This window comes from Rhizobium leguminosarum bv. viciae USDA 2370, from assembly GCF_002008365.1.
GTDB lineage: Bacteria > Pseudomonadota > Alphaproteobacteria > Rhizobiales > Rhizobiaceae > Rhizobium > Rhizobium leguminosarum.
This window is the reverse complement of sequence record NZ_MRDL01000050.1, coordinates 1-55,341: the sequence shown is the minus strand read 5'-3', so window position 1 is coordinate 55,341 and position 55,341 is coordinate 1. Positions and strand designations below refer to the sequence as shown.

At 58.7% G+C, this 55,341-nt stretch carries 55 protein-coding genes, 5 tRNA genes and 4 pseudogenes (1 of these 64 only partly in view); 32 read left to right on the top strand and 32 right to left on the bottom strand.

The features are described from left to right. A protein-coding gene (locus BS629_RS26560; RefSeq protein ID WP_077988586.1) for a GFA family protein crosses the window boundary here: on the top strand, positions 1 to 360 show its 3' portion. The gene continues 18 nt to the left of window position 1, outside the view; 360 of the gene's 378 nt are visible here — the last part of the coding sequence; its start codon lies beyond the left edge, outside the window; it ends in the stop codon at positions 358 to 360. 288 nt (positions 361 to 648) lie between these two features. On the opposite strand, the gene BS629_RS26550 is transcribed toward BS629_RS26560, so the two are convergent. Next, positions 649 to 1,446: an SOS response-associated peptidase family protein gene (locus tag BS629_RS26550; protein ID WP_077988615.1), complete on the bottom strand. Its 798-nt coding sequence runs from the start codon at positions 1,444 to 1,446 to the stop codon at positions 649 to 651. 274 nt (positions 1,447 to 1,720) lie between these two features. Between BS629_RS26550 and BS629_RS26545 the strand changes: the two genes are divergently transcribed. From BS629_RS26545 to BS629_RS40025, 6 genes are all read left to right on the top strand, one after another. Next, entirely contained in the window at positions 1,721 to 2,158 is a 438-nt protein-coding gene (locus BS629_RS26545; protein ID WP_077988584.1) for a VOC family protein, read from the top strand. 88 nt (positions 2,159 to 2,246) lie between these two features. Next, entirely contained in the window at positions 2,247 to 2,879 is a 633-nt protein-coding gene (locus BS629_RS26540; RefSeq protein WP_077988614.1) for a hypothetical protein, read from the top strand. Between the two features lie 267 nt (positions 2,880 to 3,146). Further along, positions 3,147 to 3,992 (top strand): class I SAM-dependent methyltransferase, encoded by an 846-nt coding sequence (locus tag BS629_RS26535; RefSeq protein ID WP_077988583.1) that lies wholly within the window; start codon positions 3,147 to 3,149, stop codon positions 3,990 to 3,992. Positions 3,993 to 4,338: 346 nt separating this feature from the next. Then, a complete protein-coding gene (locus tag BS629_RS26530) occupies positions 4,339 to 5,781 on the top strand; it encodes a DUF1254 domain-containing protein (RefSeq protein ID WP_077988613.1) in 1,443 nt (480 codons plus the stop codon). 835 nt (positions 5,782 to 6,616) lie between these two features. Further along, positions 6,617 to 7,540 carry a histidine kinase dimerization/phosphoacceptor domain -containing protein gene (locus BS629_RS26520; protein ID WP_245315116.1) on the top strand — a complete coding sequence of 308 codons (924 nt, stop codon included), beginning with the start codon at positions 6,617 to 6,619 and terminating at the stop codon, positions 7,538 to 7,540. After that, positions 7,533 to 7,814: an ATP-binding protein gene (locus tag BS629_RS40025; protein WP_245315115.1), complete on the top strand. Its 282-nt coding sequence runs from the start codon at positions 7,533 to 7,535 to the stop codon at positions 7,812 to 7,814. Before BS629_RS26520 ends, BS629_RS40025 begins: the two co-directional genes overlap by 8 nt. A 728-nt stretch (positions 7,815 to 8,542) precedes the next feature. Here the strand turns inward: BS629_RS40025 and BS629_RS26515 are convergent. The 3 genes from BS629_RS26515 to BS629_RS26505 all read right to left on the bottom strand — a co-directional run bounded on the left by BS629_RS26515 (position 8,543) and on the right by BS629_RS26505 (position 10,318). Next, on the bottom strand, positions 8,543 to 9,418 hold the full coding sequence (locus BS629_RS26515; protein WP_077988582.1) for a DUF1236 domain-containing protein: 876 nt from the start codon (positions 9,416 to 9,418) through the stop codon (positions 8,543 to 8,545). Between the two features lie 102 nt (positions 9,419 to 9,520). Then, complete coding sequence (locus BS629_RS26510) at positions 9,521 to 9,916, bottom strand: DUF1236 domain-containing protein (protein ID WP_077988581.1); 396 nt, start codon at positions 9,914 to 9,916, stop codon at positions 9,521 to 9,523. Between the two features lie 129 nt (positions 9,917 to 10,045). Then, entirely contained in the window at positions 10,046 to 10,318 is a 273-nt protein-coding gene (locus tag BS629_RS26505) for a BON domain-containing protein (RefSeq protein ID WP_077988580.1), read from the bottom strand. Between the two features lie 189 nt (positions 10,319 to 10,507). Here BS629_RS26505 and BS629_RS26500 point away from each other — a divergent pair, with 189 nt between their 5' ends. Continuing rightward, positions 10,508 to 10,864, top strand: coding sequence for a hypothetical protein (locus BS629_RS26500; protein WP_077988579.1), 357 nt, complete (start codon positions 10,508 to 10,510; stop codon positions 10,862 to 10,864). Positions 10,865 to 10,867: 3 nt separating this feature from the next. Next, a complete protein-coding gene (locus BS629_RS26495) occupies positions 10,868 to 11,485 on the top strand; it encodes a PIN domain-containing protein (RefSeq protein WP_029875680.1) in 618 nt (205 codons plus the stop codon). A gap of 375 nt (positions 11,486 to 11,860) precedes the next feature. Here the strand turns inward: BS629_RS26495 and BS629_RS26490 are convergent. After that, positions 11,861 to 12,471 (bottom strand): annotated as a pseudogene (locus BS629_RS26490) (response regulator). A gap of 257 nt (positions 12,472 to 12,728) precedes the next feature. On the opposite strand from BS629_RS26490, the gene BS629_RS26485 reads away from it, so the two are divergent. Continuing rightward, on the top strand, positions 12,729 to 13,715 hold the full coding sequence (locus tag BS629_RS26485) for a dienelactone hydrolase family protein (RefSeq protein WP_077988578.1): 987 nt from the start codon (positions 12,729 to 12,731) through the stop codon (positions 13,713 to 13,715). Between the two features lie 205 nt (positions 13,716 to 13,920). Here the strand turns inward: BS629_RS26485 and BS629_RS39360 are convergent, their stop codons facing one another. Then, the gene (locus BS629_RS39360) at positions 13,921 to 14,091 is read right to left on the bottom strand and encodes a hypothetical protein (RefSeq protein WP_165505236.1); all 171 of its coding nucleotides are present in this window, start codon (positions 14,089 to 14,091) and stop codon (positions 13,921 to 13,923) included. Between the two features lie 383 nt (positions 14,092 to 14,474). Then, positions 14,475 to 14,852, bottom strand: coding sequence for a response regulator (locus BS629_RS26475; RefSeq protein ID WP_077988576.1), 378 nt, complete (start codon positions 14,850 to 14,852; stop codon positions 14,475 to 14,477). Positions 14,853 to 15,329: 477 nt separating this feature from the next. Here BS629_RS26475 and BS629_RS26470 point away from each other — a divergent pair, with 477 nt between their 5' ends. Beyond that, complete coding sequence (locus BS629_RS26470) at positions 15,330 to 16,469, top strand: glycosyltransferase family 2 protein (RefSeq protein ID WP_077988575.1); 1,140 nt, start codon at positions 15,330 to 15,332, stop codon at positions 16,467 to 16,469. A 54-nt stretch (positions 16,470 to 16,523) separates the two neighbouring features. Here the strand turns inward: BS629_RS26470 and BS629_RS26465 are convergent, their stop codons facing one another. After that, positions 16,524 to 16,811, bottom strand: a complete 288-nt coding sequence (locus tag BS629_RS26465) for a DUF1236 domain-containing protein (RefSeq protein ID WP_077988574.1) — start codon at positions 16,809 to 16,811, stop codon at positions 16,524 to 16,526. A gap of 157 nt (positions 16,812 to 16,968) precedes the next feature. Here BS629_RS26465 and BS629_RS40020 point away from each other — a divergent pair. Continuing rightward, positions 16,969 to 17,061: pseudogene (locus BS629_RS40020) on the top strand (Crp/Fnr family transcriptional regulator); the annotation flags it as partial. A gap of 83 nt (positions 17,062 to 17,144) precedes the next feature. Here the strand turns inward: BS629_RS40020 and BS629_RS26460 are convergent. Beyond that, positions 17,145 to 17,621: an Hsp20 family protein gene (locus BS629_RS26460; protein ID WP_077988573.1), complete on the bottom strand. Its 477-nt coding sequence runs from the start codon at positions 17,619 to 17,621 to the stop codon at positions 17,145 to 17,147. A gap of 246 nt (positions 17,622 to 17,867) precedes the next feature. Between BS629_RS26460 and BS629_RS26455 the strand changes: the two genes are divergently transcribed. Both BS629_RS26455 and BS629_RS26450 read left to right on the top strand, forming a co-directional pair. Then, on the top strand, positions 17,868 to 18,194 hold the full coding sequence (locus tag BS629_RS26455; protein ID WP_077988572.1) for a hypothetical protein: 327 nt from the start codon (positions 17,868 to 17,870) through the stop codon (positions 18,192 to 18,194). 14 nt (positions 18,195 to 18,208) lie between these two features. Next, positions 18,209 to 18,508: a hypothetical protein gene (locus BS629_RS26450; RefSeq protein ID WP_077988571.1), complete on the top strand. Its 300-nt coding sequence runs from the start codon at positions 18,209 to 18,211 to the stop codon at positions 18,506 to 18,508. 79 nt (positions 18,509 to 18,587) lie between these two features. Here BS629_RS26450 and BS629_RS26445 read toward each other — a convergent pair whose 3' ends face one another. The 5 genes from BS629_RS26445 to lov form a co-directional block, all read right to left on the bottom strand. Continuing rightward, a complete protein-coding gene (locus BS629_RS26445; protein ID WP_077988570.1) occupies positions 18,588 to 19,901 on the bottom strand; it encodes an Nramp family divalent metal transporter in 1,314 nt (437 codons plus the stop codon). Positions 19,902 to 19,913: 12 nt separating this feature from the next. Then, entirely contained in the window at positions 19,914 to 20,105 is a 192-nt protein-coding gene (locus BS629_RS26440; RefSeq protein WP_077988569.1) for a hypothetical protein, read from the bottom strand. Positions 20,106 to 20,134: 29 nt separating this feature from the next. After that, positions 20,135 to 20,794 carry a DUF6766 family protein gene (locus BS629_RS26435; protein WP_077988568.1) on the bottom strand — a complete coding sequence of 220 codons (660 nt, stop codon included), beginning with the start codon at positions 20,792 to 20,794 and terminating at the stop codon, positions 20,135 to 20,137. 322 nt (positions 20,795 to 21,116) lie between these two features. Further along, positions 21,117 to 21,428, bottom strand: a complete 312-nt coding sequence (locus BS629_RS26430) for a DUF982 domain-containing protein (RefSeq protein ID WP_077988567.1) — start codon at positions 21,426 to 21,428, stop codon at positions 21,117 to 21,119. 164 nt (positions 21,429 to 21,592) lie between these two features. Then, positions 21,593 to 22,630, bottom strand: a complete 1,038-nt coding sequence (lov, locus tag BS629_RS26425) for a blue-light-activated histidine kinase (protein ID WP_077988566.1) — start codon at positions 22,628 to 22,630, stop codon at positions 21,593 to 21,595. Positions 22,631 to 22,841: 211 nt separating this feature from the next. On the opposite strand from lov, the gene BS629_RS26420 reads away from it, so the two are divergent. Then, the gene (locus tag BS629_RS26420; RefSeq protein WP_077988565.1) at positions 22,842 to 23,867 is read left to right on the top strand and encodes a sensor histidine kinase; all 1,026 of its coding nucleotides are present in this window, start codon (positions 22,842 to 22,844) and stop codon (positions 23,865 to 23,867) included. An 862-nt stretch (positions 23,868 to 24,729) separates the two neighbouring features. On the opposite strand, the gene BS629_RS26410 is transcribed toward BS629_RS26420, so the two are convergent. Next, positions 24,730 to 25,257, bottom strand: coding sequence for a sigma-70 family RNA polymerase sigma factor (locus BS629_RS26410; protein ID WP_077988563.1), 528 nt, complete (start codon positions 25,255 to 25,257; stop codon positions 24,730 to 24,732). A gap of 469 nt (positions 25,258 to 25,726) precedes the next feature. Between BS629_RS26410 and BS629_RS26405 the strand changes: the two genes are divergently transcribed. Continuing rightward, positions 25,727 to 26,227: a YciE/YciF ferroxidase family protein gene (locus BS629_RS26405; protein ID WP_077988562.1), complete on the top strand. Its 501-nt coding sequence runs from the start codon at positions 25,727 to 25,729 to the stop codon at positions 26,225 to 26,227. Between the two features lie 576 nt (positions 26,228 to 26,803). Here BS629_RS26405 and BS629_RS26395 read toward each other — a convergent pair. Both BS629_RS26395 and BS629_RS26390 read right to left on the bottom strand, forming a co-directional pair. Continuing rightward, entirely contained in the window at positions 26,804 to 27,667 is an 864-nt protein-coding gene (locus BS629_RS26395) for an alpha/beta fold hydrolase (protein WP_077988560.1), read from the bottom strand. Between the two features lie 808 nt (positions 27,668 to 28,475). Further along, positions 28,476 to 28,724, bottom strand: coding sequence for a hypothetical protein (locus tag BS629_RS26390; protein ID WP_077988559.1), 249 nt, complete (start codon positions 28,722 to 28,724; stop codon positions 28,476 to 28,478). A 239-nt stretch (positions 28,725 to 28,963) separates the two neighbouring features. Between BS629_RS26390 and BS629_RS26385 the strand changes: the two genes are divergently transcribed. Further along, positions 28,964 to 29,182 (top strand): DUF6894 family protein, encoded by a 219-nt coding sequence (locus BS629_RS26385; protein WP_376775208.1) that lies wholly within the window; start codon positions 28,964 to 28,966, stop codon positions 29,180 to 29,182. 1 nt (position 29,183) lies between these two features. Here BS629_RS26385 and BS629_RS26380 read toward each other — a convergent pair whose 3' ends face one another. The 5 genes from BS629_RS26380 to BS629_RS26365 all read right to left on the bottom strand — a co-directional run bounded on the left by BS629_RS26380 (position 29,184) and on the right by BS629_RS26365 (position 35,909). Next, positions 29,184 to 29,909: a Crp/Fnr family transcriptional regulator gene (locus tag BS629_RS26380; protein ID WP_077988558.1), complete on the bottom strand. Its 726-nt coding sequence runs from the start codon at positions 29,907 to 29,909 to the stop codon at positions 29,184 to 29,186. A 294-nt stretch (positions 29,910 to 30,203) separates the two neighbouring features. Next, on the bottom strand, positions 30,204 to 30,368 hold the full coding sequence (locus BS629_RS39355) for a hypothetical protein (RefSeq protein WP_165504988.1): 165 nt from the start codon (positions 30,366 to 30,368) through the stop codon (positions 30,204 to 30,206). A 93-nt stretch (positions 30,369 to 30,461) separates the two neighbouring features. Continuing rightward, positions 30,462 to 33,725: an error-prone DNA polymerase gene (locus BS629_RS26375; RefSeq protein ID WP_077988557.1), complete on the bottom strand. Its 3,264-nt coding sequence runs from the start codon at positions 33,723 to 33,725 to the stop codon at positions 30,462 to 30,464. Beyond that, a complete protein-coding gene (locus BS629_RS26370; protein ID WP_077988556.1) occupies positions 33,722 to 35,230 on the bottom strand; it encodes a Y-family DNA polymerase in 1,509 nt (502 codons plus the stop codon). Before BS629_RS26370 ends, BS629_RS26375 begins: the two co-directional genes overlap by 4 nt. Then, complete coding sequence (locus BS629_RS26365) at positions 35,151 to 35,909, bottom strand: ImuA family protein (protein ID WP_077988555.1); 759 nt, start codon at positions 35,907 to 35,909, stop codon at positions 35,151 to 35,153. The genes BS629_RS26370 and BS629_RS26365 overlap by 80 nt, the downstream gene beginning before the upstream one ends. A gap of 174 nt (positions 35,910 to 36,083) precedes the next feature. On the opposite strand from BS629_RS26365, the gene BS629_RS40015 reads away from it, so the two are divergent. From BS629_RS40015 to BS629_RS40010, 4 genes and pseudogenes are all read left to right on the top strand, one after another. Next, positions 36,084 to 36,347, top strand: a complete 264-nt coding sequence (locus BS629_RS40015; protein WP_077988554.1) for a hypothetical protein — start codon at positions 36,084 to 36,086, stop codon at positions 36,345 to 36,347. Between the two features lie 3 nt (positions 36,348 to 36,350). Beyond that, entirely contained in the window at positions 36,351 to 37,439 is a 1,089-nt protein-coding gene (gene dinB, locus BS629_RS26355; RefSeq protein WP_077988612.1) for a DNA polymerase IV, read from the top strand. A gap of 282 nt (positions 37,440 to 37,721) precedes the next feature. Continuing rightward, entirely contained in the window at positions 37,722 to 38,426 is a 705-nt protein-coding gene (locus BS629_RS26350; protein ID WP_198943674.1) for a DUF899 family protein, read from the top strand. A gap of 358 nt (positions 38,427 to 38,784) precedes the next feature. Continuing rightward, positions 38,785 to 38,925 (top strand): annotated as a pseudogene (locus BS629_RS40010) (CopG family transcriptional regulator); the annotation flags it as partial. 303 nt (positions 38,926 to 39,228) lie between these two features. Here BS629_RS40010 and BS629_RS26335 read toward each other — a convergent pair. The 4 genes from BS629_RS26335 to BS629_RS26320 form a co-directional block, all read right to left on the bottom strand. Further along, positions 39,229 to 41,184, bottom strand: coding sequence for an AI-2E family transporter (locus tag BS629_RS26335; RefSeq protein WP_077988553.1), 1,956 nt, complete (start codon positions 41,182 to 41,184; stop codon positions 39,229 to 39,231). A gap of 227 nt (positions 41,185 to 41,411) precedes the next feature. Then, positions 41,412 to 42,401 carry a DUF3618 domain-containing protein gene (locus BS629_RS26330; RefSeq protein ID WP_077988552.1) on the bottom strand — a complete coding sequence of 330 codons (990 nt, stop codon included), beginning with the start codon at positions 42,399 to 42,401 and terminating at the stop codon, positions 41,412 to 41,414. Then, positions 42,401 to 42,817 carry a phage holin family protein gene (locus BS629_RS26325; protein WP_077988551.1) on the bottom strand — a complete coding sequence of 139 codons (417 nt, stop codon included), beginning with the start codon at positions 42,815 to 42,817 and terminating at the stop codon, positions 42,401 to 42,403. Before BS629_RS26325 ends, BS629_RS26330 begins: the two co-directional genes overlap by 1 nt. After that, complete coding sequence (locus BS629_RS26320; protein WP_077988610.1) at positions 42,810 to 43,379, bottom strand: nutrient deprivation-induced protein; 570 nt, start codon at positions 43,377 to 43,379, stop codon at positions 42,810 to 42,812. The genes BS629_RS26325 and BS629_RS26320 overlap by 8 nt, the downstream gene beginning before the upstream one ends. Positions 43,380 to 43,954: 575 nt before the next feature. On the opposite strand from BS629_RS26320, the gene BS629_RS26315 reads away from it, so the two are divergent. Beyond that, complete coding sequence (locus tag BS629_RS26315) at positions 43,955 to 44,242, top strand: hypothetical protein (RefSeq protein ID WP_077988550.1); 288 nt, start codon at positions 43,955 to 43,957, stop codon at positions 44,240 to 44,242. A 289-nt stretch (positions 44,243 to 44,531) separates the two neighbouring features. On the opposite strand, the gene ligD is transcribed toward BS629_RS26315, so the two are convergent. Further along, positions 44,532 to 45,575 (bottom strand): non-homologous end-joining DNA ligase, encoded by a 1,044-nt coding sequence (gene ligD, locus BS629_RS26310; RefSeq protein ID WP_077988549.1) that lies wholly within the window; start codon positions 45,573 to 45,575, stop codon positions 44,532 to 44,534. Between the two features lie 465 nt (positions 45,576 to 46,040). Here ligD and BS629_RS26305 point away from each other — a divergent pair, with 465 nt between their 5' ends. The 4 genes from BS629_RS26305 (at position 46,041) to BS629_RS40585 (ending at position 49,547) form a co-directional block, all read left to right on the top strand. Next, entirely contained in the window at positions 46,041 to 46,238 is a 198-nt protein-coding gene (locus tag BS629_RS26305) for a hypothetical protein (protein WP_077988548.1), read from the top strand. Between the two features lie 77 nt (positions 46,239 to 46,315). Next, positions 46,316 to 46,624 (top strand): hypothetical protein, encoded by a 309-nt coding sequence (locus tag BS629_RS26300; RefSeq protein ID WP_077988547.1) that lies wholly within the window; start codon positions 46,316 to 46,318, stop codon positions 46,622 to 46,624. An 82-nt stretch (positions 46,625 to 46,706) separates the two neighbouring features. Beyond that, positions 46,707 to 46,907 carry a hypothetical protein gene (locus BS629_RS39350; protein WP_184328258.1) on the top strand — a complete coding sequence of 67 codons (201 nt, stop codon included), beginning with the start codon at positions 46,707 to 46,709 and terminating at the stop codon, positions 46,905 to 46,907. Positions 46,908 to 49,319: 2,412 nt separating this feature from the next. Continuing rightward, positions 49,320 to 49,547 carry a helix-turn-helix transcriptional regulator gene (locus BS629_RS40585; RefSeq protein WP_077988546.1) on the top strand — a complete coding sequence of 76 codons (228 nt, stop codon included), beginning with the start codon at positions 49,320 to 49,322 and terminating at the stop codon, positions 49,545 to 49,547. A gap of 92 nt (positions 49,548 to 49,639) precedes the next feature. Here BS629_RS40585 and BS629_RS26285 read toward each other — a convergent pair. Together BS629_RS26285 and BS629_RS26280 are read right to left on the bottom strand one after the other, a co-directional pair. Next, a tRNA-Arg gene (locus BS629_RS26285) sits at positions 49,640 to 49,716 on the bottom strand. Between the two features lie 57 nt (positions 49,717 to 49,773). After that, positions 49,774 to 50,079 carry an ETC complex I subunit gene (locus tag BS629_RS26280; RefSeq protein ID WP_018241855.1) on the bottom strand — a complete coding sequence of 102 codons (306 nt, stop codon included), beginning with the start codon at positions 50,077 to 50,079 and terminating at the stop codon, positions 49,774 to 49,776. Positions 50,080 to 50,739: 660 nt separating this feature from the next. On the opposite strand from BS629_RS26280, the gene BS629_RS26275 reads away from it, so the two are divergent. Then, positions 50,740 to 50,816 (top strand) — tRNA-Pro (locus tag BS629_RS26275). A gap of 61 nt (positions 50,817 to 50,877) precedes the next feature. Here the strand turns inward: BS629_RS26275 and BS629_RS26270 are convergent. Both BS629_RS26270 and BS629_RS26265 read right to left on the bottom strand, forming a co-directional pair. Continuing rightward, positions 50,878 to 51,366: a DUF192 domain-containing protein gene (locus BS629_RS26270; RefSeq protein WP_018241852.1), complete on the bottom strand. Its 489-nt coding sequence runs from the start codon at positions 51,364 to 51,366 to the stop codon at positions 50,878 to 50,880. Position 51,367: 1 nt separating this feature from the next. After that, positions 51,368 to 51,946 (bottom strand): cold-shock protein, encoded by a 579-nt coding sequence (locus BS629_RS26265; protein WP_018241851.1) that lies wholly within the window; start codon positions 51,944 to 51,946, stop codon positions 51,368 to 51,370. Between the two features lie 195 nt (positions 51,947 to 52,141). Here BS629_RS26265 and gloA point away from each other — a divergent pair, with 195 nt between their 5' ends. The 5 genes from gloA (at position 52,142) to BS629_RS26240 (ending at position 54,472) form a co-directional block, all read left to right on the top strand. Next, on the top strand, positions 52,142 to 52,582 hold the full coding sequence (gloA, locus tag BS629_RS26260) for a lactoylglutathione lyase (protein WP_018073425.1): 441 nt from the start codon (positions 52,142 to 52,144) through the stop codon (positions 52,580 to 52,582). Positions 52,583 to 52,757: 175 nt separating this feature from the next. Further along, on the top strand, positions 52,758 to 53,798 hold the full coding sequence (locus BS629_RS26255) for a D-Ala-D-Ala carboxypeptidase family metallohydrolase (RefSeq protein ID WP_018241850.1): 1,041 nt from the start codon (positions 52,758 to 52,760) through the stop codon (positions 53,796 to 53,798). 197 nt (positions 53,799 to 53,995) lie between these two features. Next, positions 53,996 to 54,070: transfer RNA gene (locus tag BS629_RS26250), tRNA-Glu, on the top strand. Positions 54,071 to 54,146: 76 nt separating this feature from the next. Then, positions 54,147 to 54,221: transfer RNA gene (locus tag BS629_RS26245), tRNA-Glu, on the top strand. A 176-nt stretch (positions 54,222 to 54,397) separates the two neighbouring features. Then, positions 54,398 to 54,472: transfer RNA gene (locus BS629_RS26240), tRNA-Glu, on the top strand. A 417-nt stretch (positions 54,473 to 54,889) separates the two neighbouring features. On the opposite strand, the pseudogene BS629_RS26235 reads toward BS629_RS26240, so the two are convergent. Beyond that, a pseudogene (locus BS629_RS26235) lies at positions 54,890 to 55,341 on the bottom strand (DegT/DnrJ/EryC1/StrS family aminotransferase); the annotation flags it as partial.

The following is a 55,341-nucleotide window of genomic DNA, read 5'->3' as shown; positions in this document are numbered from 1 at the left end:
TGTTCATGCGGCCAGCTTTCGATAATCGCCGATGGAGAACCCGTCAAAATCTCCGTCTGCCATTGCCGGGCCTGCCAGCGTCGCACCGGCAGCGCGTTCGGAGTGGCCGTCTTCTTCCAAGCGAATCAAATGGAGACTTCCGGAGCGTCGAACAGCTACGTCCGGTCGGGCGACAGCGGGAGATCGATCGATTTCAGGTTCTGCCCGGTGTGCGGGTCGACCGTTTTCTGGATGCCGGAGTTCAGGAAAGGTCTCGTCGCGGTCGCTATAGGATGCTTCGCCGACCCCTCCTCGCTAGCGCCGACGCAAAGCGTCTACGGGGAAAGTCGCCTGGGGTGGGTATCGCTCGATTTCGGTTAGGCAAAGGCGTGTCGGCAGTGGGGCCTCTTTCTCTAGGCGATTTCCGAGGCCCGCCCTCTAGTTTGTGATTTCCTCGCGAGCGAGAAAACCATTAATATCCCGGCATGATATTTTCAGCCTCCGCGATAGGTTTGAAGCTGTTCGGGCTCGTGAGCCTTGCCTTCCACCGACGTCCTGAAGCGACATCGACGGAAGCCAGCGAAAATGTTGTGGTAAGTCTCCTGCTCGACGAATGGTGCAGGCATTCGGCAACGAACCGAAACGATCCGAACGCCTACGGCTGTCCGTTTAGAGCAAGCTCGGCTGTGAGACCGGATCCCCGGACTTCGTCACGATGTTGGACCCATATGGCTCCCTCGACGTCACCATGAGCTTGTCATTCGGAAGCGGACGGGCAAGTTCCTTGGCCTCCTCCCAGGGTGCACGCATCCAAACATCGGTCTGTTCATTGGTCAACAGCAGGACCGGCATCGCCTTGTCATGGATTGGCTTGACGAAATCGTTCGCATCGGTCGTAAGGAATCCATACAGATCGTCTGTCGTGAGTCCGTCCTTCACCTTTCGCACGCTCGTCCACTGGGAAACCCAAATTCCAGCAAAGCACATCACCGACTTGCTTTCATCTCGCGCGAACCATGCGTTAGGGGTATTGCCTCCCTCTTCCTTGCTCGCCGGATCCGGTTCGGCAAAACTGGTGACCGGGACAATGCAATGGTGTTCGACGCCGAACCAACGCTTCCAATGTGGGAGGTTGAGATTGCGGACGTTCGTCGTGCCTCTGTCCGGCTCCATTCGAAGCAGTTCGGCCATGTTCACTGGCAGACCTTTGGCCCTCAGTTTCTCAGCGCGAATTTCGGCAGCTTTTTTGAGAGCGAATATTGGCGATGGAAGTCCCCACTTCACATGGGTCAACTGTTTCCGACCATCCGGCGTACTCCGGACGATTGTTCCCATCTCGTTTGGATTTACTTGGTAGGCAGGCATCAGGTTGATCAGGCTCTCGGCGTCCAACGCCCATTTGCGAACCCAATCCTTGTCTTCCAAGCGATACAGTTGCACATCGAAGGGATGACCTCTCTCCTGCATCGAAGCTAGCCGATACTTGCCCGCCGTCAAGACGTTTTGGTTCCGGCAAGCAGCGACGCTGTAAGCCAAAGGGCGGCCAGATTTCAGAAGTGCGGGATTAGCAACTGCCGGGCTCGTCTTCCGGCTCGAAAGTTCGAACGTTAAGGATTCTGAACTGGGAACCGGCGTGACAGCATCCGAAAAATTTGCCTAAAGATTTCGATAGCGATGTCGGGACCGATGGCCCATCCACGTCCTAGAAGGAAATCGGATTAAAAACCGGAGGATGGAGAGCATGGCGCTCAAGCGAATGGACAACATCGGGATTGTCGTCGAAGACCTCGGAGTGGCGATAGACTTCTTTCGCGAGCTGGGTCTCGAACTCGAGGGCCGCGCGACGATCGAGGGCGAATGGGCCGGTCGTGTCACTGGTCTGGGCGATCAGCACGTCGAGATCGCCATGATGCGGACGCCGGACGGACACAGTCGGCTGGAGCTTTCACGCTTTCTCAGACCTGACGTCGTCGCGGATCATCGGAACGCTCCGGTGAACGCCCTTGGTTATCTGCGAGCCATGTTCACGGTCGACGACGTCGAAGAGACCGTTGGAAGGCTCCGCACGCACGGCGCCCAGCTTGTTGGCGATGTCGTCCGATATGAGGACGCCTACAAGCTCTGCTACATCCGCGGACCCGAAGGTCTTCTCATCGGGCTTGCCCAGGAACTCGGGTGAGCAGCGAAAAGAGGTCAGTCGCGCCTTGGCTTACCCGGCGAATATCGTGATCATCGACGTGGAACGCAGGGGATCCCATCTAGGCGCGATGCCGAAACACGAAAAGAACGATGTCGAGCTGGTCAGAACGTGGATCCTGCCGCCAGCAGCGACCCTGGGATCTTCGGTGCGCGCGAAGGGAATCCTCCTCGAACTGCGTGCACGACTCCCGGTCGCGTCGAAGAAGTCACTCGATATCGAGCACGGAGAACTCACGCTGTCGATGCCTGCAAGTGCCAAGGCAGAATTCCATGCGGTGGCGTCTGTTGTCGCCAGTGCGCTCAAAGACATCGAAAGCCTGCCTGTAATCCCCCGCGAGATCGAGGATATTCTTTCGATCAAGACGAGCGAGCGTCATCGCTGGCTCAAGGACGGCCGCCTGCCGAGTGCTGGGACGCGCACGGTGAAACTGCGCGGTCGCGCGCGGAAGATCACGTTCCACGTCTTCGACCCGCGGGTCGTGGAAGACCTGCTCGATCGAGGCGTCGTCGAAGAGTGGCGCGAGGAGGATGCGGCAGCGGCTGCGGAGAACAGACGACGGGCGGCCTATAAGGCGAAGCTGACGCGGTTGTTGAAGAAGGGCAAGACCGTCAAGGCGGATGCCGTCGCCGGACCCGACGAGGCTCCTCGCGCAGAACTGGCGGGCTGGGAGGAGTTCGGTCGCGACGGATTGCTTCGCTGAAATAACTAGTCCGCACAGGCCAGCCGCTAACTGAAATGCTGCATTATGGAGCAAGCCACCATGCCCATTCGGTGTGCGGATAATGGTTCGGCCAATTCCGGACAATAGTTGACAGACCCGTATAATCGGTATTCCCTAGCCCGCTAATATTGCGGCAAAAGGCGCGACCCGGTTTTCAATCCGGGCTGAGGGCGTAAGACAGAGTAGCCTGCGCCACAACTCACTTTTCCATAAAGTATTTGTTGTGACCTCGGGTCGGGCAGGTAGATGGGCAGCGCATCAAATTCCGAACACATTACGTCGACTGGTCATAGGCTCAGCGCCAGCGGACACCTCGATATTCATTACGTCGCGCTAAAGGACGAGTATGATGCAACTCTCCGTGCCGCCGGCATTCAGCCTGGCTGGTCAGTGCTTGACGCGGGTGCAGGCAACGGCGTCTTCCTTCCTCTGATGGCGGATTTACTCGGCGCAGACGGGCATATCGACGCTTATGATCTGGCAGAGGAAAATGTCGAAGCTATCCAAGGCTTGATTGCAAGTCAGCGGTTTGCTTGTTCGGCAAGCGCGCGCCTCGGTGACATCCTGGCGCTGCCGTATGAGAGGGGCACGTTCGATGCGGTCTGGAGCGCGAACGTCATCCAGTATCTGAATGACGAGGAGCTGACACGAGCAATCGCTGAGTTCTGCCGCGTCGTAAAACCGGGCGGACTTGTTGCCGTGAAGGAAGTCGATATCTCGGTTTGGCAATATCAACCGCAAGATCCCAAACTGATTTGGCGGTTGCTCGATGCGCTCTCCGATGATGTACAGATGTCCGGCGCCATGAGAGGAACGCGCGTGCCCGCCTGGTTTCGAGCGGCGGGTCTTGAGCACGTCTCCGCCATCACGACCCTGGCCGAGCGCCGTCAGCCGCTCAGGCCCGTCGAACGCGAATACATCCGCAACAATCTCGAATTCCTGTCCGGCCTCGCCCGGACATGCGACCTGCCCGAAGCGGACCGTGACCAATGGAAGGCGATCGGCGAAGAGCCGGAGCGCCTGATTTCCGACCCGGACTTCTGCTATCGCGAAATGTGGGTTCTCAGCTTGGGTATCCTGCCGAACTGTTAAAACACCCTCGGCTTTGCATCGATGATGCGAGAGGAGTTTCTCCAAGAGCCGCGACACAGAGGTCCCTCGGCGAGCTCGGAACGCGTGTCCCGTTCTCGGGCAACGGAAGCGCGCGGCGAGCTGCTGGATCATGCGACATGTGCATGATCTCAGCGCTTCGGCGGGCTAGACTGCCAGTTTCGAGCGCGTTGAAGCCGAGCAGGGTCTCCGACCCCTCATACGGCTCGTGAAGGCCGTACGCTACAGTAACATACGTTTCTTCTTCCTCATCGTCGCGTCATTCTTCCTGCACATGACCCGAGCTCGCGTGCCTGATCGCACGACGCAAATCGAAAGGACGTTCAAAATGCTTACGAAACGCGATCTGCTACGCTCTGCTGCGATGGCCGCACTCGTCGCCGCGACGGCAAAGTCCACCTCGGCGCTTGCGCAGAACAAGCCCGAATGGCCGAGCCTGTTGGAAGCAAAGGACATCGCCGAAGAAGGCTTCATCTACGGCCTGCCGCTGGTGATGAACTACGCCGTCATGCAGGAGTTCGCCGTGGACAGGAACTCCGGACAATTCAAGGCGCCGTTCAACGAGATCAACAGCATGCATCAGGTCGCAAGCCCGGCGGACACGGCAATCATCACGCCGAACAGCGACACGCCCTACTCGATCCTCTGGCTGGACTTGCGGGCCGAACCGATGGTCATCTCGGTGCCGACGGTCGAAAAGGAACGCTATTACTCGGTCCAGCTCATCGACGGCAACACCTACAATTTCGGCTATATCGGCTCGCGCGCCACCGGAAGCGAGCCGGGCTCCTATCTCGTTGTCGGACCCGACTGGAACGGCGAGAAGCCCGGAGGCATCAAGCAGGTCTTCACCTCGAGCACCCCGTTCGTATTCGCCAACTTCCGAACACAGCTTATCGATGCCGAAGATATGGCGAACGTAGAAAAGGTGCAGGCTGGCTACAAGGCGCAACCGCTTTCGGCCTTCCTCAAGCAACCCGCCCCGCCCGCTGCACCGACGATCGAGTTCCTTCCCGCCACCACTGCCGGCATCAAGAAAAACTTCTTCGAATATCTCGACGTTGCTCTGCGCTTCGTCCCGGAGACGTCAAGGGACAAGGACATCCGTGCGAAGCTTGCAAGAATCGGCATCGGCCCCGGCAAGACCTTCGAGTTCAAGGATCTGCCGCGCGAACATAAGGCCGAGTTGCTAGTCGGCATGAAGCAGGGCGACGACAAGATCGACAAGTGGCTGGCCAGCGGAAACAAGCCCATCAATGGCTGGAACGTCAGCTCGCTTCTTGGCGACGCGGCCTTCTTCAACGGCGATTGGTTGATGCGCTCAGGCGCTGCCAAGGCAGGTCTCTATGGCAACGATGCAGCAGAGGCCATGTACCCCTTCACCCGAACAGATGCGAGCGGAAAGCCGCTCGACGGCAGCAAGCACAAGTACACGATCACCTTCCCGCCGGGCCAGTTGCCGCCAGTGCATTCGTTCTGGTCAGTGACCATGTACGACGGCAAGAGCCAGTTACTGGTCAAGAACCCGATCAATCGCTACCTCGTCAACTCTCCGATGTTGCCGGGAATGAAGAAGGATGCGGACGGTTCGCTGACGCTGCACATCCAGAAGGACAGCCCCGGAGCGGACAAGGAAGCCAATTGGCTTCCGGCCCCGGACGGCACGATCTATCTCGTGATGCGCCTGTACTGGCCAAAGACGGAAGCGCCTTCTATCCTGCCTGCGGGGAAAGGTACGTGGCAGCCGCCCGGCGTGAAGCGGGTCTCGTAGGATCCACTCATGATCCGGCGGCCATTCCTCGCTCCTGAATCGAATAAACCCCGCATCGCCGGACAAGTCTGTGGCTGAACATAAAAAGGGGCTATCGGCACGGCAATGATGGAGGTGGCAGGCTGTATGGAAAGGATGTCCAACGACATCGCGGTGAGCGCAACCGGCGCGGTCATCTTGCGGCGGGCCGCGAGGCTTGTTGGTACCGTCGAAGGTCTTTTGGAGAGGCAGGCGAAGCTGGCGTCGACCGTGCTCCCTCAAGCCACGCGAACGGCAAACCCGGTTCGCACCGCCTTTTCCCGGCGTCGTTTCCGCGGTGATGCCGGTTAGAGGATCGACGTCGCGTCCCCTACACGCGCTCTTGAAATCAACACGATCATCGGCTATCTACAGCTCATCGGCGTTGCTGGTGAGTGCTCCACGGGAGTATTCGCGACTGCGGAAGTCGCTTATCTGCTTTTGACCACGGATGTACTGGCACTGGTGTGAAGAGCGATGTTGGAAAGGTCGGTGCGGTTTCGCCCCGGCCTTTTTTATGGCCTGCCTATCAGCGCAAAGCTCCTGGCCATCCCTTCGACGGTTCCTCGGCCTCTAGACCCGGACGATCTCGGCAGGGGTGATTGATGGCCTCCTTGCTCATCGGTGAAAGCATTCTTGCATGTGCAGGTCTTGTCGCGGACGACGTACTACTGCGACATCGGCGACGTCAATTGTCACATGTGACCTCGCAAGGAGGGCGACAAGCATGATTCCGCCTATTAGTATCGGTCCTTCCTGCTGGCGCCCATAATGTGGCAGCGAGAGTTCCACAGCCGCCGAAGAAGGATCGACGCCCGTGTCCGAACCAGAAGTTCACGAAGAGCCCTCGCCCCATCCCGACCGAAAAGCGGCCCCGGAGGAACTCGTCTATAGGCTCCGACAACAGCGGATCGCTGCGGACTTCGGCTACTTTGCACTAAAGACAGAAGACCTTGACGAGCTCTTGCAGGAGGCGACGCGGCTTGCCGCCGAAGGACTCGATGCATCCTTCGCAAAGTATCTGCTGCATTTGGGCGACGGCTCCGGCTTCCTGGTCGCCGCAGGCGTCGGCTGGGGGCCCGGCGTGGTCGGACATGCGACGGTGGGCGACGATATGGAAAGCCCGGCGGGTTATGCTTTTCATACCGAGAAGGCGGTGATCTCGAACCACCTCTCGAACGAGGAGAGATTTCGAACGCCGGCGCTACTCGTGGAACATGGTATCAAGCGCGCTTTAAACGTGATTATCCGTTGCGAGGAGCGGCGCTACGGCGTCCTCGAAGTGGACACGCCCGGCGAGGGCCAGTTCGACGAGTCGGACGTTGCTTTCCTTGAAAGCTTCGCCTCCATGCTCGGGGTCGCAATGCAACGGGCAGAGCGGGAGGCGCGGCTTCGGGAGTCGATCAGACATCAGGAGGTGCTGACCTTGGAAGCGAGCCACCGTGTCAAGAACTCCCTGAGCATCGTGGCGAGCCTCCTGTCGATGCAGGCCAGGGCAACCGGGAACGACGACGCGGCTAGAGCCCTGCAGGAAGCAGGTCAGCGCGTCCAGACGGTTGCGTCGCTGCACGACCGCCTGTGGCGCAGCAAGGCAGTGCGAACAGTCGACCTGAACAAATTTCTGCACGAGCTTTGCGAGCAAAGTCATGGCAGCGTCCTCAGGCGTGACGATCTCATGCCGAGTGGACAGCGTCACCATGTTGACAGAGCAGGCGGTGAACGTCGGTCTTCTCGTGAATGAACTTACAACGAACGCGATGAAATACGCCTTCGACGAGGGCGCGACCGGAACGATTGAAGTCGCGGTCGCGGTCTCGGGCGATGGCACGCTGCGACTTTCCGTCGACGACGATGGCAAAGGTCTGCCTGCCGATTTCGACCCGTCCACCACGAGCAGCCTTGGCGTCAGGCTGATCACCTCGATCAGCAGGCAGCTTGGCGGCGAACCGAAGTGGGTGAGGCTCTCCCGAGGCACGCGGTTTGCGTTGGAGTTTTCGCCAGCGTCCGACCTGTGAGCACGACGAGATACCGAGGTCTATTCGAATAGCTGCGGAGCTTGGCATAGGCGGCGATCTGGCTGGCGTCGAGAATCCGGGTCACCTCGAGACGGGCCGCAAGGTGAATGAACCTGAGCCGTGACCGGCTCGCCTCCAGCGGCGACCAGGTCGCGAAATCGGATTCCGTAATGGCCCTGCAACGTTGCGGTGCTGCAGCGGGCGTCGCCCGGAGTGATCCTCGCCGGAGCCTCATCCTCGGCCCGTCGCCGGTCTGTGGCGACGGTCGGTAGCCGTGCGCGGCGGGCAGCCAGTCCGGTCCAAGCCGGTGACCGGTGAAAATCGTGGGCGACATCGACTACGAAGGTGCGGTCGACGATGCCGGCGACGACAAAGTCGGCGAGATAGGTCCCCCGTAGGACAGCTCGATGCAGACGGAGGTCCCAGCCAGGATGCCCGCGACGTCGAGAAGACATGCGACGTCGCGGGCATCCTGGCTTCGGAAGATCAGAGACATTGAGCAACGTCAGCGAGACGATTCAGATGACGATCCTCCCGGACTACCAGGAACCCAAACCCGAGCCGATGTCTGGTGGCCTGAGGATAGCGCCAGACTGCCGACGATGGCGACCATTGCAATCAGGATGACGACGACGTGAAACGCGACGCCGGATGACTTTTCTTCATGGTAGATCATTGATCACTCCTGACAGCTCCGGCGGCGTCTTTGCGCCGCCGGGACATGCCTGTTAAGCCTCGATGATGTAGACGATCGTAAGGGCATCGGGATCGACAATGACGATCCGGCCATCCGCAAGGATGAAGAAGCGGTAGCCTTCATACTGCGGAACGATCTTGACGATGCGTGGCGGCAGCGGTTCAAGGCGAACCTTCTTCGGGATCGTCGTTCCGACAGAGACCGTGAAATTCACTTCCTTCACCGGCTCGACATGGACCTCCTTCACCACTGTACGAATTTCGGTCTGCTGCTCGACGGAAATGTTGACGTTGGTCTTGGTGTTGGATGTCTGATTGTTCGTCGTAGCGTTGTTGTTGACGTTGGTTTCGGAAGAGCTCTTGTTCGTCGTCGAAGAGTTCTGGTCGGTCGACTGCTTCGACGCATCGCCGCTTTGCGTGGTGGTGCCGCTCTTCGTGCTCTCAGCAGGCTTGGTTTCGGTGCTGCTCTTCGTGCCTGAGGTGGCCGAACCGCTTGTATCGCTGCTGCCGGACTTGGCGGCGGGCTTCTGTTCGGTCGTGGCGCCGGCGTCTTGCGATCCGGGCTTGACTTCTGTCGAGGCCTTGCCGGAGGCCGTTCCGCTCGTCGAAGACTTGTCCTTGGAAGGCTGCTCGGCGCTCTTTTTCATATCCGAATCCTGGCCGGATTTCTGCTGCGACGACTGGCCCTTGCCTTGCGGGCAGGCTCCCGAAGCGTCGGGGGTGCAGTCGGTGCCGGTTCCGGTGGCGCTGGAGCCAGACTTCGAACCGGCGTCCGTGCCCGTCTGAGAACCGGATTGGGCCTGGCCGCTGCTCTTGGTGTCCTGCTGGGCTGCTGCCGGCAGTGTGGCAAGCGGCGACACGCTCAGTGACAATGCTGCCACCAACATGGTGATATGGTTGCTTTTCATGATCAATCTCCGAGGTTTCGGGCACGCGATGCCGCCCCGCATTCTCATGCGTCGGATGCGTGCCCTGACTGCTGTAAAGGGGGCGGCTTCAGCCGCCGATGGTCACTGAATGACCTGAATGACCTTCCGGGAGGAAGGTTCGACGATCACACGCTCATCGTTGACGATCGCGTATGCATATTTTGGGTCGTCGGGAATTGGCGTGACGACCACGGTCTCCGGCAGGGGCTGTCCGACGACGACCTTCTCCTTCACCACGACACGCGTGGTCGGGGCCGGAGCCTGCTGAACATAGGTCACCACCTTCTGCGGCGGCGGATCGATGACGCTACCCGCCACGCCGCCGACGATGCCGCCGACAGCAGCACCGACCGGGCCGCCGACAATGGCACCCGTTGCAGCACCGCCTGCTGCGCCCGTCACTGTGGACGACTGCGCAAAGGCAGAAGTCGATGCCAACAGGATGCCCGCGGCGATTCCTACTACTTTGATATTCATCTGTTTTCCTCCTTGGATGCGGTTGGTTCCGCTGCGGAGACAAACCGAAAGATGGAGGAAGTGTTCCAGAAGTAGGACCTCATGCCGGGGCTTGGTCAGACCTTGGTCCGAGCCGCAGAATTCGGCTGTCTACTGCGTGGTAAAACGGCTCAGCATCCGGTCCTGGACGTTCTCCCAGCCGACGATCATCGCGGCAAGCGAGATGGCTTTGTCGCGGTCTGCAGCCTTGGTTATAAAGCCTTCGAGCAGGACCACAGGGCCGTGCATCCTGACCTCGATGGCACTGCTGTCGATATTAGGATCGGCGGAAAGGGATGCTTCGATTGTCGCGATCGTGGACGCCGAACTATGGCCTTGCGAGCAGCGCTCTTCATGATTGTAGTTATCGGGGCCGAACTTCATTTTGTCCTCCTGTTCCGCCCCTCTACGGACGTACACATACCCGGAATTATGTAGCAATTGCCACCAACGAAGCGGGTCTTGAGGCGTGAGTATGTGACATTCGTTGCTAGGTATGTTGACGCGAACTCCTATTGAAATTCACTGCCTCAGAAGGTATATAGGAATGGTGTATTTCTATAGGAGTCTGCGATGTCCTCTACAGTTTCGGCGAATGTCGATGGCAAAACGGCGATGAAATTGAAGGCGGTGGCCTCGATGGAAAACAGGTCCATATCGAATGCGGTTTCCAGCGCAATCGCAGTATTCGTTGGGCTGCCCAAGGGTGTCCGTGATTTCCTACTCGAGTTAAACGCACAGAACGACCAGGACACTATCAACAGGCTTGGCCGTGAAATGATGGCAGCGGCGGCGCGAGTTCGCCTTGAGAAGGCAACCACCGACCTAGCATCCGAGCACCGCTTCGGGGGGACAGAAGAAGTTTCCAGCGAGATCGACATGTTGGAAGAAGCGACGGCTCTCGCCCGTGCCGCAGCACACCGGAAGTAAGACATGGATCGTCCTGTCCGAGTGCTGCTCGATGTCAACGTCTTCGTCGGCAACATAATGGCGCACGACCGTGGCCATAAAGGAACTGCAATCCAGACTCTGGTGTCGATGGTTAGCAGCCAAAAATGGGGCATAGATGACAGAGCTCAGCTAGTCATCTCGTTCGAGATGGTCGAAACCCTCGAGACGGTTCTCCGTCGGCTGCAGTTCACGGAAGACCGCATTAAGGCGTATACCAACTCCATTATCGACATCATGAAATATGGGCCAGATTCGCTCGATCCCTATCTTATTTTGGGCGGAGAAGAGCGCTTCGCCATGTCTGACGCAGAGGATGCAGGCGTGCTAGCTACAGCCTTTGGCGCCGAAGCCGACATTCTTGTTACGGACAATTTGAGGGATTTTGCAACCAAGGACGCTTCTGTCGTAGACACGCAAGTGGTCAACACTACTCATTCGGGCCAGCGAACCCTACAGGCTTTAAGATATGAGATCGGCAGTGCGGATCTCATTGTCGCGCACCCGTTCGATGTAATGCAATGGATGCGCTTGGGCTATGATTTTACGCCGGCCACCCTCTGGAACTCCATTCAAGAGCCCGGCAATGAACCTGGCCTCTGATTGCGGGCAGCGTTCTCACTTTTGCAGTTCTGGTGGCACTTGCTACATAATTCCGCACATACCTCGCATTAGATATGAGCGGCGTGCCATGACATCACTAGCCGGACTTAAGTCCGGCTTTCCCTCGGCACGATCCGCATTAAATTCTCCTGATCCTTGCAAGGACGTCAGGCTCGTAATCCTTGCAAGGTCGTCAGGGAGGTTTAAGCATGTGGCCCAACTCCAGTCAGAACTTCCCTGATGACTCCCCAACGCCGCTATAAATGCGGAATCCTTTGCGTTTGTAGGACACGGATAGAAATCCGAACGGTCGGCGACCTCGAATCCTTGGCGATCAGCCCGTGCGCCTTCGGCGCCGTAGCTACGCTACCTCCGCTAGACACCCTGGCGCCATCTGATGGCTGCTTCCGTCCGATTGCTGGCGCCAAGCTTGGACAGTATTCGGTCATGTGATGCTTGATCGTTTTCTCCTGGAGGTCCAGACGGCGCGCGATTTGCTTGTTGGTAAGTCCGCCGGCGACCAGTTCTATCACCTCGGTTTCGCGGGGCGTCAGTGAAGCCGGTCTGTCGAGAAGAGTTTTTTCGACCTTGGCGCGCATGCTCGGCGAGATGTACCTCGAGCCTCCGACGACCGTTCGAATGGCCTCAGCAAGTCCGCGTGATCCGATACCCTTGACGATGTATCCGGCTGCGCCCCGTCGTAGTGCCGCGACAACAGAGTCGACGTCCTCCGAGGCGGTCAGCATCAGGACCTTTGTCTGTGGGCTTCGTGCCAGGATATCGGAAATCGCGTCGATTCCTCCTCCGGGCATGGACACGTCGAGCAGAAGGACGTCGGGCCTGTGGGACGTCGCCAGCGTGGTCGCGTCATCGGCGCTCGCCCCTTCGCCTACAACGACGAAATCATCAATTTCGGACAGACTGCGGCTCACCCCTTCTCGAAAAAGAGGGTGGTCGTCCACGATCGCTAGCGTGATGGCTGGCAAGCTGCACTCTCCATCTCCTCGGGCTGAAGAAAAGCCATCTGTGGTCCATCGACTGGCTGTTCGGCATAGACATGGCAAGCGTTTGGGAAACGTCTAGAGACACTCTATGAGCGACTGAACACCGGAGTTGGGCAGCAAATGCCACCAGACAATCGGGCTTGCTGGTTGGCTGGTATATCAATCCGCCTCAGGTCGAGGAAGTAATATGGTTTGGCGGCGTAACGTGCTAAGTTAGCGCCAAGTCGGAGGTGCTTGACATGGCACGCTTCATCGGAGCCGCCCTCACACTGTGCATCGTGACACTGTTCGCAGCGCACGGACACACTGGGGAAGTCCGGCCGAAATTTCCGCCAGACGAGACATTGAGAGTGCCGTCGCTCACCCTGACGGACGAGCAGTTCTTGCAGGGGAATACGGCGAATGGAGTTGCTGTGACGCTGACCGGCCAGCTCCGATTTCCCGGTTGGAACGAGCATCTGCCGGCCGTCATTCTGCTCCATGGTTCCAATGGTGCTGCCAACAGCACGCCAGCAGTCCGATGGGGCGAATTTCTCAACAGAATGGGCATCGCCACGTTCCGCCTTGATAGTTTCGGCGGTAGAGGCATAGATCAGGTCGAGACAGATCAGTCGCGCCTGAGCTTGTTCGCACAATTCTACGACACCTATCGCGCGGTCGACGCGCTCGCGGCGCACCCGCGGATCGATCCGTCACGCATCGCCGTGATGGGCTTCTCGCGCGGCGCCACCGCAGCGCTCTATACCAGCATGCGGCGCTTCCAAGCTCTCCATGGGTCAGCAAAGGCGCGTATTGCCGCACATCTTTCGTTCTACCCTGCGTGCAACTTTCACTTCATTGATGAACTCGACATTGCAGACGCACCAGTCCGCGAATTCCACGGCGCGGCGGACGACACGACCCTGGCTGTGACGTGCCTTGATTACATCACGCGTCTCAACGCCGCCGGAAAGGACGCTGTCATGACCGAGTACCCCGGCGCGCACCACGGGTTCGATAACCCCGATGCGCGGTTGGTTTCCGTTACGCAAAGCGCACAATCCTCTCGCAATTGTCAGCGCCGCGAGGAAGACGGCAAGATAATCAATGTCGAGACTGGCAAACCCTTCACCTTCAATGATGCTTGTGTGGAGCTCGGTTCAACAGTGGGCTACGACAAAGCTGCGACCGAGGCAGCGCAAGCCACGGTGAAGAAGTTCCTGACAGGAGTATTTCGCCTCAACTGATGCGATGGCTAAGCATCGAGAGCGGAACTCCAATACCGAGCTGGTGGCATTTGCTCCCGAATAGCGCTGAACACTTTTAGTTAGGCCTGCGTTATATCGTGATTTTGCAGGTCTCAGCGAAACGACATGGTATGCCGGTTCAGATATCTGATCGCGTCCGGCTCCGGCGACAGGACTGGTAGAGAATCTGAAAGATTGCGACGCGCTACTGCGTGGGGAAGCGGCTCACCATCCGGTCTTGGACGTTCTCCTTGCCGACGATCATCGCCGCAAGCGAGATGCCTTTCTCGCGGTCGGCGGCGTTTGTTATGTAGCCTGAACTATGGCCTTGGGAGCAGCGCTCTTCATGGCTGGCTTTGTCGGAACCGAACTTCATATCATCCTCCTGTTCCGTCCCTCCGCGGAGCTTCATATTACTTCAAGCCTACCATGAGAAGCAGGTCCTGGAGCGCTAGTCGGACTTAGGTCCGTCTTCCCCTCGGCGCTGTCTCACTTAAATTTTCCTCATCCTTGTTGAGAGGACACCAGGGAGGTTTTAGCGATGTTGCTGTATCCAGTCAGAACCTCCCTGGTGAAGCGCTGTCGATCCATGTTGGGCGTCATGAGGAGTTCCCCGAGGGTAGCCTTCGTTGAAAAATTCGAGCACAGCCGCTTCATACGATTGCGGAGTGGGCAGGTGCATCTCCCGACCGACAATAGGAATAGTGTCGGCAGCACTGGGTTTGGGGGGAGGAAACCGATCAACGGCGCCTCAAGCGTTCAGTGGAAGGTGGGCTTGCTCGCGACGCGATGCGTTCTTGCGTTCTTGGCTGCCATAGACAACGCGTCCACTATTCTTTCCGGACTCGCGGGTTTGGTGACGACAGCTCGGCCCTCCGGGTTTTCGACAAGGCCGGGGTTCAGGGTGAAATACACCACACCAAGTCCGAACCCGGAAAAGAGGGCGCGGGCAATGGACGGCCCGGTCAGTCCATCCCCAAGCCGGACGTCGATGATGGCGATGTCCGCTTCGGAGCCGAGCTCCAGAGCCTCTGACATGTCTCCCGCGATGCCAGTGATTTCGAATCCGGCGTCGATCGCGACCTCCTCGATCACCAGAGCGATTCCCGGTTCTTCTTCGACGATGAGCAGACGCATGTTTGGTCTCCAGGGCGGCTTCAAAATCGGCGCGGCGCTCTCTGGCGTCGCCAACGAAAACACTCCCCGCCACAAGCGGTTCCACGTGTAGGACTTCAGTCTCAAGCATCCCCAACTAAGGTCCGAGATCGGGTTGCCTCACTGAGATCGCGCGCCCGCGCCCTGTCCGCGACCCGCGTGAACGAAGTGTCGAAGGACGAGATCTTGACAGCCAGGCCCGAATTTCTTCCAGTTTTTCACCAACGTGCGGCTGACATATCTACCCTCTTCTCCGAAAGTAGAGGGTCTACGTCGGACCAAAGTCCGTTTGCGCCCGCAGAACAAAGTTAGAGTGTAGGCTTGTTGACGGCGTTCCAACAATGTCGGCGGCTGGGATTTGCCCGCCCCGAATTGAATGTAGGGAAACGGCAGAAATCAAAAGCAGTCCCTTCACCTGTACGAAAGTATCTTTGTGATTGACGTGGCGAGAGATCTGCAATGCTTTCATATAAAGTTGAAGATCGACCTGACACATTTCATTCTGACCAGCCTCTGGTCTCGGTAGTCATCCCGGCCTTCAATGCTTCCACTTACATTGAGCGCACGCTTCGGTCCGCTATGCGCCAGACCTACGCCGCCCTGGAGATTGTCGTTGTCAACGACGGTTCCACGGACGACACGGCAAAACTCGTCGAGCAGATAGTGACGTCAGACTCACGGATCCACCTCCTGTCCACCCCCAACCGCGGTGTCGCCGCCGCAAGGAATGCTGGGATCGAGGCATCATCAGGTCGATTCGTGGCATTCCTTGATGCGGACGATCTCTGGCACCCAACGAAAATCGAAAAGCAGGTGAACGCCCTCAAGCGGTTGCCCTCGCACTGGGCTGCGGTCTACACGCTGCATTACATCATCAACGAGGACGACGAGATCGTTCGCCCTGGCAGTTCCGATGTTGCAAGAGGATATATCTATGCCCGGCATCTGAATGTTAAGTATATAGGGAATGGAAGCGCGCTCCTCGTCCGGCGTGACGTCGCGCTTGCGATAGGTGGGTTTGATAGCTCATATGCAGCAGTGGGCATTGGAGGCTGCGAAGACCTCGATTTCGAGCTCAAGCTAGCCGCACGCTACTTCATCGAAGTCGTTCCCGAACGGCTGGTGGGATATCGAAAGCATCCAGGCAGCATGTCTTCCGATCACCTGCGAATGGGCAAAAGTGCTCTGGAAGTCGTCCGGCGTTCGCTGGCCGCAAATCCGCAAGTCCCCCGATACGCGATCGGAAGTGCAATCGACGCCACGCAGAAATATGCGTTTTGGGAATTCCGACAAGCTCGGAGAACGTATCTGTCAGTCGTGACCATTGGGGTGATTTTCCGAAGCGACCCGTGGTTCGTGGTTCGGCTTGTGCTCGAGAAGGGTCTGCGCGGAATACAACACTGTCTTCGTCTCGGGACGACCACAGCAAACCGTGAAGATCAGCCGCTAATGAAGAGGTTGAAATTTGACGATCATATTGGTCCTTCGCGTCTCGAATGCCCAAAGGAGACCCCGCGATTACGACGTCATCTGATACGGCTGGCTGCGGTGGATGCCAAGCTGAATTCAGCCCTCGCTCCCCGAGCGAACGGCACCTGATGCGGACGGAGGAGAGGCATCGCGGGCAGGAAGCAAGCCCGCGATACTTTGAAGTTATTTGATGACCTCAATCACTGTGCGGGTCTTCGGATTGACGAGCACACGTCTTTTGTTGACGACTACATAACCGTAATCAGGTTGATCGGGAATCTTGTGGATCTCGACCGTGTCAGGAAAAGCCGTGCCGACTGCGACGTCACCTTCAAAGGTGACGGATGGCGTTTCCTGTTTTTCGACATAGGTCCTGACCTCGCCAGGAACGACGACCGTCGTCGTCTGCGCGACCGCCGCGCCTCCGAGGGACAGAAACAGCGCTGCTGCAGAGATGACCAGTGTTTTCATGTTGTTATCCTCCCAGGATTTTTAGTGTCCCGGTAAACGCCACCGATAAGATATAGTTCCTCGGCTCCATGGAAGGCCTGCGGGTATGTTTCAACGTCGACGGTAGCGTTCTCTCTCATGTTGCACAGCTCATCACAAACGCCACAAAATACAGGGCTTGATGTGCCAAGACCGGCTGCGGGACAATGATCTGCCCCTCACCCACGAATTCCTCTCACTCATGCTCGGTGTACGGCGCTCAGGCGTTACCGGTATCACGCTTTTTGGGAAATCTTCTCTATTTCACACGGACGGGAGCGCCGCCCAAGACAGCGCTCCCGCTCCTCCTTCAAATCAGGCGGCTTCCTGCTTTTCGCCTTCGATCTGCAGAGGGGCCAGTGTTCCGGCCCTGCTGCCGATCGCGATCTTGCGGGGCTTCATCGCTTCTGGGATCTCCCGCTTAAGCTCGATGCTGAGAAGGCCGTTCGTCAAAGAAGCGTTCTCCACCTTGACGTGGTCGGCGAGTTCGAAGCGGCGCTCGAAGGCGCGGCCGGCGATACCGCGATGTAAGTATTCACCATCCTTCTCGTCGGCCTTCTGACCCTTCACCACGAGCACGTTGCGCTCTTGCGTGATCTCGAGATCGGCGTCGGCGAAGCCGGCGAGCGCCATCTTAATGCGATAGCCGTTCTCGTCCGTCTTGACGATGTCGTAGGGCGGCCAGGTGTCGATGGCCTGCAGGCGCTGCTGCGTGTTGTTCAAGAGGTTAAAGACACGGTCGAAGCCGATGCTGGACCGATAGAGCGGTGCGAAATCGAAGTCGTTTCTCATAACCAAATCCTTCGTAAAGCGAGTTGGAATGGAGACGCGGAATCCGGCGTCTCCTGGTTGCTGTCGGCCCCATCGGGCGACCGACGGAAAATGATCTGGTCTCGAGCGTTTTTTGATTCAAGAGGCGCTTCAAAAAAAATTTGAGCGGCGCGCTTCGAACCTCTTGAATGCTGGTTTCGTTGAAACAATCTCCTTTTCACCTGGAGATTTTCGCTCCGTTAGCTGGAAGTTTTTAGGAGATGCAAGATGAAAACGAAAGGCTCTGAACACACTACCCCCCACGAGGCGGTCGACGCGATATCCGCGTCGCACATTCTTCACCCGCACCGACACTTCGACCGCCCGGAGGAGGTCGTCTCAGCGCGGCTTTCGAGTGACGAGAAACGAGCAATTCTCGCTTCGTGGGCTTCTGACCTTCACGCGGTCGAATCGTTGCCGGAACTACGCCATCCGCCGGGCCTTCCCCGTCCGGTTCGATACAGAGACATTCTTGACGCGCTCAAGAAGCTCGACGAGTGGCGAGACAAGGGCTCGCAGACGCGGCCCGCGCGCCATGAGGTTTTGCTTGGATAAGCGGGAGGCCGAACATGAAAGTCAGGCAAACCCGACCTCGGATTGTCACCACTACCTATGATCCCGTGCCACAGCGGCTCTTGGTGATTTCCCGCTATGTGGAGAACATCCGCCGCCTTGCACGGCTGGCGGACCGCATCGGCCACAGCGAGCTCGGCACGGCAATGATGGAGGTGGCAGGCTGTATGGAAAGGATGTCCAACGACATCGCGGTGAGCGCAACCGGCGCGGTCATCTTGCGGCGGGCCGCGAGGCTTATTGGTACCGTCGAAGGTCTTCTGGAGAGGCAGGCGAAGCTTTCAGTGCTGCATTAGGTTGGGACCATTGCGCGGGGTGAACACTTGAATTGGCATTGGTAAAAATCCGCCAGCCCGAGGGAGGTTCCAGCGGACGTCATGTTTTGAGAACGATCATTGCAATCGCCGCCATCGCCATGACTACGGTGGCGGCCCAGCCGAAGAATAAAACGGTCTTGGAGGCTGTGAATTGTTTCATTCGTTCGTGACGGCTGACCACCATCATCATTGCCACCATGATCGGCACCGCGACGAAACCGTTGATAACAGCACTCCAAAACAGCATTTTTATGGGATCGATAGGCATAAACTCGAGGCCAAGTCCCAGCAGGGTGGCAGCCGCGATCACTCCATAGAACCCGTAGGCCTCCCACGGCTTGTGCTCCAGGCCACATTTCCAGTCCTGGCTCTCGCCAAAGGCATAGGCTGCGGATCCCGCAAGCACCGGAATGGACAGCATGCCGGTCCCGATGATGCCGAGGCTGAACAGCACGAATGCGAACTCGCCCGCGAGAGGTTTGAGGGCCTCGGCGACATCGGCAGCCGACGCAATCTCGGTCTTGCCATGAGCATGGAGTGTGGCTGCGGTGCTCATGATGATGGCGATCGCGACGATGTTGGAAACCGCCATTCCGGCAAAGGTGTCGAGACGGATTCGCTTGAGTTCCTTCGGAGCCTGTCTCGGGTCGCTCTTGAGCGGCTCTGCGCTGTCGTTGCCATCAATCTCCTCGACCTCTTGGCTCGATTGCCAGAAAAAAAGGTAGGGGCTGATCGTGGTTCCGAGGATCGCCACGATGACCGTAAAACTGTCCCCTGACAGGGGAAAGGACGGCCATATGAAGCCCTTCAGAGCCGCGACCCAATCGATCTCGACAACGAACAGAACGGCGGCATAGCTCAACAACACGAGCGTCAGCCATTTGAGATATCGTGCGTAGCTTTCGTAGCGAATGAACATCTGCATCGTGAGGGACAGAACAGCGAAAACCATGGTTACCGGAAGACTCGGTATTCCAGTGGCGAGTTCCGCGGAAGCTCCCATTGCAGCAAGGTTGGCACCGATGTTAATCGTGTTCGCCACGAATAGAAGCAGTACCAGTCCGACGACAACTGGCTTGGGCCATATCGCCCCGATGTTGGTGGCGAGGCCGCATCCCGTGACACGGCCGATGCGGGCGCTGATGAGCTGGATCGCCGACATCAATGGATAGGTCAGCAGCATCGTCCAGAGCATATTGAAGCCGAACTGAGCTCCGGCCTGCGAGTAGGTCGCGATACCGCTTGGATCGTCGTCGGCGGCTCCGGTAATCAGTCCGGGACCGAGCTGCTTCAGGACCGAACCATGCTTTCCAGCCGCGCGGGGTGTCGGGTGCGCTTCGCGTGGCAATGGGTCACTGAATGAAGTTTCCATGCGCTCCTCCCGTCACGCATAACTATCTCGAAGGTAACGGCTTTCAAGATGCCAGAACGTTATCAGCGGATGACCAAAAGCGGCCCGGTCGAATTTTTCGTCATCACGAACTTGGGTGCGATGGCCGGCCAGGCGAAGCGCGGGCACACGCGTCTCGCCGGACGCTATCTGCAGGGTCTCAAGTTTGAAGCTTTCGAAAAACATGCCCCCCGTCCATACAGATCTCGAAGTGTTCAGGCCCCCGTCTCGCGATGCGAGGAAGCGACAGGCTTTGACTCCGGCGACCCCTTAAAGCGCAGGAAGATCGACAGAACGACCACGACCGCGGTCGACAGGAATTCAGATTGCCAGTTCTGCAGGGATTCGAACCAGAACTGCGCACTCGCAAGATGGTCGACCATGGTGATTGGAGGCTGACCGTGTATCAGCGCCTCGGCGCTCTCGGCCTTCGCGCTGTAGCGAAGATGCAGCAAAAAGGTTACAAGAAACAGCATGCCAAGTGCGATCCCCAACGAGTAGGAATAGAGAAATCTTGTGAAGCCGCCAACGCGGACCGGCCACGGCACCTCTGGGTCATTCTGCCTTAAGGCGGGGTCCTCATCCTGCTCGGCAGGCTCGTCCGGATCCTTGGATTCAGCCGATCCTCGCTGGAAGAGAAAAGCGGTCAGCATCACGTAGGCCGACATCTGCAAAAATTCGCTTTCCCAGTTCTCAAAAAGCGATGAAAGGAAATGCCCGGACGCAGCGTAGGCTGCCAGTCCAATCTGCGCAGCACCATGCTCGGCGAGTTGGTAATCGTAGACAAAATAACCCGTTACCAGCATGCCACCGATCGTCAACAGCGATGCCGTTGCGAGAGTGATCGACAGTCCGTTGTCGCGTAAAGGACGCATCGTGTTTCCCTCTTCCGAGATACTGCTTCGCAGTAACCCCTCATCAGGAATTACGTTCCCACTTATGCGGTCGTGCGGCGCCGGCCCTCGTGGGTGATTCCGTGCGTTGGCAAAGTGTCTGGCCATTTGTGCGCGCCATGGAGGACGCGAAGGATACGAACCGCTGCTTCGGTGATTGCATACGCTTGACGCCCTCCCGTCCGACAGCGAAATGCCGGCTGACAGCCGGAAGTCCCATCACGGCGTTCGCCCAGCCATTTACGAGGAAAAGTGCGCTTATACCAGACCTCGCCCCACCCGAGGCGAGATCATCGTTTCTGCTTTAACTGGCAACGAGACGTGCTGGCCGAGCCGGATGCGTGGTCGGCTTTCTCTTCCACGGGGCAAGGATGGACGGCATGCCGGCTTCGAGGCAGGCCGCCACGAAGGCCTCGCGCGCGACGATGCTGGGAACAGCCCCGTTGAGAGCGCCACGGCACGTCTTCACCGCGCGTTCATGGCGCTCTCCATGACGCAGCGGCCATTCGTTCTCGAGAAAATCCAAGGCGTCGTAGGCTCCTGTGAAGGTGCGCTCCAAACCGCACTGCAGCCGGATTCTCACCGGCCGGGTCCACGGAACATCGTTCAGCGGCATCTTTTCCTCCTTTCATGCCACCAATGGTCCTTATGAAAATCATATTGGGGCAGGTCCCCGGCTGTTCAAGGGCCATCACAATCAATCCCATTTCCGAGTCACCGGGGGCCGTCTCTAATTTCGAGGGCGGGTCCCTTCCTCACTTCTCTTGCGCCGAGGTGTCGTTATGCGGAGGTCGAGCCTGCCGATGGGATCTCAATGTCGATAAGCAGCCCTTCGTCCGACCAGATTTTCTGAAGGCGTCCTTTAAGCTGCTTTTCAACCATTGCGCCGACAATCACCGTACCAAAACCTCGTTTGGCCAATTTGGGTGGAGTGGGGGCGCCCACCTCCTGCCAACGGATGTAAAAGCCGGCCCCTGATGGTCCGGGCTTCCAACTGATCGAAAGCCTGCCTTGTGCATTGGCAAGGGCACCGTGATGGGCTGCGTTGACCGCGAGCTCATGGAGTACGAGCGCAAGAGGCTGAACGACCGGCGCAGGCATTTTGACATCCGGCCCGCTAAAAAAGGCGCGGGTGGACGCGAACGGCGTCACCTGTTGGCGAATGAGTTCCTCAACAGAAATGTTTGTCCATCCCCGTGCAGCAAGCAAGGTATGGGCACGGGCGAGCGCGTGCACGCGGTGTTGAATGGCGGCGGCGTAAAGCGCGGGGTCTTCGGCGTTGCTCAGGCGGACGATGCTGTCGACGATCGCCAAGACATTCTTGGATCGATGGTCGACCTCCATCAGCAGGCGATGTTCGGAGGCCTCCAGTGCCTCGATCCGCCGGTATTCCGTCATGTCGATTTGAGACCCGAAGAAATACAGGATCCTTCCGTCATCCCCATGGACGGGACTGAGATGCAAGCGATTCCAGAACTGCTCCCCACTCTTCTTGTAATTGAGGATCTCGACGCTGACCTCACGCTCGCCGGCGATAGCGGCACGAATTTCTGCGACGGCGATTGGAGACGTCGCGGGGCCCTGCAGGAAACGACAGTTGCGGCCTAGCACTTCTTGGGCCGTGTAACCTGTCAGCTCGAGGAATGCCTTGTTCGCGAGCACGATCGGAAGATCGGGTTTGCGGCCGTCGGTGACGACCATCGGCATCCTGGTGCGTTCAAATGCGATCGCTGCCAACTCTTTCCGATCGGCAGAAGCTGCTTTTGAAGATGCGGAGGGCAAATCCCCGTGGAGTTTTTCTTTGGTATGGGCTGTCATGCTTCCACGCTCACAAAGTCGTCGGCTGATAACGTAGCTTGTGTATCTTTGTTTCCGAGAAGATCGCTTGCGTGACGTACTCGATTCACTCATCCGACACCTGCCGGACGAAGTGCCACACACCCACGATCTTGGCCAACACGATGGCCCCCGCTATAGAATCTGGATGTGGTCGATCACCCTTGCAGCTCCGAAGGATCAGGCGCACCATATGATCATGAAACTCTTCTCCAGTTCCAGCCGCTCCCGAGAGCGCTTTCTCGAAGCGATCCTGCAGAGCGCGATCGAGTATGCGATCATCTCTATGGATCTGGATGGCTTGGTGACCACGTGGAATGAGGGTGCGCGCCGGATTCTCGGATGGGACGAGGCTGAGATTATCGGCAAGCCCGCGGCCATGATTTTCACCGAGGAAGACAGGCTGGCCGGAATTCTCCAGTCGGAAATGGCTGCCGCTTTAACCGAAGGTCATGGCAATGATGAGCGCTGGCACGTTCGCAAGGACGGCTCTTTGTTCTGGGCGTCGGGTCAGATGATGGCGTTGACGTCGGACGACGGCGAAGTCGAGGGTTTCGTGAAGATTCTGAGAGATCGCACCGAGCAGAGAGAAAACGAGGAGCGACAGCGCGTCCTGATGCACGAACTCTCGCACCGCATGAAAAACACGCTGGCCGTCGTTCAGGCGATCACCAGCCAATCCTTCCGAAACGCTAGCTCTATGGAGGATGCCGAGAATTCGATCACGGCACGCATCAATGCTTATTCAAAGGCGCACGACATTTTGCTGCAGCAGGATTGGTTGGGTACGACCATGGCAACGATTGTCGAGGCGACCGCGATTAATCTCGGACTTGAGACGTCGGGACGTTTCCAAGCGAGCGGTCCTGCAGTTGAATTGGGTCCACAGGCAGCCCTTTGCTTCTCCCTCGTGCTGCACGAACTCGTCACCAACGCCAGCAAGTATGGTGCGCTGTCGGTAGATACAGGGACCGTCAAAATCGAATGGTTCGTGCGAGACGAGGTGGGCGACAAGCGCCTGAACTTCATTTGGCAGGAGGTCGGAGGCCCGGCGGTGGAAGCTCCGAGCAAGAAGGGGTTCGGCACACGGCTCGTCAGCTCCAGTCTGTCCGCCTTCGGGGAGGTCTCTCTTGATTACGCCCCAACCGGGCTCATCCTGAGGTTGGATGCGCCGCTTCAGACGCTGCAATATAAGAACTATTCCGACGCCAAGGAATAATTTGATTGCAAAGCTAGTAAGGCCGGCGCTCGAGAAATCAAAGACATCGATGATGTCATCGCGATGACGGTTGGATTTTCCTTGTCCAGGCAACAGCGAACCCAATCCAAAAGTTGGTTCACGACGGTCTGGCAGTTGCTAAGGTTCGTCGACAGGATCGCCGTTTGGGTTGGGCACCGGTGCCTCCCTTATATCTCGAGCCGGAGGTTTATGATCGCCAGGCTCCGGTGGCGCTTCCTTACGCTCAGGGCGATTGACAGGCTGCTCTTTAGGATTGGCCACCTTTGATGGGTCATTGTTCTTTCTGGACATAGACCGTCCTCCATACAAAGGTACGAACAGACTGGCGCGATCGAAAGTTCCGAGACAACCAGACTGCCGTGGTCAGAGCACATGGTCCGTCTGCAGCGTAGGTAGCGGCACTCAGCCGGCATGACGCTTGATAGACGCTTAGGACAAAGCGGATGCAGACGGACAAGCGCCAGTAAGTGACGTCCTTCCCCGAGGCGGCATCCGGTGGCATTTACCGCAGACAGACCTTGGAACCGGCTCACTCTTCAGTTGATTTCCCTTTGAACTGCATGACAACGCCATTTGGCGCGATGGACTGATATGAGGCGAAGGCCTTGGCAAAGCATTCCTCACGTCGGGCAATGGGACGATGTCCGGCTGATTGGCGCGGCGGCCCTCCTCCGGTTCCGGATCAGGAGAAGGCTCCTCGCCAGGAAAGCGAGCGGGTCCGGTGGCGGGGGCACGATCGGTTCGAATGGAACGGACATTGGCATTCCTTCTTCGTCCGCTTACAGGCTGTGTGAGGACCATGCTCGACAACACGTAACGAATCGCGGAAGCAGGAGCGCGATCAGTCGACCAGTTGGTTCCCAAGCAGCGACTGCAAGGTGTCACGGGCGCGGCTGACGCGGCTTTTCAAAGTGCCGATCCGGCAGCCGCAGATCCGTGCGGCATCTTCATAGCTCGTTCCGGCGGCCACTAGCGTTAGCGCACGGCGTCTGTCCTCGGAAAGGCGCGTCAGCGCCTGTCGCAGCTCGCGCTCGCGAAGCGCCCACTCCTGGCTCGGGGCGATTGCGATCTGTGCCACGGTCACATCCATTCCCACCGGCTCGCGCTGCCGACGACGATAGTTGCTGCAGAACGTGTTTCGAAGGATGGTGAAGAGCCAGGATCTGAGAGAGGTGCCGGGTTGGTAGAGCTGGATCGAATTAAACGCCTTCACCAGCGTTTCCTGCACGAGATCATCGACGTCATCCTGACTGCGCAGGAATCTTCGGGCAAAGGCGCGCAAAGCCGGTGTCAGTTCGACAATCTCCAACTCGATCGAAGATGTTTCTTCGCAATGCGACGCGGGACGTGGTGAAGATAGAGACGTCATTTTTCTCTCCTGAGATCAAAAGGAAAGTCCCAAACATCTTATTCGTTGCTGTGCGATATCGGACAAACGTCTCGTTTTCGCTCGTCAAGCAGCCCTCCTCTCATGATGACAGAATGCACATAGACGCGAAGAGGCAGTTTGTGAATCGTCCTAAGGCTGGAGGGCGACACGATCCGGACTCGAAACGCCGATCCGGTAAAAATCGTTCCCACGCGATGCCGCATTGCATTGATAACATTCACGTTATCCGACGAACCCCGTGAGCAATGCCGCCAAGTCTCGTGAAAAATAGGCAGATGAGGAACAACAAACGGCGCCAAATGTTTGAACTGTCGCCGACTGCAGCCCTTTAAGTCGGTCTCGTCCTTGGCCGAACCGAGCTGACGCCTTCGATACCGGGGCGTCATCTCCGCGCTGAAAAGTTCGACCGAGCGAGAGTTCACTTTTCAACACGCCATAGGAGGACTAAATGGCAACCGAGAAGACGCTGAACGATCTGTTCCTCGACACGCTCAAGGACATCTACTACGCCGAAAAACAGATCTTGAAGGCGCTGCCGAAAATGGCCCGCGCCGCCCAGTCGGAGGAGGGCAAAGCCGGTTTTCTGCAGCATCGAGACGAGACCCAAGCCCAGATCGAACGTCTGGAACAGGTTTTTGAAATGATCGGCAAGCCGGCACGCGGCAAGACCTGCGAAGCTATTCAGGGCATCATTGCAGAAGCTGATGAGATTATCGAAGAGTTCAAGGGCTCGGTTGCCCTGGATGCCGGACTGATCTCTTCGGCGCAGGCCGTGGAGCACTACGAGATCGCCCGCTATGGCACGTTGATTGCATGGGCCAAGCAACTCGGCCACAAGGATGCCATTCCGCTTCTTCAGGCAACGCTTGCGGAAGAAGTGGCGACCGACAAGAAACTCACGCAGATTGCCGAATCCTCGGCGAATGCCAAGGGAAAGCGAGCGGCCTGATATAGCAACGCGCCTTCACGGCCGCCGCATGGCGGCCGTTCCTCATCGGCTTTTGCACCCCGCTTCGACGATAGACAAGCCATTATGTCGTTGTGCTAGATGAGTTCGACATGAACGTAATTAGTTTCACTAAACTCCGCGACATCCGCGAACGGCCTGACGCTCAATTCGTCCGAAAGGACGAACACGGGCAGGTAATGTATCTCTTCGCACTTGAATACGAGATGGGGCCATCGACTTGGTCCGCCAAGATCTGGGCCTATTCATTTGAAGATGCCGAAATGCGAGTGAAGGCAATGCGTGAGAGCCTTGCAGTCTGCGGGCAGATGCATGCGTCGATAGGCGCTTAGTCGACCGCAATCGATCGACGGTGGACAGCTAGGTCAACCGGGAGGACCTCAATCCTGGCGACCGATGCAGTCAAGAGCGGTGCCAACTCATAATGCCCTCAGACTACAAGGCATTGAGCGAGCTGGCAGAACGCGGCCGCATCAGAGCGAACTGAGGAACTCTTCCGTGGTGATGAGATCGAGCTGCACGAAAAATCGCCCAGCACTTAAAGGGCAATCATCGATACTATTTCGTCAGAAAATTGGCGATTGCTTTTGCCAGAGCGACAGGGTTTTCTTCCGCCACATGATGCCCGCTATCGATGCCAAACCCGCTTACGTCGATCGCCCAGTCCTTCCAGATCGCTACCGGATCGCCGTAAATCTGCTCGAGATCATCCCGGAGCGACCAAAGGCAAAGCATTGGACAGCCGATCTTCCTACCCGCGTCGCGATCAGCCTTGTCATGGATATGGTCGATGCGAATGCCGGCGCGGTAGTCCTCGATCATCCCATGGACGGTTTCGGGCCGATGGATGGCCTCGTGAATATCAGCGTATGCCTCTTGGCCCATGAGATCTGGCGAGAGTTTATCGTACCATGCGCCGGGATCGGCTGAGATCACGCGCTCAGGCTTATCCGGCTGTGCGAAGAAGAACCAGTGGTACCAGTCTCGCGCGAACTTCCAGTCGGCTCGCTCAAGATGTTCGAGGACCGGTAGGCCATCTATGACGATAAGTTTCCGCACCGCGTCCCGATGGTTCATCGCCATTCGGAAGGCCGTCAGGCTGCCACGGTCATGTCCAACGAGAAAGAAATCGTCATGCCCCATTCGTCGCATCAGTTCCACAAGAGCCGCTGCCTTCGCCTGTTTGGACGAGTGGCGGCTGTCAGGTGCGTCTCGAGGTATGTAGGACTGGCCGAAGCCAGGGATGTCCGGGCAGGCGACGGTAAACGATGGCGCGAGAAGGTCGGCTACTTTCCCCCAGGTCATGTGGGTCCGCGGGTGCCCGTGCAGGAGAAGAAGAGCGGGACCGCTTCCCCCCACCCGAAGCCGAACGTCACCCGCGTCAATGCGAACCGTTTGCAGTTTGAAGCCATCGAAGGCCATTGCTATCACCTTAGATTTGGGTTCGCGACGTCACATACGCCTTAGCGGTTTTGATCGAATGAGGGTGCCGGCCTGCATTGCTTCCGAAGGTCTCGCCTTTTAGTTCTTGTCGGCCTTCTCGACCCTGTGAGTCTCGCGCTGTTTCGATGCGGTGCCTTCGGATGACGTTCTGCGTCTCCCTTCGATCGTGGAGAACAACGTCGGACGGCCGAAAAAGTTTGGCGGGATCGAAAAGCCCTTAGGGCCGTCAGCGAGACGCATGAAGAGGCTGTGTCACTGCTTACCGCCAGTTGATCAGGCGCTTGCCAATGTAGGCGATTTGGCGGAAAGTTCTCGACGTGGCCCTTGTGGTCTAAGCAGCCTGCCAGGATCGGAGAACGCCGTGCCTCTGAGAAACATTCTGGCCGCAGCAGCAATCATGTTCCTGACATTATCAGGGTGCGCAACCAGTGAATCGGATAACACAAGCTACGCACAGCCGCAGGGGATTGGCCCAGTTCGCGGCGATATGGGCGGTTACTAGCCCATCGAGGGCGTCTTGACCGTCAAAGACGGCGATGGCCGGCGGTGCATCGATGCCGAGTTCGCGCGCTGCGGCAATCACATTGTCTAGACCTACGTCTTCGGCCAGCGTCGTCGCAGCCAACGCGGGCTGCGATGCTCCGACCGTCTTTCCTTCACCGTCCAGGGCACTGGAAGTTAGGACCTCATTGCGGGCTTTAATCAGACGTTGGCCCCAGCCCGTAGGATTCGGTTGCCTACTGCGCGGGAAAACGGGGAGTCACGCCAAGAGAGAAGACCGATATCGCTAGTGATGAGACGTAGACGACGGCGCGTTGACCTTCAGCGAGTCAGGGCTAGCAAACTTCATGATCAGCAGCGTGACCAGTTCCTCGCGCGTCCTGTGTCCTTGATTATAGAGGTCGACCGCCGCGCTGCAAAGCAACTGTGTTGATTGTTCCGTTGGCGTGGCGTGATTATGCCGGTACCAGGTCCGAACAGCCTCCGAAAGCACGTTCACGTCTTCCATCTGGAGTGAAGGATTGAACTCCATCATATCATCCTCCTAAGCGCGCCACTCCGGATCCGTCTTGAGTTGGCGCTCGCGCTAGAAATTAATCCATTGATTTCTCGATGCCAACTATCAGTGCGATTGCGCACAGTGGCTGTAAGGGCATCGGCACCGATGACGAAAGTATGCCCGATGCTGTTGATCTGGATGCCGCGGAACGGCAAAATAAGCGGCTTATCCTGCTGGGCTTTGAAGGATTTCGAATGCCACGCTTCTAATTCAACATTTTGTCTGAAGCAGGATCGCTCGACGACTGGGAAGGAACCGAGCTTGCTGATTTGGATGCCGCTCGCATTGAAGCGGTGCGTGATGCTCGCGCATTGATGAGCAGTGCCGTGCTGCTTGGATATGACATTGCGTCAAGAAGCGTCGAAATCAGAAACGAAACAGGCGATATCCTGCTCGTGTTGCCCTTTTCGGAAGCGGTTAAGCGACTAGGCTGATCTACCTGGCGCGGAGTGGAAGACCCAGCAACCTTTCATATTCGCGCTCCGGCACTCCATAGCAGCCACCGGCAATTTCGATCAATTTTTCCCTGTCCACTATTCGCACGTTTCCGCGGGTCGATCTGATCGCGTGGACACCCTCAAGCACATGTAGTTCATTGGTCACGCCGGAACGCCGTACGCCGAGCATCAACGCCAAAAATTCATGGGTAATTGCCAGGTTGTTGCCTTCAAGCCGGTCGTGACACATCAGGATCCACCGAGCCAGCCGTTCATGCATGTTGTAGCGGGCGTTCGCCAGCGCCGAATGGGCGAGCTGCAGCACGGTTGTGTGAACATAGCGAAGGAAGAAATCCCTCATCTCGGGATCATCGGCGAGCGCGCGCTGAAACGTCTCCATCGGCACCATGATTCCCAACCCTGCGACTTGCATGAAGGTGCGCGTGGGGGTGGTCTCCACCGCCAGGACAACGTGCATGCCGGATGCGCCTTCGCGCCCGATGTGGCCAATTTCCACCACTTCTTCGTCGGTGCTGCTGACAACCATGGATCCCAAGCCTCTTTCCAAGAAGCAGACATGCGTGGTTGGGACGTCGCTGGCAACAAGAACGTGCCGCAATGGCAGGTCGACGCGCTCCATCCCTTCTGAGAGGCGTGCGAAGCGGTCCGCGCTCAACATTTTCAGCAGGGTATTTTCGACAGTCGATTGGTCAATGTGAGTCATAGCAGCTCCGCATGGGGAGCTTGGATGTCAAACCAAACGCCTGTGAGTTGGTGAAAAAACTACGGGACGGCCGTTGGTTTGACCATAGGTCCCCAGGAAGTGTGCGTTTATGACAAAACCGCACATAAGCCGCTGAACTTGTTGACAATCAGCGACGAAAAATCGGTAGCGATCTTTCGATCGCCTGCCAAAGACCCTAGCACATTTCGCTTCGGCATGCGCGCTCATTGCGAAAGGACGAGCGATTCACGATACAAATATCTGCCTTTTGTGGATCGTTGAGATTAGTCGCAATCAATCTCGCCAGCCAAGTCGGTAGCAATGCGCTTCGCCGGTCAGGACGGCCGCCTTTCGGTCAGCATAGGGACCCGGCAGATAGACCGTGACTCCGCGGAAACTGACGATCACCGCCTTTGTCACGCTGTCGAAGAAGATGGTCATATCCGGCTCGTAGGCCATTTCTGTTTCCTGACGATGCTTACTCCATCGAGATGTGCTCCTATTCGAATGAAACAAGGTGCCGACAGCCTGCCGAGCGAGGACCTCCTTTGATCAGTGGAAGTTCCGGCTCTTCACTTTCAAGGTATCGATGTGCAGGTCCTGGATGAAGATGTCCCTCGGCTTTGCGGCCGCCAGCCTGTCCCGCGAATCCGGACTTCCGGGCGACCCATGCGCGAACTCGTCTCCCCTGCCCGTCGGGAGCCGGAACTCGGCGTCGCGGTCGGCCAGCCCGGAAAGATCGGCGGACAGGTCGAATACCTGCTGGGCGACGAGATGGACGACGTCGCCTTCACGCTGAATTCTCCCGTTGATCGCTATCATCGATGCACCGAGGACGACGCGACGGCGCTGCTCGAAGAGCTTGGGCCAGACGACGACGTTGGCTGGCCCGGTCTCGTCCTCGATCGTCATGAAGATGACGCCCTTGGCGCTGCCAGGTTTCTGCCGGACAAGGACAAGGCCAGCCGTCATCAACCAGCGGCCATCCCGTGCATTCATGGCTTCCGCACAGGTGGCGATCCGGCGCTCCCTCAAGTCCTTCCGAAGGAAGGTGACAGGGTGTTCGCGCAACGTCAGCCCGATATGACCATAATCCTGGACAACGTTATGCCCTTCCGTCATCTGACGGAGAGTGACCTCGGGTTCCTGCTGCTCGGCGATCGCCCTCGCCTCTCGTTCGGACGCCGCGGCGAAGAGCGGGAGGGGTTCGTCACGCAGTGCCTTGATCGCCCACAAGGCGTCCCGCCGCTGAAGTCCCAGGGACGGCAGGAAGGCGTCGGCCTCGGCGAGTTCGACCAGAGAAGCCGCCGGAACCCCGGACCGTCGCCACATATCGTCAACGCTTTCGAAAGGTTGGTTCATGCGGGCGGCCACGACGCGCGCGGCATCGGCAGCGGCCAAGCCGCGCACCATGCGCATTCCCAGGCGGACAGCGTGATGGTCGGTATCTCCGATACGCTCAAGCGTACAGTCCCACCGAGAATTGTTGATGCAGATCGGTCGAATCTCGACGCCGTGGTTCCGGGCGCAGCCGACGATTTGCGCAGCGGCGTAAAATCCCATCGGCTGCGAGTTCAGCAGCGCCGCGCAAAAGACGTCCGGGCAGTGGCATTTCACATAGTTGGAGGCATAGGCGATCAAGGCGAACGATGCCGCATGGGATTCCGGGAATCCATAGCTGCCGAATCCCTCGAGCTGGCTGAAGGTCTTTTCGGCAAACTCGGCCGTGTAGCCGTTCCTGATCATGCCTGAGACGAGCTTGTCCTTGAAGCGGGAGACGCCGCCGGTGAACTTGAAGGTGGCCATGCTCTTGCGAAGCTGGTCGGCCTCGCCACCGGTAAATCCGGCGCAGACCATCGCGACCTTCATGGCGGACTCCTGGAAGAGAGGGACGCCGAGTGTCTTGCCGAGAACAGCTTCGAGCTCCGGCGTCGGGTAGACGACCGGCTCCTTGCCCTCCCGGCGGCGGAGATAGGGGTGCACCATATCGCCCTGTATCGGACCGGGCCGGACGATCGCCACCTGGATCACGAGGTCATAAAAGGTCCGCGGCTTCAGGCGCGGCAACATTGCCATCTGCGCCCTCGACTCGATCTGGAAAGTGCCGAGGGTGTCGGCTTTCCTGATCATCGCGTATGTCGCCTGGTCTTCCTGAGGGATGGTGGCGAGATCAAGATGCTCGTCCTTGTGTTCTCGGATGAGCGCGAATGCCTTCGCCATGCAGGTCAGCATGCCTAGCGCCAGGACGTCGACCTTCATGAATTTGAGCGCCTCGACATCGTCCTTGTCCCACTGGATCACTTGCCGGTCGACCATCGCGGCGGGTTCGATCGGAACGAGATCGTCGAGGCGGTCGTGCGTCAGGACGAAGCCACCTGGATGCTGTCCGAGATGCCGAGGAGTGCCCATGAGCTGCTGTGCAAGCCTAAGCGTCAGCGCGAGGCGGCGGTCTTCCGGGTTCAAGCCCTGATCACGAAGACTGCGATCACTGACCAGCTCTTCCGACCACGCCCACATGCCTGAGGACAGGGCCTTGATGAGGTCCTCAGGCAAGCCGAGCGCCTTGCCGACGTCGCGGATGGCACCCTTCGCCCTGTAACGGGTCACCGTCGAACAGAGAGCGGCCTTGTCCTTCCCGTAGGTCTTGTAGATCCACTGGATGACCTCCTCGCGCCTCTCATGTTCGAAATCGACGTCGATGTCCGGCGGCTCGTCGCGCTCCTGGGAGACGAAGCGCTCGAACAGGAGATCGTTGGTCGAGGGGTCGATGCTGGTGATGCCGAGGATGTAACAGACAGCGCTGTTGGCGGCCGAGCCCCGCCCCTGGCAAAGGATGCCTTGCGACCGGGCGAAGCGGACGATCGAGAACACGGTCAGGAAGTATGGGGCGTATTTCATCGTCCGGATGAGATCGAGTTCGTGACGGACGATTCTGAGAACCTCCGGCGGCAATCCTTCCGGATAGCGGTTGGGCACGCACTCCCAGACATAGTGCTCGAGGGATTCCTGCGGGGTCTTGTCTGGGAGGATCGCCTCCTCGGGATATTGGTAGGTCAGCTCCTCCAGCGAGAACCTGCAGCGGTCGACGATCTCCGTCGTCCGCGCCAGCGCTTCCGGGTAGCGTGGAAACAGTCTCTCCATTTCTTCCGGAGGCTTGAGGTAGCGGTCGGCATGGCGCTCACGCTCGAATCCGACGTCGTCGATGGTGGTGTTGTTTCGAATGCAGGTGACGACGTCCTGGAGATGCCGCCGGCCCGGCTCGTGGAAGAGGACGTCGTTGGTGACGACGGTGCGAACCCTGAACTTCGTCGCCATGTTCGACAGCCCGTGCAGCCGCATCTGATCGTTGGGGCGACGCCGCAGCGAAAGTGCAACGTAGGCGCGATCGCCGAACAGACCGGCGAGTTTGCGAAGCTGGACGGCGCAGGCGTCGTCCGGCAGGTCGGGAACGAGGACGGCTAGCAGTCCTTCGGCATAGAGGGCGACGTCCTCGAGCGACAAGATGCAGTTGCCCTTGCCGCCCCTGCTCTTTCCAAGCGTCAGCAGCCGGGTCAGCCGGGAGTACGCGGCGCGGTCGGTCGGATAGACGAGGATGGACATCCCGTCGGTCAGATCGAGCCTGCATCCCACGACGAGGCGGACGCCCGTGGCGCGGGACGCTTCGAGCGCCCGGACGATTCCTGCCAGCGAATTGCGGTCGACGACGCCGATCGCCTCGATGCCGAGCTCCTTCGCCGTCGCGAACAGTTCGTCGGCCGAGGACGCGCCGCGAAGGAAGCTGAAATGCGTCGTGACCTGGAGCTCGGCGTATCTCATCCGAATATCCCATGCATGAACCACTTATGGGAGCCCGTTTCGGGGTCGATGCCGTCGCCGGAGCGAAAGATCCAATATCGTTCGCCGCTCTCGTTTTCGACGACGAAATAGTCGCGCACCGCCTCCAGTTCGCTGTCGCGCTTCCACCATTCGCCGAAGACGCGTTCCGGGCCGTCGGCGCGCTTGACGCGATGACGCTTGCCGCGCCAGGTGATGCTGGCCGGCGGATGATCCGGCAGCAGGGCTATCGCCTCGATCCGATCGGGACGCGCGAACAGCCGCACCGGCCGTCGCCAATGGTGGACCCAATCTTCCGTCACGTCCTCGCCGACCGCGGCGATACGCTGGATGCTACGCTCCGGCACGTCGGAGGCGACCGGCGCGACCCGGTAGACGCACTGGCCTCGGTTGCCGAGGACGTCGATCAGCGGTGTGATGTCGGCATCCTCGTCGTCGACAAGCGAGGACGCCTTCTGCTTCTCTTCGAGCGGTTCCGACATCACGGCGACGAGGGTCAGCTTTTCGATCCCGAAACCCGGCTCGATCGTCTGCGTCCGGTCACGGAACAGTTTCGTCAACCAGGCAACGTCTCGCACGGGCTTGGCGGTTCCCCCTCTGATCGCCTGTCTGGTCCCGTCGACCTTCTCGACGATGAGATCGGTCCGGCGGACACCAAGACCCTTCCGTTGAAGTTCGGCGACGAGCTGAACAATCAGTCGGCCGACATACTTGTCGATCGTTTCCGCTGCACCTATCGGCTCGGCGAACGATCGAACGACCTCGACGAGCTCTGGGCTACGGATTGGATCTATCGGTTCGGAGACGCGACCGAACATCTGGTCGAGGCGGCGTCCGACTTCCGGGCCGAAGCGAAGCGCCAAGGGAGCGCGCGGCGTCGCCGACAGATCGCCGATCGTCCGGAAGCCGAGCATGCGCAGATCACCGACGATCTTCTCGGGTAGCCGCAGCAATGAGATCGGAAGGCGTTCGACGGCCCGGATGGTCTCGCCACTCGGGACGATGACGGTTTCGCGGTTGATCGCACGGGCACAGGCATGAGCCGCGCCCCAGGTGTCCGCTATGGCGACCCGTGCCGTCAGGCCCTTGGCGCGGAAGCGGTTGGCGATGCTCGTCAACATGCGCTCCTCGCCGCCCTGCAGATGGTCGGCACCTTCCGTGTCCATGACCATGCCGTCCGGCGCGTCGACGGCGACCATCGGCGAATACTGGCTCAGCGCCCACATGGTGATGCGCTCGAGCGCCGCTGCGTCGGCGGCCGGATCGGCGTCGATCATCCGCAGGCTCCGGAAGAGTGCCTGCGCCTTGGCGGCCGGCATGCCGACGTGGATTCCGGCCTTTCTGGCCGCGGCGTCGGCGGCCGAGACCCAGCGCTTGGAGCCGCTCTTCGAAACGACGGCAATCGGCTCAACGGGAATAGTGGGATCGGCCCGCCTGATCCTGTCGGTCGGCAGATCGGGAAAAAATATCGATACGACCCTTGGCATCGCAGGCTCCTACTTCGAACTCGGCGCACTCACCCGCTTTCACCCTCATCAGTTCCAAAAGCCACCTCGCCCGCCCGATGCCTGGAGCCGGCAGTTCCTCGCTTGGAATGACGCTCACCCTCCAGCGCGTGGTCGCGGCCGTCGGCTGTCCGAAGTCGCTGGCCTCGGTCTGCCGTCGCCACCGTCGCACCGCGAGCGCCATCGTGCCGGTCTTCTCGGCAGCAAGCTGCAGCCGCCGCGACGCCGCCATAGGCAGGCGGACGATCTCGCCCACCACCGCGCCAAGGCCGCCATACGAGAGGCCCTCCTCCATATTGGCAAGGACGTCCTCCTCTTTGTCGGACTCGACGAAGACGACCCGGTTCGGATGCAGGCCCGCTTGCGCCAGGGCCGGGAAGAACAGGTCGGGACGTGTCAGGCACCAGACGATCTTGCCTTTGGTGCGGGCGGCAATCCCGGCCACGAACAGGGCGGCGGCGGCCCCATCGACGGTGCCGGCCCCGCCGCCAGCGCACTCGTGCAGCGCCCCATAGGCCAATCCACCGCCCGGAAGCCGCCCGTCGATCTGGGCCACGCCGAAAGGCAAAACGCCTCGCTTGCGCTGACTGGCGCTTTCCAGGTGCGCAATCTGCTCGCGCAGGCCGTCGAGGACGGCGTTGGTGGCGACGGCTGAGTTCATGATCTCCCTTTGACGGCAACCCGTTTTCAGCTTGAGTAACAGCAATATGTTCTGTATTTGTTCTCAAGCAGTAAATGAGTCAATGCGCATATGACCCGCTGAAGTTGAGCACGAGTGCAACGCAGAAAAATCGCCAGCGGATTCAATCGGATGGCGAGGAAGGAATATTTTCGGATGCGCCGAACGCGGCCTGTGGACGATGGGGTTCCGAGACTGAAGGATCACAAGGTCCCGGTGGTCAAACTCATCTGTCGCTTTTGCGATCGCCATTGCGCGCACGAGCGAAAATTGCTGGTGAAAGCGTTTGGCGCAAGCGTCGGCTTCGGGGAAATCCGCCGACGGATGGCCATGGGCTGCGAGCGGATGCAGACGCCCCAAGGTGACAAGTGTGGCGCACACTTCCCATGTTTGAGTCATGGTCTCGCTGATGGAAGCTAGATGATGACAGACGAAGACAATCGCGAACGGCCGCGCAAGATCGTGCATGTCGACATGGACGCCTTCTACGCATCGGTCGAGCAGCGTGACAATCCGGAGCTGCGTGGCGTGCCGGTTGCTGTCGGTAGTCCTGCTGCCCGCGGTGTCGTGGCGGCAGCCAGCTACGAGGCACGAAAATTCGGCGTCCATTCCGCCATGCCGTCGGTGACCGCGCAGCGGAAATGCCCGGACCTCATCTTCGTCAAGCCGCGCTTTGATGTTTACAAGGCCGTCTCGCTGCAGATAAGGGCGATCTTTGCCGAATACACGCCGATGATCGAGCCATTATCGCTCGACGAGGCCTACCTCGACGTCACTGAAAATCTCAAAGGCATGGAGATCGCCACTGAGATCGCCGCGGAAATCCGCGCCAGGATCAAAGCGACCACGGGGCTCACCGCCTCGGCCGGCATTTCCTACAACAAGTTCCTCGCCAAGATGGCATCCGACCAGAACAAGCCGGACGGCCAGTTCGTCATCACGCCGAAGAACGGTCCGGCTTTCGTCGAGCGCCTGCCCGTCAAGAAGTTTCATGGCGTCGGACCGGCGACGGCCGAGAAGATGCATCGGCTGGGGATCGAGACTGGAGCTGACCTCAAGGAGAGAACGCTCGACTTCCTCGTCGAACATTTTGGGAAGTCAGGACCGTATTTTTATGGGATCGCCCGCGGGATCGATAATCGCCAGGTCAGGCCGGACCGGGTGCGGAAATCCGTCGGTGCGGAAGACACGTTTTCGCAGGACATCCATTCCTTTGAGCCCGCGCGTGAAGGGCTTCAGCCGCTGATTGAGAAAGTCTGGGGTTACTGCGAGGCCAATGAAATTGGCGCGAAGACGGTGACGCTCAAGGTCAAGTATGCCGACTTCAGCCAGATCACCCGCAGCAAGACGGTTCTGGTACCTCTGCAAGGTATCGGCGATCTCGAGGAGATAGTCGCTATGCTTCTCGTGCCGCTCTTTCCTCCGCGCAAAGGAATACGTCTGCTTGGCCTGTCGCTGTCTTCACTGGAGCCGCGAAGGTCTGAGATGCCGCAGTTGCGGTTCTCGCTTTAGTCACCCCGAAGACAAGCGGCCGTTCGGCGGCGCCGCGCTACGCGGTAGTTGGAACGTCGGAGAGCGAGCGGGGAATGCGATAATGACAGTCGTCGTGCCCGATCTCGCCGCCGAGAAGGAACGTTTAGTGACGGAGGGAATTTTACTGCGAACGAGGCTAGCGGGGACTTAGGCGCGGTCGCAAATTTCTTCGATCCGGAAAACAACCGGATCATCCTGGCAGAGCCGCACAAAAGCTGATCGGCATCCAGCATGATCTTGGTCACTCGAAGGAGCAAACACATGCACATGAGCGAATTGAAACCGGCAAAAGATCTCGCTGCGAAACGCGTATCCAGGTTCCAGAACGAAGCTCAGGACTATGCCGAGGCAAGGACGGCACTTTTGGCCGAAGAGATCGAAGTCAGGCGGCATCTTACCCGACTTGCGGAACAACGCCGACGTCTGCCTCCCGGTCCGGTCGTCCAGAAAGACTATCGCTTCAAGGACGAGAATGGCAGCGAAGTCGGTTTGGCGGACCTCTTCGGGGATCACGACACTCTTGTGACCTACTTCTGGATGTTCGGTCCTCAGCGCGATCGACCCTGCCCGATGTGCACGAACCTCCTCGGCGGAGCGAACGGCAACGGCGCCGACGTCAAGCAGCGCGTTGCTTTTAAGATCATTGGTCGCAGCCCGGTCGAGCGACAACAGAGGTTTGCCACGGAGCGCGGCTGGCGCGATCTCGATTTTGTTCAGACCGTGGGTGACGAATATCCGCGAGACCTTGGACTGCTCAACGACAAGGGCGACGAATATCCGGGGTTCACGGTCTACCAGAAGAACGGCGACGAGGTCCGCGTCTTCTACAACGCCGAGATGCCGGCCGAAGCGGCGGATCCCGGACAGGATCCAAGAGGCGCGGTGGATATCGCTCCGCTCTGGAACATCCTCGATATGACGCCGGCGGGCCGCGGCACGGACTGGTACCCGAAACTAAACTATTAGGTCGGACGTTCACCCATCTTTCAGAGAAGTCAGCGACGGCAAGTCATCTGAAGTTCATCAAAGGTGGGCGCCCGCCAGAGCCCCCAATGTGATCGACAGTGAAGGCTCCGTTAATCGAACTGCTCCTCGGGCTCAATCTGCTCCCGCGCAGCGTTGTTTAACGGAGCAACTGGATGATCGGGAAGCCGCGCTTCGGCGCCCGCAAGGAGCTAGACGAGACCTGGACAATATTCGACCGGCGCACAGGCAAGATAGCGGAGCGGTCTGGCCTCATAATGGCTCGGTTGAACAAGTATGTCGTTTTGGGGCTGGTCCAAATCCTTGAGCAGATCTAGGACGCACCGAAGCGTTTCCATTGATGACCTCGTCCGACACCGCCACGCTGCTTGAGGACGCCGCTGACCGGATCGCAGATATCTCGCGTCCGGATTTCCAGATCATGCTTCGTCGGGCTGCGCTGCGGCTGCGGAACGCCGGCGCGGATGACGTCGATGATGCTTTCCCTTGCCAAAGCGCGAGGAGATGTCGGCCGAAGCGGTGTTCACATGGAAGCTGATCCCGCCGATCAGGGCACCTCCCCCGCTTTCACGTGCCGGTGGTCGAACGTTCCGGCTCGAAGTGCGAATGCGTGCCGTCGACGCGTGTCCAGATCCCGGTGGCGGCGGTGTTGGCATGTCGTCCGAAGACCATCGGAGTGCAAGGGGTCGCGACCGCGTCGGATTGAAGGCGACACTTTCACGGCGGCAGAAAAATGAAAGCACCAGCACCGTCAAGGAATACGAGCGGCGACGGAGAACCAATTTCAATTCGATGCAGCGGATGGCCTGCCGGAAGGCAGTCCGCGTCGCGCAATCTTCCGAACTACGGTTTTGAGACTCACGGGCGTCGACATGACTAGGCCGGATCGAGCCGCCTGCGCTATCGACGTCTCGATGAAGTCGGCATCGATCTCGGACGGGTCGATCGGCGCATAGTCCAGACCATTCGCCGTAGGCATAAGAAGCCCTACGCGCAGGTCAGGCTTAAGTCGCTTCAGTCGTCGAACGATCTGACGAGCGCGAGACTTCGAATTGCCGTTTAGATATATGACGATCGCCGTGTCGACCCTGTCGATGGGAAAAGCGAGAGATCCTCGCGCGGCATGGTCGGAATATGATGACGTCGTGGACGTTGCTCCCTGGACCTCCAGCACCTGCGAAAGCATTGCGGCGGCCGCATCGTCCAGACCGCCGCGGCCTCCGATGCACAATAAGGAGCGGCCCTGGCCATCGGGAAGTTCCAGTTCGGAACCCGTTTCGAGACCGGCGTCCGATGCGGTCTCGTCCTCGTTCTCCTCCTCCTCTGCAATGTCCGACAGGTTCTCCACCAAAGACAGCGAGCTGGACGCCACCAGAATGATCTGGTTTTCCGACAATACGCCGCGCTGACGGTCGGTCTCGCCAAGCAGGAGCGCAGGAAGGCCTACATTGTCGTAATAGTCGACGAGATATTCCTCTTGCAGGAACTCCTCGGCGTTGTCGGAGGCTTCGTTCGGATCGCCCGCGAGCAGACGCTGGTAGAGCTTCTCGTGAGGCTCCAGAACCGGCTCGTTGCCAAGCAGGACATCGAGGACGCCGAACTGGGGGACATGTCTTCCGAGCACGACCAGACAAACAGTCAAAGGCGTCGAGAGCATCAGTCCCAGCGGCCCCCATAGCCACGACCAGAAGATCGCCGAAATAATGATCGCCAGAGGCGAAAGACCGGTGTTGGCCCCGTAGAGCCATGGCTCGAGCACGTTGTTGCTGATCAGTTCTGTCGTCAGATAGAGAGCGCCGACCCAGACCACGAGAGACCAGCCAGGCGCGATTGCGAGGGCCAGAAACAACGGAAGGATCATGCCGATAATCGCGCCGATATATGGCACGAACCGCAGAACAAGTGTGAGCAGCCCCCAGAGGATGGCGTTCGGAATGCCGAGCGCCCACAGGCCCATGGAGATCGGCACTGCGTAGAGCGTGTTCACCACCAACTGCATCAGCAGGTATCGCCCGACCCGCTTGCCTGCGTCCTGGAGAGCCGCGGTCGTCCGGTGAAGGTCTCCCAAACCAACCAGCCGGATGAAACGGTCGCGCAGGTCTTCTCGCTCGAGCAGCATGAAGATCACCAGCACGACCACGAGACCAGCGGTCGCGAACGGGCTGATGAGCGGCAGAAGAAGGTTGCCTAGCGTCTGGATCGGATCGGAACGTGTCACGATCTCGACTGGCATCGGTTCGCGAGTCGTGGGCGTCTGGGCGGTCGGGCTCTTGCTTTCGATGGCCCGCGTCTGGATCTCGGCGCCGACGCGTTCGACCGCTCTGCTCAGATGGTCGAGGACGCCGTTTCCGGCGCCCGCTTGGGCGAGGGAATGAACCTTGTCGACCAGGTTTCTTTGATAGGTGGGGATGTTCTCCGCAAGGTTCGTCACCTGCGTCGCCACGACAATGCTGAATACGGCGATCGCGCAAAACGCCGACACGACTGCGAGAAGAACGGCGGCGATCTTTGGAACGGAGCGCTTGCGAAGGAAAGAGACGATCGGGGCCAGCGTGAACGAAAGGAGAAGCGACAGCGCGAGGGGAACGAAGATCTCCTGGCCCAGCCGGAGGATGACGGCCACTCCAATGAGGATCAATATCGTGCTGCCAGACAGCTTGCTGCGAAGCTCCCCCTCTGCAAGTCGATAGGGTTCGCCGGTCGGCGCCTTGGTGGTCTTCGAAAGTTCCGCGCTACTCACCGCCCACCCCTATCTTCAAAGGAAAACCTATGCGCTCGACATGGATGGAGGCGCACATCGTATGCGTAAGTGCTCAGTCATATCGCAGGCTGGCCTTCAGGTCTCCTGAGGTCGCCCTTACCACAACGACGGCAAGGGCAACGCCCGATCGTGGACGGCAGAAATGCCTTCACTGCGACCGCGACGGCGTTTCGTCTGTAATCACATAACTTGTCTCCTCGTACTCCTCAATTCGATGGGGTGCGATCATTACCTTGAGCACCCGCCTTGAACGCATCGACCTCCGTGATCAGGCGATCCTTAACCGCGTCGTGGGCATCTGACGCGACCAATGCGGCCTTTTCGTAGACCTCCGAGGCGACCTCTTTGCTTTGGTCGACAACATCCAATGCCTCGGCGGTGAGCCGCTCTTTAGTGGAATCGGCGGCGTCACCGAGAAATTCGTCTTCGGTGTCGGTGTGCGGCAACGCCGCGCCGATAGCCGCGCCCACCGCAAAAGCTAATGCACCGCCGACCAGCGGCTGATCGCGAAACTGGGTAAGGATCGCCTGATTAAGTTTGGTGGTTTGTTCCTGGAGGCTTGTCGTCGCCGAAGAAGATCGGTCAGACACCGAGCCGGCAACTGCACTTGCGGCGTCTTTTGCCTGCTCCCATCTCTCCGCTGCCCAGCCCGTTGCCGCGTCGAACATCGCACCCACCTCGTCGCTGATCTGATCGATTTGCCTGCCGCTGGCGTCCGCAAACCCACGGTAGGTCTTGCCAGCTTCGTCGACGAAGTGACCAGCACGGCGTCCGGTTTCATCGGTCAGCGCTTTCAGCCTCTTACCGGAGCTGTCCGCGAAATGGCTGTAGCGCATTCCGTTTTCGATCTCGGGAGGGCCAAGACGGCGGACCGGTCCGTTCACCGGATACAGGGGATACTCAGCCGCGGTCCGGGAACTGGCAGGCACATTTGAAGAGGAGGTTCCCTTTGCCATCAGCCAGGCTAGGCTCACCCCCATCAACGCGACAGGCAGGGGATTTTCCTTGAGGGCTTGGCCAAGGTTGCTGACATACTCTCCCCCGCCACTGTTCTTTGCATAAGCCAAGACCTCATCGATCAACTGGCCTGGCGACATTCGCTCCTGAATGGCGTCGATGCGATCTCCGATCCGCCGGCGATCTTGATCGATCTCCTGCTGAAGGTCAGCAGATGTTCTTCCAACTGTCGTTTCCATCAGATCTTCTCCTTGACAACATTGGCATCACGGCGAAGCGAGGTCGCGGTTCGATCCAATTTCAAGTTGCTTCCACGAAGTGCGGCCAGGCCACGGGAAACCAACGCCCACGCGATGACCGCAATCACGACGCCGACGATTAGGGACGCGAGGGCACTGGCACTTGTCTCTGTAAAACCCTCGGTCACCAGGAACGCCGCAAGCCCCCCAACGAGGGCGCTCAACAGGACGCCGACAGCGCCAATCGCCAGGACAAGCCCGAAAACAAGCACTTCGACACCGCGAAGCACCTGCGAGAACTTTTCGGACGCCTCGGTCTTGGCGAGATCGATTTCCTTGCGAAGCAGCCCCGTGACATCGGCCACGAGACCGCCAACGAGCTCTGAGAGTGGGGTACTATCGACAGACTTAACCATTGATTTCTCCTCCCGCCGCCGATGACCCCGAGCGTCCAACTGCAACGGTTTGGCCAATCGCTTCCGTGGGCGATCGCTTGGCGGAGGCGGTCAAAAACCTGCTCGCACTCAAGCCCGCAAGTGCCGCAATTCCAAGGAATGCTAGCGGTTGCTTGCGGCCGAATTCCTCGGCCATCACCGCGATTTCGCCGAGGTCCTTGCCTTCCATTCGTTTGGCCGCGGTCTGGACGCTTCGTCCGATCTGCCTGGCATACCGTCCGACCTCTGGCTGGTCGGATGCCTCCAGTTCCGCGCCGACCTTCTCAAGCGCCGTCGCGATGCCGCCAACCTGGCGGGCTGCGAAGTAGGTTTGCTCGGAAATAGCCTCATTGACCTTTTCGACGGCGGTATCGGCGCCTTCCTTTATGGTGTCTCTGGCCGCGGTGACATCATCGGCCAACTTAGATTTCAAGTCCGCGAGTGAAGGCTCCGCCTGCGGGGGCGCAGGCTCTCTTGGAGATGGCGTGGATGTTTGCGATGACGGCTTTGGCGGGCCATTTAATTCTGTGAATTCGCTTGGCACTGTAGCCTCCCATGGCTTAACAAAAGCGGCCTTGGCCGCAATCCTAAACCTCGACTGGAGGCCTTTGTTCCCAGTCCTGAGCGCTGTCGCTCTTTTTGACATTTGACGTCTCCGGCGAGGGCGCGAAGAGCGTTCCGGGCCCTGATGCCGGCGTACCGATCAACCCGCGGGCGGGAAGCCCGTCGACCGCCCGGCGAGCTGCCTGGCAAGCCCAGCGGACCCGAGTAGGCGCCCTTGGTCCGTTGCAGGGATTCACATCGGCGGTCGCTAGGCGTATGGTCGCCCTACCTTCTTGAGAGCAGGCGGCGATCGGATGCTCCCGGAGGGCCAGCCGACGTGTCCGTAGTCCTCGACGACGTTGAGGATGATAAGGACGGCGAGAGCTCGGATCATGCCAGTCATATCGCTCTCCTGGATAGATGAACGCACGGGCTGCCAAACCTGTGGAGAAGTCGAACAATCTGCACAAGTTGCGGATTTGTACGCGCTTCTTCGCGCTCTGATAGCGCGATCTATTTCCAGACTCGCCGACGTATGCCCTCCTGCTGACGCAACCGGCAAAGGAGACGCCATCTATGTCCAAGGACAAGAACGAAGCAGAGTTCATTGACGACCCGCATGCTCCAGAGGTTTTCGCTGACGCTGCCACCGGCTTTTTTCATTTTAACGGCAACATCAGGACAACCTTCGAATCCCTACGGGTCGACCACTCGACAGCGCCTGGCCCCGTCCATCGGGTCGTGATCGGTCGATTGAATATGCCCGTTTCAGCAGCAGAGGCATTTGCGAGAGGGCTTCTTGACTTCATCGAGACCCAACGCGCTGCTAACTCGGCACCGCAAGCGAATGCCACCATCCAATAGGCCGGCGTTAAAAACCCCACCTCAGCGAGCCGGGCGGGGTTTGGTATCGGCGGTCGGGGCATGATCCATCAATAACTACTCGGGATGCCCCTCTATGCCGCCCACTGGAAAGATTCTTGTATGACGCCAAGAAGCTGTGCATCCGCGCGGCGTCAGCCGATAGGTTTGGCCATCGCACTAGACCACGTCGTCGGCAGAGATGTGCTTAACTTCGGTAATCCGCAGACAGAATGATCGTTCCTCGGACGGTACGAATGGCGGTCGGCAGGATCAAAGCCAGCCCGAGCGATTACGCCAGCTCATAAACAGTCGCCACATCAGCCGCGTCGCGCAGCCCTTTGTAAGACGCATTCCTCAGCTTGCCGTCATGCGTCCATGCCCGATACTCGATTTCGGCAACAAGTTTGGGATCGATGAAGACCGCGTTTCGCTTCCTCCCCGTATCAACGGCGGGCTTGCTGATGATCAGCTTGTCCATCTGCTCCCGGAGCTCAGCGGCGGATCGCTCATTAAAGCCGGTCCCTACTCCACCGACGTAGACGAACTCGTCTCCTTTGCGCGCCGCGAGCAGCAGTCGGCCGATGCCACCGAACGACGCTGATGATTTCTCATATCCGACGATCGCGAAGCCGTCGCTCTGGGTGCACTTTATCTTCAGCCAGTCGCCCAGGCGGCCGCTGCGATAGGGCGCGTCCCGGCGCTTGGCGATGATGCCTTCCAACCCGTGTTCGCAAGCGCTTGCCAGCAACTGATCGCCATCGACCTCAATCTCCTCCGAGAGCCGAATATCGCCCTGCTCGCCGGCAGGCACCAGATCCTCAAGCAGATGCCGCCGCATGTCGAGTTCGGAGTTTCTGAGATCGTGGCCGTCGAAATAGAGCAGATCAAAAGCCATGAAGATGGCGTCGCTTGAGCTCTTCTTGCCGCCCCGCCCGCCCAGCGATTGTTGCAGTAGGCCGAAATCCGACCTGCCCTGCTGGTCGAGAACCACCGCTTCGCCGTCGAGGATTGCCGTGCCGACAGGAAGCCACAATGCCGCCTGCTTGATTGCCGGGAAACGATCTGTCCAGTCGTGGCCGCCGCGCGTCAGGATGCGAATGCGCGTCGGCTCGACATGAACCGACAGGCGATAGCCATCCCATTTGATCTCATAAACCCAACCGTCGCCCTTCGGCGGTCTTGCTCTCAGAAGCGCAAGACACGGCTCAATGCCATCAGGCATAGGGTCGAAGGGCAGATTCGGCTGCGCTGGATCTCGCGCTTTGCGAGGCCGGGATCGAACTGGTTTCTCGGCATCCTGCAGAAGCGGCTTTGGTTTCGACGCCTTCGTCATGCCGCCATAGCATCAGCATTGCCTTAAAAAGCAATTGACCAATTTGTGTTATCGAAAACTTCGGCCAAGACGAGAACTGTAGCGCACAAAGTCGCCTGGCAATTCGCAGAACATGACGCTCGCGGCGAGCAGGGCCTGCCACTGATCAAAAAATTTCGCGCCGGGGAACAATATGCGTTGTTGATCGTAAGAAAGTCGGGTCGTGCGGAGATTTGTTATAACCACCAGCCACTCGACACTTCGCTGTGCGGCCCACTCGTAAACCTCAACCTAGCCCCGCTCCGCAGCGGGGCTTTTTCCCACCTCAATTGATCTTCAGCCAATGCCGTAACGCCGCTGCCGCGCCATCCGTCGATTAAAAAAGCAATTGACCTAGATTGATTATTGACTCCTCCCCCGAGCGAACATAATAAGAACATCGGCGCTGAGGCCGCCAATCTGAAAACTGAAGTGTGGAGCACGGATATGCTAGAGCAGCCGATCGGCGAAGCCGTGGACGGCGAGCGGACCAAAGTGATCGCCTACCACAGGGGCGATACCGACCCAGTAATAAACACCTTGCTGGAGGATATTCGCCACCTCCGCCGGCAGCTTGCATTGACGGAAGGCGTCATGAGCCTCGGCATGGCGCGCGGGTGGCGACCGAGCTACGATCGAGACTAACTTGCCTGAGACGTATGAGAGAAAGCGGCTCAGATGGCCCCTCAGTCAAGTTAAGCCAGAGACCGGGTCTGTAGGTAATGCTTGACCGTTTCCAACCAAAAACCGTGTCCTTCGAAACGGCTCTCAGGGACTGGTGGTGGTCGCAACCACAGTCTTTCCGGGACAGCATCAGTCTGTCGGCCGCGCGCGCTTGTTTTCGAGGAGGTTACACGGCAGGCAAGCAGACGGTGGAACGGCGCTTCGTATTCAGGGCCGGACGCATGCGCATCACCGTCTGGGCGACAGGCATGATGGAAGCGAAGAAGAAAGCCTATGCTGAGGCTGATTTTCGTGCGGCGAAGAAGGGTTGGCCGAAGCCAAAAGCGGGCTGGCGACTCCAGGAGTAAAGATCAGCGACACCGACAAACCAGCCCTGACCATGGCGCCGCAAATTTATGCCCATTATTGCGAGGAAAAGGAATGCAAGGAATGGGGCAACAGTCCCTCCCCGGCTGTGGCGATCCGCTGGTGGTGAGCATTTCCCGCATAAGTCAAACGAGCAAGAACACGCACTCAGGGGGAGTTCCGTTCGTCTCGGGCATTGATACGCCGGAGATCGGGTGGCACGCGAACCGCATCAATGAAAACTCGCTGTCTGAAATGATGCGGCAGTTGCGGTCCTCGCTTTAGGCAACCACCGGCCCAGGTGGCGCCCGGTGTCAGTCGTCCAAGGCCGACATTCGACCACATCGCGTCCGACGCGGCCAACGGTACCATCGTCCTCGGCGCTAACGAGGAAGCCATCGGCGATCACAAGATCATCTCCAGCTCCTCATGGCCGACGAATGCACTTGCCCCTCTTCTCAAGGTTATCGAGCGAGGTGGTCGGCCCGAGCCATCAGAGTGCCGACTGCAAGTGCTTCTGCGATCGATCTTACCGTGACGACCCCAGCACAGCCGAACCTGGATCAAGCGCGGGCGGAGTTGCAGCGAGCGGTGAGTCCGCCCCCTTCTGGGGATGGACGGAGCGTCCCCTCGTCTCCTTGACATCCGCCCCCCGGAGTCGCTGATAATCTCTGGTCCCAAAGTTTCGCTCGCCGCCGGAAGGATGATGCGGGTGTTTGGCTGGTACGACCACGAATTCAGTTTCGCGACACGGATGCTCGATGTTGCGATCCTCATGCGTCGCAGGTCAGCGGTCGCACAACCTTTGCCCCGCGCCAGTTGCGCTCACCCGGTTTGTTCAAGTTCGACCAAGGGTCCGCAAGGTCCTTGTAACGAAGGAACGGCACCGGCTTGGCGTGGGCGCTCGATCTTGGGATTGCCATCCCGAGAATTCGAACGCCCAGCTCTTCCGGGCTGGCCAATCGACGTACTTACGCCCGTGACCTCGCGCATGAAAGATGTCAACCACCGCTTCGGCCATTTAAGCCAAGTAGCTTAAACCTAGATTCTCAATGGTGCCGCCTACCAGAGGTACAATCTTTCCGCGAGCGGGAAGAGGGGGCAGGTCCTTGAGATCACCGCTGGAGCCTCTCGGAAGGGATCGACCCCGCCCTTCTTCGGAGCAGCTTTAGCTAACGACACATCAGGGTGAAGCATCCAGACGAGTAGGAGCGGCTGACGCCCTCCGCAACCACCTTCCCATCAGGGATTCGGACGAGGCGCTTGGAGCGTAGTCGAGGGATCTCGAAGATGGAACGGCGTGGATCTGACTGGCGCGAAAGTCCAGCGCGCAGCCTTTCGTGCCGAAGGCGATTCGAGTCGAAGAAAGACCTTTCGCGTCACCGTCGCCTATGGATGCGATATCGGAAGCAAACGGCCGGCAGATCACGACACACGAGGCTAATCCATGAGGTCGCCCGCATCTCCTTTCAACAGGTGTCGATTCACTTTTGGGGTTTCGCAACGACCAACGTTGGTGGTTCCGTCGATGGCAAGTCTGCCCCCCGATGGCGGGATTGAAGTCGGCTCGTCGAGCAAATGCCCCAGACGCGTGAAGGCACAAGAGCCTGTTTTGCATTCTGTTAGCCGCTCGCGCGGGCGAAGATCCGCTTGGATCGAGGTCGAGCGCGTTCACCAACTCGGTAGGATTCGATCCTGAAATTGCCACCGTTATAGCTGCACGCAGGGGTATGGCGCTGTGGACCGGGAGCCGGCCCGGCCTTCCTGATCGGGGATAATCGGCGACAGTGGAGGGTCTGGGCTGCCGGCGGACCTTCGTGACGAGGGTCGCAGGAATCCTTAACGGTCACCGGCATCAGAAAGCTCTGAATCCATCCCCAACCCTCGCGCGGTTGATCCCCGCGGAAGGTCCCTGTTCCTCTCAGCAGCGACGCCGCGCTTCCCACGCGATCCGTCTTGTCGCACGATCGTGAGACGAGCCAGCATCCATTGATGCCGTTATGGTCAGTCGATCTTGGCTTGCGGAACGAGCGATCGGCAATACACTTCCGCAAGGATTCCGCAGCACTGGTTACAGCCCACACTCCAGGACTCGGTGGTATGCGGAAGATTAAAGCCTCACCGCAACAGCCGCGTCCTCACCAAACGATCCCGTTGCGCTTCGCATCGATCGCCGCCTGAGTGGGCGGCGCTACCAGCCTCCACAATCGGGCCTCCAATCGTCAGGTAAAGTTTCCTATACTCGTAAAGCGAGAAATTGTCAATACCTAAAGTTCACCACATGATCTTAGTGCCCACCATGTGAGCATTTTAGGAAAGCAGTTGTCGTTGCGGGGCAATATACGACCGGCAGACTCTCTGCCGCACCGCACAAAATCCGGATGCAGAGGTGGGCGCAGGCTCAGCATGGGGCGGCACCGCCTACGCCGCTCGTTAAAAGCAAACGAAAACAAACACCGCGAAAGGACTCGTACAATATTGATGACGTGAAAAACACAAAGGATTCACGATATACTTACCACGCAAAAAGTGAGGCCAGACTACATACCGCATTGCACAGTAACACGGAAAATATTCCAGGCTTACTCTGTGTAGACAAGACAATTTCCATGATGTATACTTATAAGGGTAGTAACGAGCCCGAGAGAGAGACGAGAAGAAAAGGCAGATCGCAAAAATTCGGAGCAGGAGAAGGCTATGGTTCGTATCATCGACATAAACGAAGTCATTAGGCGAACGGGCGTGTGCAGAAGCACCATCTGGCGGAACAGGAAGGACATGAGCAGTGACTTTCCCGCCTGTCGAAGACTCTCGAAGCGACGCATAGGCTGGTCCGACGTCCGGATCGACCAATGGATTCTAGCGAAACCTGTACGATCGAGTCGCGGCCGACGGCGCCGACGCCTGATAACCGGCCGGTGGTGAGATGAGGCCCCAGCCGACAAGCGCGCGTTGCCCAGTTCGTTGCCCCGAAGAGGGTGAAGCGGTTGGGCGACGCTTAGAACTGGTTGAAATGATGGCGACCCCTGCAGGAATCGAACCTGCGACAACCTGCTTAGAAGGCAGGTGCTCTATCCAGCTGAGCTAAGGGGCCGTCCGGCGGCCGCGTCTCATGAGCGCGACCGGATGCGGCATATCTGGACGAGAAATCTCAATGCGTCCAGGGCTGCGTGCGGGTATAGCGGAAATTGTCGGGATAGGCGACAACCTGGCGTGTCGGGTCCTTCGGCGCGATGACACGGTATTCGATGCCGTTGCGCTGGGCGTAGGCTTCGGCGAGTTCCTGCGATTCGAAGGTGAGCTTCACCTGCTGGCGCATATCGCCGGAGGAGGTGTAGCCCATGATCGGATCGATCTTGCGCGGCGACTCCTGATCGAACTCAAGCACCCAGAGATGAGTCTTGGCCTTGCCGGACTGCATGGCGGTCTTGGCTGGACGATAGATCTTGGCAGACATGACTGCAGCGTCTCCGACTATGCGGGCAGCGCCCGCCTTACATGGCTCGATCCCCGTTCCCGGGGCTTTTGCTTCATCGCTAGAGATAACGCAAAGAGATGAATTTTGCTTAGCCGCGAATCCCCGCTTTTTCAAGAAAAAAGGCGGTGTACGACGCTGCTGGCGACTCCATAACGAGCCGATGCATTTGGGAAACAAGGATATCGACGGAGATGGCGGCAGCCATCTCTTGAAACCCTCGGATTTCCACCCGGATTGCGCAATATTACCGATTGTCTCATGTTTTGATCACAACCCGATTGCCGCTGCCAGCCCTCGGCACTAGTTTACGGCTCAATCGCTTTCAGTGGATTTGCATTCATGATCAAACGTTCGGCGGAGTTCAATGCCATTGTGATTGGCGCGAGCATCACGGCGTTCTTCTACGTTGCCATCAGCTACGCTCAATATATCGGCCTGATCGCCCACGGCTGAGGCAGCCTTGTCCTGACGTCCAATTGCGCCAGTCAAATGGACTCGTGCGCCCGGCAAGCAGACTGGCGACCTATCAAGATTTTTCTGTCTTGCATCCACAGGTCCGGCGAGGAATCTTCGGCCAGAGCTGGATTTATGGGTTGCGACGGCGAAGTGAACCGTGTATCTCCCCTGCCATTCACGGCACGGAGTGTAGCGCAGTCTGGTAGCGCATCTGGTTTGGGACCAGAGGGTCGGGAGTTCGAATCTCTCCACTCCGACCATTCAATATCCCGATATAATTGAATTCCTTGACAGGCGCACCGCTGCTCGCGGTCGCGCGCGCTACTTCGCCTTCTTCGTCGTCGTGGCGCTGACGATCCTGTCGCCCGGCTTGATACCCAGTTTGGCGACGATGCCGGCATTGAGTTCGACGACGTATTTCACCGCGCTCATCGAATCGATGATGTCGCGCGAATAGGGCACTGCCTTTTCCTTGATGTGGCGGATCGTGCCGGTGTCATCGGCAAAGAGCATATCGAGCGGCAGGATGGTGTTTTCCATCCACATGGTGACGCGCCGCGGCTCATCGAAATCGAAGATCATGCCGGCATCGTCGGCCATGACCTTGCGAAACATCAGTCCGTGGGCGCGCTGATCTGGGGTCGAGGCAATCTCGACGGTGAAATGCAGCACCTTGCCCGCAGCGGTCTGGATGAGCAGCGGCTCCTTGTCGAACCGCATTTGCTCCTCGGCCAAAGCCGGCAGCGCGGCCATGAAAAAAAGCGCCAATATGGCGCTTCTGATGGCATGAAACAGGGTAAGACTGCTCATATTAGTGAGACCGGCTGGCCGGGCTCGGAACGTCGGGATGGATCTCTGCGGCCATCAGGCCCTTTTCGCCGTCGCCGAAGCGGACAAGAACCACCTGGCCGGGGCGCAGTTCCGTCAGGCCGAAGCGGCGGAGCGTTTCCATGTGCACGAAGATATCTTCTGTGCCCTCGCCCCGCGTCAGGAAGCCGAAGCCCTTGGTGCGGTTGAACCACTTGACCAGCGCACGCTCGAGTCCGCTCGTCGCGGTGACCTGCACGTGGGTGCGCACCGGCGGCAGCTGCGAGGGATGAATCGCGGTCGACTGATCCATCGAGAGGATCTTGAAAGCCTGGTAGCCGCGCTCGCGGCGCTGGATGAGTGCGACGATGCGCGTTCCCTCGAGGATCGTCTGGTAACCGTCGCGACGCAGGCAGGTCACGTGCAGGAGAACATCCTGCAAGCCGTTGTCGGGCACGATGAAGCCGAAACCCTTGGCGACGTCGAACCACTTGACGACGCCGGTGATTTCAACAAGATCGACTGGCTCTCCCGATAGCTCGTCGAGGTCGGAGTATTCGTTCGATGAAATCCTATCAGCCATTGTCGCCAGCCCCTCGAATACGCGTCACACTGTTACGGTTAACTGATTCTTCAAATCAAGATTAACATCTTGGTAACGGATAAGCGCAAGTCCTAGTTTTCGGTTATTCCCAGCTGCACATTTTATAAAGATGACTTGCCCGAAGCTGACCTCGGCTTGCTGAAAAAAGCCAGCCCCAATAAAGGAGTAGATAGAATGCGTTATCTCCACACAATGGTACGCGTCAAAGACCTAGACGCCTCGCTCGCTTTTTACACCACGCTGTTCGGGCTGGAGGAGATTCGGCGCCACGAAAACGAGAAAGGCCGCTTTACCCTGGTTTTTCTAGCCGCTCGCGACGATCTCGACCGTGCGCGCAGCGAAAAAGCTCCCTGCCTCGAACTAACCTACAACTGGGACACGGAAGATTATAGCGGAGGACGCAATTTCGGCCACCTCGCTTATGAGGTCGACGATATTTACGCGACCTGCCAGAATCTGATGGACAACGGCGTCACTATCAACCGGCCGCCGCGCGACGGCAACATGGCCTTTGTGCGCTCGCCCGACGGCATCTCGATCGAAATCCTGCAAAAGGGCAGCCCGCTTCCGGCCGCCGAACCCTGGGCCTCGATGGGCAATACCGGCGCGTGGTAAGGGTTTTCGCCGCAAGGCTTTTGCGAGGCTTGCGGCTTTTTCGATTTTGGGTCCGGCCGGCGCCTTGACGCTTGCCGCGATCCGGCCCCGCAGGCAATCTCCTGGCGACTCGAAGCGGAGGAATGGTGTTTTTCGCCGTTTTTCCGCATCAACTGGAGACTGTCGCTTGCCTAACATGCAGATGCGGATGCCCGTAACGGGCGCTTTGCTGATCGCCACCTCGGTGCTGGCGCTGTCCGGCTGCGCGTCGGACAAGAAGGCGCTCGAATCCGCCGCAGTTGCTCCGGCGGCACCGGCCGCAGTACCACAGCTTGCCACGGCAGCGCCTGCAGGCCCTGCCCCACGCTCGGTCTATACGGATCCGCGGCTCGTCAGCGCGCCTCAGGTCGTGGCCCAGGATCCGAATGCCGCCGTCCCGCCCGCCGGTTCGGCAACGGCGGCGCCCGCCAATATCGGCGGCCTCGTCCTGCAGTCGACCCGGATCAACGCGCAGGCGATGAGCATCTTTTCCGATCACCAACCGGCGCCGCAGAACAACAGCACGTCCACCGTCATTCAGCCGCAGGCCTATGCGCCGGTGGAAGGTGCAGCACCGGCGCGAAGCAGCGTCTACAGCCAGCAGCCCGCGCCCACACAGCCGGCAGAACCGGTGCTGCCGCAGCAATCCTCGCAGAATAGCAACGCGCAGCCTGCGCCCGTGCAAACGGCGTCGCTGACGACGGGCAGCATTCCGGCCTCGACAATGAATGCGCTCTACAGCGCGCCGAAGCAGAACCTGCTCGGCAGTCTGTCCGGCCTGCTGCACAAGGCCGCCCTGCCCGGCATGACGCGTATCGCGCCGAATGGGCTGCATCTTCAAAACGACAAGGTCGAGGTCGGCTGCTTCAAGCCCGACCTCTTGAAAGTGATCAAGACGGTCGAAAACCATTTCGGCCGACCGGTTATCGTCACCTCCGGCTATCGCGACGAGGAGCACAACCGCCTCGTCGGCGGCGCTGACGAATCGATGCACAAGAGCTGCGAGGCCGCCGACATCCAGATCGACGGTGTGACGAAATGGGATATCGCCGCCTATATCCGCTCGTTTCCGGACCGCGGCGGCGTCGGCACCTATTGCCATACGGATTCGGTCCACCTCGATACCGGCAAAACCCGTGACTGGAACTGGGGCTGCGGCGGCAAGCGAGCACCCATAACGACCGCAAGAGCGATCTGACCACCGCGCGATTTTCGCATTACGTTACGGCAGCGCCGCCTCGTCTCGATAAAGAAACAACCGACAGCCTATTGATTCAGCTTCAATAATCGGCTTCTCAAACGCACTCGGATTTCCTGTCATTTTTTTGAAAGAAACCGCAATTGCCGCTTGCGGGATTCAAAACGCCTGACTATAAGGGCGCCACCACGAAGGAAGCGCCCTTCGTCTATCGGTTAGGACACCAGATTTTCATTCTGGGAAGAGGGGTTCGACTCCCCTAGGGCGTGCCACTTTCTCTCCACATAGAAGCCATCACATTCGCTTGCAGAAGCCGGCGCGCGCTCCTATTTTAACGAGGCTGGCTGCGCGCCCTTCGTCTATCGGTTAGGACGACAGATTCTCATTCTGTAAAGAGGGGTTCGACTCCCCTAGGGCGTACCATCGGACCTGCGTAATGGCGCCTAAACCAGCCCGCTGGCTTATTTTTCCCGACTCCGTCGCCTCACGATACCAGGTTTTCCACAGCCGAAATAAATCGGCGAAAACGATGATTTTTTCGCGCCCTGGCGCTTGCGGCCTTTGAAGGTGGTGACTATAAGGGCGCCACCACGAAGGAAGCGCCCTTCGTCTATCGGTTAGGACACCAGATTTTCATTCTGGGAAGAGGGGTTCGACTCCCCTAGGGCGTGCCATTTTTCTTCCAGAAATTCATCCATCTGTTCGGGCCAGATCAGCGGCCTTATTTGCCGCTTGTGCCCCTCCTGCGCAAGCCTCGCCTCACGTCCGCGCTCTATGATCATGGCAAGTGGTGTACTTCGGTCGTTCGGAGCGCCGATCACCGCTCTCGCCGGCGGGCTGGAGAGATGCTTCGCACCCGACCTCCGCAACTGTGCTTTAATCTGGCGTCTATGAGATGAAGAAAGCGGCGTGATCGATGGTCACGCCGCTTTCTTATGAGCAGCCACTTGCAATGCGCCGGCTCGCGATTTCTTATCTGGCAGGCAGAACTCGCGCTTCAAGTCTTTGATGACAAGTGAGGCGGCTAGAACAGGATGATTTTAGGCCCGGTCGGCCTAGCGGTGCGAGATGACTGTCGGAATACCGTGTTTTTAAGCCGACTCGATCAGCGCGCAGACCTTGTCGACGATCTCCATCTCCATGTCCGGATAGATGGGAAGGCAGAGCACCTGTTGTGCGGCCTCGGTTGCGACCGGCAGATTCGAGGGCTGCGAGGAAGGCAGGCTGCGGTACATCGAGAAGCTTGAANTTCGAGGGCTGCGAGGAAGGCAGGCTACGGTACATCGAGAAGCTTGAAATCAGCGGATAGAAATAGCGGCGCGGATGAATGCTGTTTTCCTTCAGCCGTTCATAGAGCCCATCGCGTGAAATGGGATAGTCAGGGCGTACGAGTATCGGGAAATAAGAGAAGTTGGAGACGGTCTCGCCGGAACGGTCCAGGCATTCTATGCCGGCCACGCCGCGGAGCCGCTCACGATATGCACTGTCGATCAAACCACGCCTTTCGAGCGCGAGCTTGATGTATTTCAGCTGCAACAGGCCG

Bases quoted from the DNA above. Each gene is read 5' to 3' on its own strand.
- BS629_RS26550 (WP_077988615.1), bottom strand. From the start codon at position 1,446: ATGCAGGAGAGAGGTCATCCCTTCGATGTGCAACTGTATCGCTTGGAA.
- BS629_RS26545 (WP_077988584.1), top strand. From the start codon at position 1,721: ATGGCGCTCAAGCGAATGGACAACATCGGGATTGTCGTCGAAGACCTC.
- BS629_RS26540 (WP_077988614.1), top strand. From the start codon at position 2,247: ATGCCGAAACACGAAAAGAACGATGTCGAGCTGGTCAGAACGTGGATC.
- BS629_RS26535 (WP_077988583.1), top strand. From the start codon at position 3,147: ATGGGCAGCGCATCAAATTCCGAACACATTACGTCGACTGGTCATAGG.
- BS629_RS26530 (WP_077988613.1), top strand. From the start codon at position 4,339: ATGCTTACGAAACGCGATCTGCTACGCTCTGCTGCGATGGCCGCACTC.
- BS629_RS26515 (WP_077988582.1), bottom strand. From the start codon at position 9,418: ATGAAAAGCAACCATATCACCATGTTGGTGGCAGCATTGTCACTGAGC.
- BS629_RS26510 (WP_077988581.1), bottom strand. From the start codon at position 9,916: ATGAATATCAAAGTAGTAGGAATCGCCGCGGGCATCCTGTTGGCATCG.
- BS629_RS26505 (WP_077988580.1), bottom strand. From the start codon at position 10,318: ATGAAGTTCGGCCCCGATAACTACAATCATGAAGAGCGCTGCTCGCAA.
- BS629_RS26500 (WP_077988579.1), top strand. From the start codon at position 10,508: ATGTCCTCTACAGTTTCGGCGAATGTCGATGGCAAAACGGCGATGAAA.
- BS629_RS26495 (WP_029875680.1), top strand. From the start codon at position 10,868: ATGGATCGTCCTGTCCGAGTGCTGCTCGATGTCAACGTCTTCGTCGGC.
- BS629_RS26485 (WP_077988578.1), top strand. From the start codon at position 12,729: ATGGCACGCTTCATCGGAGCCGCCCTCACACTGTGCATCGTGACACTG.
- BS629_RS39360 (WP_165505236.1), bottom strand. From the start codon at position 14,091: ATGAAGTTCGGTTCCGACAAAGCCAGCCATGAAGAGCGCTGCTCCCAA.
- BS629_RS26475 (WP_077988576.1), bottom strand. From the start codon at position 14,852: ATGCGTCTGCTCATCGTCGAAGAAGAACCGGGAATCGCTCTGGTGATC.
- BS629_RS26470 (WP_077988575.1), top strand. From the start codon at position 15,330: ATGCTTTCATATAAAGTTGAAGATCGACCTGACACATTTCATTCTGAC.
- BS629_RS26465 (WP_077988574.1), bottom strand. From the start codon at position 16,811: ATGAAAACACTGGTCATCTCTGCAGCAGCGCTGTTTCTGTCCCTCGGA.
- BS629_RS26460 (WP_077988573.1), bottom strand. From the start codon at position 17,621: ATGAGAAACGACTTCGATTTCGCACCGCTCTATCGGTCCAGCATCGGC.
- BS629_RS26455 (WP_077988572.1), top strand. From the start codon at position 17,868: ATGAAAACGAAAGGCTCTGAACACACTACCCCCCACGAGGCGGTCGAC.
- BS629_RS26450 (WP_077988571.1), top strand. From the start codon at position 18,209: ATGAAAGTCAGGCAAACCCGACCTCGGATTGTCACCACTACCTATGAT.
- BS629_RS26445 (WP_077988570.1), bottom strand. From the start codon at position 19,901: ATGGAAACTTCATTCAGTGACCCATTGCCACGCGAAGCGCACCCGACA.
- BS629_RS26440 (WP_077988569.1), bottom strand. From the start codon at position 20,105: ATGTTTTTCGAAAGCTTCAAACTTGAGACCCTGCAGATAGCGTCCGGC.
- BS629_RS26435 (WP_077988568.1), bottom strand. From the start codon at position 20,794: ATGCGTCCTTTACGCGACAACGGACTGTCGATCACTCTCGCAACGGCA.
- BS629_RS26430 (WP_077988567.1), bottom strand. From the start codon at position 21,428: ATGCCGCTGAACGATGTTCCGTGGACCCGGCCGGTGAGAATCCGGCTG.
- lov (WP_077988566.1), bottom strand. From the start codon at position 22,630: ATGACAGCCCATACCAAAGAAAAACTCCACGGGGATTTGCCCTCCGCA.
- BS629_RS26420 (WP_077988565.1), top strand. From the start codon at position 22,842: ATGATCATGAAACTCTTCTCCAGTTCCAGCCGCTCCCGAGAGCGCTTT.
- BS629_RS26410 (WP_077988563.1), bottom strand. From the start codon at position 25,257: ATGACGTCTCTATCTTCACCACGTCCCGCGTCGCATTGCGAAGAAACA.
- BS629_RS26405 (WP_077988562.1), top strand. From the start codon at position 25,727: ATGGCAACCGAGAAGACGCTGAACGATCTGTTCCTCGACACGCTCAAG.
- BS629_RS26395 (WP_077988560.1), bottom strand. From the start codon at position 27,667: ATGGCCTTCGATGGCTTCAAACTGCAAACGGTTCGCATTGACGCGGGT.
- BS629_RS26390 (WP_077988559.1), bottom strand. From the start codon at position 28,724: ATGATGGAGTTCAATCCTTCACTCCAGATGGAAGACGTGAACGTGCTT.
- BS629_RS26380 (WP_077988558.1), bottom strand. From the start codon at position 29,909: ATGACTCACATTGACCAATCGACTGTCGAAAATACCCTGCTGAAAATG.
- BS629_RS39355 (WP_165504988.1), bottom strand. From the start codon at position 30,368: ATGGCCTACGAGCCGGATATGACCATCTTCTTCGACAGCGTGACAAAG.
- BS629_RS26375 (WP_077988557.1), bottom strand. From the start codon at position 33,725: ATGAGATACGCCGAGCTCCAGGTCACGACGCATTTCAGCTTCCTTCGC.
- BS629_RS26370 (WP_077988556.1), bottom strand. From the start codon at position 35,230: ATGCCAAGGGTCGTATCGATATTTTTTCCCGATCTGCCGACCGACAGG.
- BS629_RS26365 (WP_077988555.1), bottom strand. From the start codon at position 35,909: ATGAACTCAGCCGTCGCCACCAACGCCGTCCTCGACGGCCTGCGCGAG.
- BS629_RS40015 (WP_077988554.1), top strand. From the start codon at position 36,084: ATGCGCCGAACGCGGCCTGTGGACGATGGGGTTCCGAGACTGAAGGAT.
- dinB (WP_077988612.1), top strand. From the start codon at position 36,351: ATGACAGACGAAGACAATCGCGAACGGCCGCGCAAGATCGTGCATGTC.
- BS629_RS26350 (WP_198943674.1), top strand. From the start codon at position 37,722: ATGCACATGAGCGAATTGAAACCGGCAAAAGATCTCGCTGCGAAACGC.
- BS629_RS26330 (WP_077988552.1), bottom strand. From the start codon at position 42,401: ATGGAAACGACAGTTGGAAGAACATCTGCTGACCTTCAGCAGGAGATC.
- BS629_RS26325 (WP_077988551.1), bottom strand. From the start codon at position 42,817: ATGGTTAAGTCTGTCGATAGTACCCCACTCTCAGAGCTCGTTGGCGGT.
- BS629_RS26315 (WP_077988550.1), top strand. From the start codon at position 43,955: ATGTCCAAGGACAAGAACGAAGCAGAGTTCATTGACGACCCGCATGCT.
- ligD (WP_077988549.1), bottom strand. From the start codon at position 45,575: ATGACGAAGGCGTCGAAACCAAAGCCGCTTCTGCAGGATGCCGAGAAA.
- BS629_RS26305 (WP_077988548.1), top strand. From the start codon at position 46,041: ATGCTAGAGCAGCCGATCGGCGAAGCCGTGGACGGCGAGCGGACCAAA.
- BS629_RS26300 (WP_077988547.1), top strand. From the start codon at position 46,316: ATGCTTGACCGTTTCCAACCAAAAACCGTGTCCTTCGAAACGGCTCTC.
- BS629_RS39350 (WP_184328258.1), top strand. From the start codon at position 46,707: ATGGGGCAACAGTCCCTCCCCGGCTGTGGCGATCCGCTGGTGGTGAGC.
- BS629_RS40585 (WP_077988546.1), top strand. From the start codon at position 49,320: ATGGTTCGTATCATCGACATAAACGAAGTCATTAGGCGAACGGGCGTG.
- BS629_RS26280 (WP_018241855.1), bottom strand. From the start codon at position 50,079: ATGTCTGCCAAGATCTATCGTCCAGCCAAGACCGCCATGCAGTCCGGC.
- BS629_RS26270 (WP_018241852.1), bottom strand. From the start codon at position 51,366: ATGAGCAGTCTTACCCTGTTTCATGCCATCAGAAGCGCCATATTGGCG.
- BS629_RS26265 (WP_018241851.1), bottom strand. From the start codon at position 51,946: ATGGCTGATAGGATTTCATCGAACGAATACTCCGACCTCGACGAGCTA.
- gloA (WP_018073425.1), top strand. From the start codon at position 52,142: ATGCGTTATCTCCACACAATGGTACGCGTCAAAGACCTAGACGCCTCG.
- BS629_RS26255 (WP_018241850.1), top strand. From the start codon at position 52,758: ATGCAGATGCGGATGCCCGTAACGGGCGCTTTGCTGATCGCCACCTCG.